Source organism: Aquabacterium sp. (genome assembly GCF_044226965.1).
In the GTDB taxonomy this organism is placed as follows: Bacteria; Pseudomonadota; Gammaproteobacteria; order Burkholderiales; family Burkholderiaceae_C; genus Pseudaquabacterium.
Genome location: NZ_JBGAGA010000043.1, coordinates 1 through 50,404, shown reverse-complemented (window position 1 = coordinate 50,404; position 50,404 = coordinate 1). Strand labels below are relative to the sequence as shown.

General features: G+C 69.9%; 46 protein-coding genes and 1 pseudogene. 22 read left to right on the top strand and 25 right to left on the bottom strand.

What is annotated here, in order from left to right:
• Window positions 1-212, bottom strand: a 212-nt coding sequence (locus ACILR4_RS18650) for a hypothetical protein (RefSeq protein WP_395702370.1), incomplete at its 3' end; no start/stop codon positions are given.
• Window positions 213-232: 20 nt separating this feature from the next.
• Window positions 233-2,422 (bottom strand): 1,4-alpha-glucan branching protein GlgB, encoded by a 2,190-nt coding sequence (glgB, locus tag ACILR4_RS18645; protein ID WP_395702369.1) that lies wholly within the window; start codon window positions 2,420-2,422, stop codon window positions 233-235.
• Between the two features lie 311 nt (window positions 2,423-2,733).
• Here glgB and ACILR4_RS18640 point away from each other — a divergent pair, with 311 nt between their 5' ends.
• From ACILR4_RS18640 to ACILR4_RS18610, 7 genes and pseudogenes are all read left to right on the top strand, one after another.
• Window positions 2,734-3,849, top strand: coding sequence for an ABC transporter ATP-binding protein (locus ACILR4_RS18640; RefSeq protein WP_395702368.1), 1,116 nt, complete (start codon window positions 2,734-2,736; stop codon window positions 3,847-3,849).
• A 2-nt stretch (window positions 3,850-3,851) separates the two neighbouring features.
• On the top strand, window positions 3,852-5,054 hold the full coding sequence (gene malE / locus ACILR4_RS18635; protein ID WP_395702367.1) for a maltose/maltodextrin ABC transporter substrate-binding protein MalE: 1,203 nt from the start codon (window positions 3,852-3,854) through the stop codon (window positions 5,052-5,054).
• The gene (malF, locus tag ACILR4_RS18630; protein ID WP_395702366.1) at window positions 5,051-6,568 is read left to right on the top strand and encodes a maltose ABC transporter permease MalF; all 1,518 of its coding nucleotides are present in this window, start codon (window positions 5,051-5,053) and stop codon (window positions 6,566-6,568) included. Before malE ends, malF begins: the two co-directional genes overlap by 4 nt.
• 22 nt (window positions 6,569-6,590) lie before the next feature.
• Entirely contained in the window at window positions 6,591-7,481 is an 891-nt protein-coding gene (malG, locus tag ACILR4_RS18625; protein ID WP_395702365.1) for a maltose ABC transporter permease MalG, read from the top strand.
• Window positions 7,478-8,971, top strand: a complete 1,494-nt coding sequence (locus tag ACILR4_RS18620) for a glycoside hydrolase family 13 protein (protein WP_395702364.1) — start codon at window positions 7,478-7,480, stop codon at window positions 8,969-8,971. Before malG ends, ACILR4_RS18620 begins: the two co-directional genes overlap by 4 nt.
• A 76-nt stretch (window positions 8,972-9,047) precedes the next feature.
• Window positions 9,048-9,212, top strand: a complete 165-nt coding sequence (locus ACILR4_RS18615) for a hypothetical protein (protein ID WP_395702363.1) — start codon at window positions 9,048-9,050, stop codon at window positions 9,210-9,212.
• A 54-nt stretch (window positions 9,213-9,266) separates the two neighbouring features.
• A pseudogene (locus ACILR4_RS18610) lies at window positions 9,267-10,885 on the top strand (NAD(P)/FAD-dependent oxidoreductase).
• A 35-nt stretch (window positions 10,886-10,920) separates the two neighbouring features.
• Here ACILR4_RS18610 and ACILR4_RS18605 read toward each other — a convergent pair.
• Window positions 10,921-13,668 carry a TonB-dependent receptor gene (locus ACILR4_RS18605; protein WP_395702362.1) on the bottom strand — a complete coding sequence of 916 codons (2,748 nt, stop codon included), beginning with the start codon at window positions 13,666-13,668 and terminating at the stop codon, window positions 10,921-10,923.
• A gap of 383 nt (window positions 13,669-14,051) precedes the next feature.
• Entirely contained in the window at window positions 14,052-15,065 is a 1,014-nt protein-coding gene (glk, locus tag ACILR4_RS18600) for a glucokinase (protein ID WP_395702361.1), read from the bottom strand.
• 279 nt (window positions 15,066-15,344) lie between these two features.
• On the opposite strand from glk, the gene ACILR4_RS18595 reads away from it, so the two are divergent.
• The 6 genes from ACILR4_RS18595 to ACILR4_RS18570 all read left to right on the top strand — a co-directional run bounded on the left by ACILR4_RS18595 (window position 15,345) and on the right by ACILR4_RS18570 (window position 23,854).
• On the top strand, window positions 15,345-17,216 hold the full coding sequence (locus ACILR4_RS18595; RefSeq protein ID WP_395702360.1) for a glucokinase: 1,872 nt from the start codon (window positions 15,345-15,347) through the stop codon (window positions 17,214-17,216).
• A gap of 43 nt (window positions 17,217-17,259) precedes the next feature.
• On the top strand, window positions 17,260-17,838 hold the full coding sequence (locus ACILR4_RS18590; RefSeq protein ID WP_395702359.1) for a DUF4337 domain-containing protein: 579 nt from the start codon (window positions 17,260-17,262) through the stop codon (window positions 17,836-17,838).
• Between the two features lie 113 nt (window positions 17,839-17,951).
• Window positions 17,952-19,220: an efflux RND transporter periplasmic adaptor subunit gene (locus ACILR4_RS18585; RefSeq protein WP_395702358.1), complete on the top strand. Its 1,269-nt coding sequence runs from the start codon at window positions 17,952-17,954 to the stop codon at window positions 19,218-19,220.
• The gene (locus tag ACILR4_RS18580; protein WP_395702357.1) at window positions 19,217-22,345 is read left to right on the top strand and encodes an efflux RND transporter permease subunit; all 3,129 of its coding nucleotides are present in this window, start codon (window positions 19,217-19,219) and stop codon (window positions 22,343-22,345) included. The genes ACILR4_RS18585 and ACILR4_RS18580 overlap by 4 nt, the downstream gene beginning before the upstream one ends.
• A 52-nt stretch (window positions 22,346-22,397) precedes the next feature.
• A complete protein-coding gene (locus ACILR4_RS18575) occupies window positions 22,398-23,165 on the top strand; it encodes an exodeoxyribonuclease III (RefSeq protein ID WP_395702356.1) in 768 nt (255 codons plus the stop codon).
• Between the two features lie 101 nt (window positions 23,166-23,266).
• A complete protein-coding gene (locus ACILR4_RS18570) occupies window positions 23,267-23,854 on the top strand; it encodes a hypothetical protein (protein ID WP_395702355.1) in 588 nt (195 codons plus the stop codon).
• A gap of 33 nt (window positions 23,855-23,887) precedes the next feature.
• On the opposite strand, the gene ntrC is transcribed toward ACILR4_RS18570, so the two are convergent.
• From ntrC to ACILR4_RS18520, 10 genes are all read right to left on the bottom strand, one after another.
• Window positions 23,888-25,393 (bottom strand): nitrogen regulation protein NR(I), encoded by a 1,506-nt coding sequence (ntrC, locus tag ACILR4_RS18565; RefSeq protein WP_395702354.1) that lies wholly within the window; start codon window positions 25,391-25,393, stop codon window positions 23,888-23,890.
• A gap of 37 nt (window positions 25,394-25,430) precedes the next feature.
• Window positions 25,431-26,513: a nitrogen regulation protein NR(II) gene (gene glnL / locus ACILR4_RS18560; RefSeq protein ID WP_395702353.1), complete on the bottom strand. Its 1,083-nt coding sequence runs from the start codon at window positions 26,511-26,513 to the stop codon at window positions 25,431-25,433.
• A gap of 12 nt (window positions 26,514-26,525) precedes the next feature.
• Window positions 26,526-27,032 carry a hypothetical protein gene (locus ACILR4_RS18555; protein ID WP_395702352.1) on the bottom strand — a complete coding sequence of 169 codons (507 nt, stop codon included), beginning with the start codon at window positions 27,030-27,032 and terminating at the stop codon, window positions 26,526-26,528.
• Between the two features lie 94 nt (window positions 27,033-27,126).
• Window positions 27,127-28,542 carry a type I glutamate--ammonia ligase gene (gene glnA, locus ACILR4_RS18550; protein ID WP_395702351.1) on the bottom strand — a complete coding sequence of 472 codons (1,416 nt, stop codon included), beginning with the start codon at window positions 28,540-28,542 and terminating at the stop codon, window positions 27,127-27,129.
• 233 nt (window positions 28,543-28,775) lie between these two features.
• On the bottom strand, window positions 28,776-29,579 hold the full coding sequence (locus ACILR4_RS18545) for a competence/damage-inducible protein A (RefSeq protein WP_395702350.1): 804 nt from the start codon (window positions 29,577-29,579) through the stop codon (window positions 28,776-28,778).
• A 7-nt stretch (window positions 29,580-29,586) separates the two neighbouring features.
• On the bottom strand, window positions 29,587-30,465 hold the full coding sequence (locus tag ACILR4_RS18540) for an EI24 domain-containing protein (RefSeq protein ID WP_395702349.1): 879 nt from the start codon (window positions 30,463-30,465) through the stop codon (window positions 29,587-29,589).
• 30 nt (window positions 30,466-30,495) lie between these two features.
• On the bottom strand, window positions 30,496-31,461 hold the full coding sequence (locus tag ACILR4_RS18535) for a sterol desaturase family protein (protein ID WP_395702348.1): 966 nt from the start codon (window positions 31,459-31,461) through the stop codon (window positions 30,496-30,498).
• The gene (locus ACILR4_RS18530; protein WP_395702347.1) at window positions 31,458-32,228 is read right to left on the bottom strand and encodes a polysaccharide deacetylase family protein; all 771 of its coding nucleotides are present in this window, start codon (window positions 32,226-32,228) and stop codon (window positions 31,458-31,460) included. Before ACILR4_RS18530 ends, ACILR4_RS18535 begins: the two co-directional genes overlap by 4 nt.
• Window positions 32,212-33,219, bottom strand: a complete 1,008-nt coding sequence (locus ACILR4_RS18525; protein WP_395702346.1) for a YncE family protein — start codon at window positions 33,217-33,219, stop codon at window positions 32,212-32,214. The genes ACILR4_RS18530 and ACILR4_RS18525 overlap by 17 nt, the downstream gene beginning before the upstream one ends.
• A gap of 113 nt (window positions 33,220-33,332) precedes the next feature.
• Entirely contained in the window at window positions 33,333-34,145 is an 813-nt protein-coding gene (locus ACILR4_RS18520) for a TIGR00266 family protein (RefSeq protein WP_395702345.1), read from the bottom strand.
• An 80-nt stretch (window positions 34,146-34,225) separates the two neighbouring features.
• On the opposite strand from ACILR4_RS18520, the gene ACILR4_RS18515 reads away from it, so the two are divergent.
• The gene (locus tag ACILR4_RS18515; protein WP_395702344.1) at window positions 34,226-35,023 is read left to right on the top strand and encodes an IclR family transcriptional regulator C-terminal domain-containing protein; all 798 of its coding nucleotides are present in this window, start codon (window positions 34,226-34,228) and stop codon (window positions 35,021-35,023) included.
• A gap of 7 nt (window positions 35,024-35,030) precedes the next feature.
• Here ACILR4_RS18515 and upp read toward each other — a convergent pair whose 3' ends face one another.
• From upp to ACILR4_RS18495, 4 genes are all read right to left on the bottom strand, one after another.
• A complete protein-coding gene (gene upp, locus ACILR4_RS18510) occupies window positions 35,031-35,660 on the bottom strand; it encodes a uracil phosphoribosyltransferase (RefSeq protein ID WP_395702343.1) in 630 nt (209 codons plus the stop codon).
• Between the two features lie 65 nt (window positions 35,661-35,725).
• Entirely contained in the window at window positions 35,726-36,478 is a 753-nt protein-coding gene (locus ACILR4_RS18505; RefSeq protein WP_395702342.1) for an SIR2 family NAD-dependent protein deacylase, read from the bottom strand.
• Window positions 36,475-37,209 (bottom strand): 23S rRNA (guanosine(2251)-2'-O)-methyltransferase RlmB, encoded by a 735-nt coding sequence (gene rlmB, locus ACILR4_RS18500; RefSeq protein WP_395702341.1) that lies wholly within the window; start codon window positions 37,207-37,209, stop codon window positions 36,475-36,477. Before rlmB ends, ACILR4_RS18505 begins: the two co-directional genes overlap by 4 nt.
• A gap of 76 nt (window positions 37,210-37,285) precedes the next feature.
• On the bottom strand, window positions 37,286-38,011 hold the full coding sequence (locus ACILR4_RS18495) for a DUF1624 domain-containing protein (RefSeq protein WP_395702340.1): 726 nt from the start codon (window positions 38,009-38,011) through the stop codon (window positions 37,286-37,288).
• Window positions 38,012-38,120: 109 nt separating this feature from the next.
• Here ACILR4_RS18495 and ACILR4_RS18490 point away from each other — a divergent pair, with 109 nt between their 5' ends.
• The 3 genes from ACILR4_RS18490 to ACILR4_RS18480 are packed head-to-tail and all read left to right on the top strand — an operon-like array spanning window position 38,121 to window position 39,894.
• A complete protein-coding gene (locus tag ACILR4_RS18490) occupies window positions 38,121-38,594 on the top strand; it encodes a hypothetical protein (RefSeq protein ID WP_395702339.1) in 474 nt (157 codons plus the stop codon).
• Window positions 38,595-38,596: 2 nt separating this feature from the next.
• A complete protein-coding gene (locus tag ACILR4_RS18485; protein WP_395702338.1) occupies window positions 38,597-39,433 on the top strand; it encodes a DKNYY domain-containing protein in 837 nt (278 codons plus the stop codon).
• Between the two features lie 2 nt (window positions 39,434-39,435).
• Window positions 39,436-39,894 carry a DUF3592 domain-containing protein gene (locus ACILR4_RS18480; RefSeq protein WP_395702337.1) on the top strand — a complete coding sequence of 153 codons (459 nt, stop codon included), beginning with the start codon at window positions 39,436-39,438 and terminating at the stop codon, window positions 39,892-39,894.
• A gap of 14 nt (window positions 39,895-39,908) precedes the next feature.
• Here ACILR4_RS18480 and ACILR4_RS18475 read toward each other — a convergent pair whose 3' ends face one another.
• On the bottom strand, window positions 39,909-40,763 hold the full coding sequence (locus ACILR4_RS18475) for a DUF2628 domain-containing protein (protein WP_395702336.1): 855 nt from the start codon (window positions 40,761-40,763) through the stop codon (window positions 39,909-39,911).
• Window positions 40,764-40,899: 136 nt separating this feature from the next.
• Here ACILR4_RS18475 and ACILR4_RS18470 point away from each other — a divergent pair, with 136 nt between their 5' ends.
• Window positions 40,900-42,132, top strand: a complete 1,233-nt coding sequence (locus ACILR4_RS18470) for a class I SAM-dependent methyltransferase (RefSeq protein WP_395702335.1) — start codon at window positions 40,900-40,902, stop codon at window positions 42,130-42,132.
• A gap of 16 nt (window positions 42,133-42,148) precedes the next feature.
• On the opposite strand, the gene ACILR4_RS18465 is transcribed toward ACILR4_RS18470, so the two are convergent.
• Genes ACILR4_RS18465 through ACILR4_RS18455 form a run of 3 tightly spaced genes read right to left on the bottom strand, consistent with a single transcriptional unit; the run spans window position 42,149 to window position 44,720 of the window.
• Window positions 42,149-42,640: a flavodoxin family protein gene (locus tag ACILR4_RS18465; protein ID WP_395702334.1), complete on the bottom strand. Its 492-nt coding sequence runs from the start codon at window positions 42,638-42,640 to the stop codon at window positions 42,149-42,151.
• 2 nt (window positions 42,641-42,642) lie between these two features.
• Complete coding sequence (locus tag ACILR4_RS18460; protein ID WP_395702333.1) at window positions 42,643-43,725, bottom strand: aromatic ring-hydroxylating dioxygenase subunit alpha; 1,083 nt, start codon at window positions 43,723-43,725, stop codon at window positions 42,643-42,645.
• Window positions 43,722-44,720 carry a helix-turn-helix transcriptional regulator gene (locus tag ACILR4_RS18455; RefSeq protein ID WP_395702332.1) on the bottom strand — a complete coding sequence of 333 codons (999 nt, stop codon included), beginning with the start codon at window positions 44,718-44,720 and terminating at the stop codon, window positions 43,722-43,724. The genes ACILR4_RS18460 and ACILR4_RS18455 overlap by 4 nt, the downstream gene beginning before the upstream one ends.
• Before the next feature lie 158 nt (window positions 44,721-44,878).
• Here ACILR4_RS18455 and ACILR4_RS18450 point away from each other — a divergent pair, with 158 nt between their 5' ends.
• Window positions 44,879-46,027, top strand: coding sequence for a hypothetical protein (locus ACILR4_RS18450; RefSeq protein ID WP_395702331.1), 1,149 nt, complete (start codon window positions 44,879-44,881; stop codon window positions 46,025-46,027).
• On the opposite strand, the gene ACILR4_RS18445 is transcribed toward ACILR4_RS18450, so the two are convergent.
• From ACILR4_RS18445 to ACILR4_RS18435, 3 genes are read right to left on the bottom strand one after another with little or no spacing between them, the layout of a single operon-like run.
• On the bottom strand, window positions 45,964-46,653 hold the full coding sequence (locus ACILR4_RS18445) for a hypothetical protein (protein WP_395702330.1): 690 nt from the start codon (window positions 46,651-46,653) through the stop codon (window positions 45,964-45,966). The two genes, ACILR4_RS18450 and ACILR4_RS18445, sit on opposite strands and share 64 nt — an antisense overlap.
• Window positions 46,650-46,967 carry a hypothetical protein gene (locus ACILR4_RS18440; RefSeq protein ID WP_395702329.1) on the bottom strand — a complete coding sequence of 106 codons (318 nt, stop codon included), beginning with the start codon at window positions 46,965-46,967 and terminating at the stop codon, window positions 46,650-46,652. Before ACILR4_RS18440 ends, ACILR4_RS18445 begins: the two co-directional genes overlap by 4 nt.
• A gap of 26 nt (window positions 46,968-46,993) precedes the next feature.
• Complete coding sequence (locus tag ACILR4_RS18435; RefSeq protein ID WP_395702328.1) at window positions 46,994-47,284, bottom strand: hypothetical protein; 291 nt, start codon at window positions 47,282-47,284, stop codon at window positions 46,994-46,996.
• Between the two features lie 59 nt (window positions 47,285-47,343).
• Here ACILR4_RS18435 and ACILR4_RS18430 point away from each other — a divergent pair, with 59 nt between their 5' ends.
• From ACILR4_RS18430 to ACILR4_RS18420, 3 genes are all read left to right on the top strand, one after another.
• Window positions 47,344-47,826, top strand: coding sequence for a thioesterase family protein (locus tag ACILR4_RS18430; protein WP_395702327.1), 483 nt, complete (start codon window positions 47,344-47,346; stop codon window positions 47,824-47,826).
• Between the two features lie 6 nt (window positions 47,827-47,832).
• A complete protein-coding gene (locus ACILR4_RS18425; protein ID WP_395702326.1) occupies window positions 47,833-48,909 on the top strand; it encodes a S1C family serine protease in 1,077 nt (358 codons plus the stop codon).
• A gap of 117 nt (window positions 48,910-49,026) precedes the next feature.
• On the top strand, window positions 49,027-50,404 hold a 1,378-nt coding region (locus tag ACILR4_RS18420; RefSeq protein WP_395702325.1), incomplete at its 3' end, for a molybdopterin-dependent oxidoreductase.

The following is a 50,404-nucleotide window of genomic DNA, read 5'->3' as shown; positions in this document are numbered from 1 at the left end:
CCGGGCAGGAAGCCGTGGAACACGCCGTCGTGCGGGCCGTGCAGCGGGTAGCGGCGCAGCTCGCGCGTGCCCTCGGCGTCGAACAGGCACAGCTCGATGCGCTGCGCATGCTCGGAGAACACCGCGAAGTTGACGCCGCCGTCGCGGGCCAATGCACCCATCGGCTCGTGGCGGCCTTCGTCCAGGGTGTCGGGGAGCTTGATCGTGGGCATCTCGGGCGTGTTCTCGGAGGTCAGGCCGGCACCAGGAAGACGGTGGCCAGCGGCGGCAGCGTCAGCAGCACCGACTGGCCCCGGCCATGCGCGCCAATGCCCTCGGTGCGCAACGAGGCCATGCCGTTGCCCAGGTTGCTGCCGCCGTAGTGGGCGGAATCGGTGTTCAGCGCCTCGCGCCAGGCCGCCACGCCGGGCGGCACGCCCAGGCGGTAGCCCTCGCGCGGCACCGGCGTGAAGTTGCAGGCCACCAGCACCAGGCCGCCGGCGTCGTCGCGCCGCAGCCAGGCGTAGACCGACTGCTCGGCCTCGTCCACCGCGATCCATTCGAAGCCCTGTGGCTCATGGTCCAGCCGGTGCAGTGCGGTCTGTTCGCGGTACAGGCGGTTCAGGTCGGCCACCAGGCGCTGCACGCCTTCGTGCCGCGCATCGCCCAGCAGCCCCCAGGGCAATTCGGTGTCGTGGTTCCACTCGGTCGGCTGCGCGAACTCCTGGCCCATGAACAGCAGCTTCTTGCCCGGATGGCCCCACATGAAGCCGTAGTAGGCGCGCAGGTTGGCGAAGCGCTGCCAGTCATCGCCCGGCATGCGGCCAAGGATCGAGCCCTTGCCATGCACCACCTCGTCGTGCGAAAGCGGCAGCACGAAGTTCTCGCTGTACGCATAGACCAGGCCGAAGCGCATCTTGTCGTGGTGCCAGCGGCGGTGCACCGGGTCCTGCGCCATGTACTGCAGGGTGTCGTGCATCCAGCCCATGTTCCACTTGAAGTGGAAGCCCAGCCCGCCGGCATAGGTGGGCGCCGAGACGCCGGGGAATGCGGTGGACTCCTCGGCGATCGTGACCGCGCCGGGGCATTCGCTGCCGATCACCTCGTTGGCGCGGCGCAGCAGGCCGATGGCCTCGAGGTTCTCGCGCCCGCCCTGCTCGTTCGGCACCCATTCGCCGGGCGCGCGGCTGTAGTCGCGGTACAGCATCGAGGCCACGGCGTCGACGCGCAGCCCGTCGACCCGGTGGCGCTCGATCCAGTACAGCGCGCTGCCGATCAGGAAGTTGCGCACCTCGTGGCGGCCGAAGTTGTAGATCAGCGTGTTCCAGTCGCGGTGGAAGCCTTCGCGCGGGTCGGCGTATTCGTACAGCGCGGTGCCGTCGAAGTTGATCAGGCCATGCGCGTCGGTCGGGAAATGCGCCGGCACCCAGTCCAGCAGCAGGCCCACGCCTTGGGCATGGCAGGCCTCGACGAAGCGGCTGAAGCCTTCGGGCGGGCCGAAGCGCGAGGTGGGCGCGTACAGGCCCAGGGTCTGGTAGCCCCAGGAACCGTCGAACGGGTGCTCGGTGATCGGCAGCAGCTCGATGTGCGTGAAGCCCAGCTCGGCGGCATAACGCGGCAATGCAGCGGCCAGATCATCCCAGCTGTGGAAGCGGCCGTCGGGATGGCGCCGCCACGAGCCCAGGTGCACCTCGTAGATCGACACCGGCGCCTGGCGCTGGTTGGCCGCCGCACGACCTGCAGGCAGCGGCTGTCGCGGCGGCAGCGTGGTGACGGTGCTGGCCGTCTCCGGCCGCAGCTGCGCGGCGCGGGCGTAGGGGTCGCACTTCAGCGGCAGCACCAGCCCGCGCGCATCGACCAGCTCGAACTTGTAGCGGTCGCCCGGGCCCGCGTGCGGAACGAAGATCTCCCAGATGCCGGAGCCGCCGCGGTGGCGCATCACATGCCGGCGGCTGTCCCAGGCGTTGAAGTCGCCGACCACGCTGACGCGCCGCGCATTCGGCGCCCACAGCGCGAAGCGCACGCCGGCCACCGCGTGCAGGCCCTCGCCCACCGTCACCGGATGCGCGCCCAGCACCTCGAACGGCCGCAGGTGGCTGCCCTCGGCCAGGTAGTGCAGGTCGGCGTCGCCCAGCAGTGGGCCGAAGCTGTAGGCATCGGCATAGCGACCTTCGCTGCCGCCGGCCCAGCGCACCTGCAAGCGGTAGTCGAAGCGCTGGCGCAGGCCCTTCAGCTCGGCCTCGAACAGGCCGTTGGGATGGCGCGGCTGCAGCTGCGCGACGGTGGCGCCGGTGGCCGTGTCGTGCAGCCACACCTGCGTGGCGCCGGGCAGCATCGCCCGCTGCCACAGGCGGCCCTGCGCGTCGGCATGCTGGCCCAGCACCGCGAAGGGGTCGGCATGGCGGGCACTGATCAGCGCAAGAACATCGTCGTCGGGCAGCATGGACGGTTGAGCCGGTGGGGGCCGCGGTCGCGATGCAACAAGCCTGCCACACCGTGGCGCCGATGGCCGCAGGATCAGCCCGCAGCCGGCGCCGGCAGTCCGCCGGGCATCACGCGGCGCAGTATCGCAGACCGGCCGCAATCATGTAGTTCTCCTACATATGGGAATCTACTGATTGCCGGATCCATCGGCAAATCACCTATGTCGATTCGGCAGAATCCAGGGCGATCGCCGATTGCAGGGACGGCTGCTGATATGTATATTGGCTACATCCCAAGACATGCCGGCCAGGCCGGAGGAGACAGCGAGCCGTGGCAGACGTCCAGCTGACGCAGGTGCACAAGGCCTACAACGACGTGCAGGTGCTGCGCGACATCAACCTGCAGGTGCGCGATGGCGAGTTCATGGTCTTCGTCGGCCCTTCCGGCTGCGGCAAGTCCACCTTGCTGCGCATGATCGCGGGCCTGGAAGACATCACCGGCGGCACGCTGGCGATCGGCGGCCGTGTCGTCAACGACGTGCCGCCCGCCGAGCGCGGCATCGCGATGGTGTTCCAGAGCTACGCGCTCTACCCGCACATGAACCTGTTCGACAACATGGCGTTCGGGCTGAAGCTCGCCAAGCTGCCGAAGGCCGAGATCGACCAGGCGGTGCAGCAGGCCGCGAAGATCCTGCACATCGACCACCTGCTGGACCGCAAGCCCAAGGCCCTGTCCGGCGGCCAGCGCCAGCGCGTGGCCATCGGCCGCGCCATCGTGCGCAAGCCCGAGGTCTTCCTGTTCGACGAGCCGCTGTCCAACCTGGACGCCGCGCTGCGCGTGAAGATGCGCTACGAATTCGCCAAGCTCCACGAGGAGCTGAAGACCACGATGATCTACGTCACGCACGACCAGGTCGAGGCGATGACGCTGGCCGACCGCATCGTCGTGCTCTCGGCCGGCCGCATCGAGCAGGTCGGCACCCCGATCGAGCTGTACGAGCAGCCGGACAACCTGTTCGTGGCCGGATTCATCGGCTCGCCGCGCATGAACTTCCTGCCCGCCACGCTGCTGCGCGGCGATGCGAACGGTGCGGAAGTGAAGCTGGCCAACGGCGAGACCGTGCACTGCGCGGTGGACGCCGCGCGCGGCCGGCCCGGCAGCACGGTGACGCTGGGCGCGCGGCCCGAGCATTTCACGCTCGATGCGCGCGAGAACCGTATCGACACCCGCGTCACCTTCGTCGAGGCGCTGGGCAGCAGCACGCAGGCCTATTGCGACTACCCCGGCCTGGCCGAGCCGCTGACCTGCCAGCTCGACGGCCGCAGCCCGGTGCGCACGCGCGACACGCTGGCGCTGGGCCTGCCGGCGGACTGGTGCTACCTGTTCGACGACCAGGGCCGCGCCTTCCCGCGCCTGGCCCGACCGGCGCAGGCCAAGGCAGCCTGACGATGTCTTTGCGCGTCATCAGCGGGCTGCTGGCCAGCGCGCTGGCCCTCGGCTGCGCGGCCGTCGCCCCGGCCAGCCATGCCGCCACCGACCCCGCCAGCCTGAAGCTGCTGGTGTGGATCAATGGCGACAAGGGCTACAACGGCCTGCAGAAGGTGGGCGACGCCTTCACGCGCGAAAGCGGCGTACCGGTGGTGGTGCAGCACCCCGAGGGCGCGCCGGACAAGTTCCAGGCCGCCGCCGGCGCCGGCAAGGGGCCGGATATCTTCTGCTGGCCGCACGACCGCGCCGGCGAGTGGGCACGCTCGGGCCTGATCGTGCCGGTGAAGCCGCCGCGCCGCGTGCAGCGCGAGATCGACGAAGCCGCCTGGCAGGCCTTCAGCTACCGCGGCCAGACCTGGGGCTACCCGCTGGCCATCGAGGCGATCGGCCTGGTCTACAACAAGGCGCTGGTGAAGACGCCGCCGGCCAGCTTCGACGCGGTGATCGCGCTCGACCAGCAGCTGAAGCCCCAGGGCCGCCGCGCCATCCTGTGGGACTACAACAAGTCCTTCTTCAGCTGGCCGCTGCTGGCCGCCGGCGGCGGCGAGGTGTTCGCGAAGAACGCGCAGGGCGACTACGACCCGGCGCAGGTGCGCGTGAACGCGCCCGGCGCGGTGGTGGGCGCCGCACTGCTGCAGCGCCTGGTCGAGCAAGGCGTGATGCCGCGCGGCGCGCGCTATGCCGAGATGGAAGCCGGCTTCGCGCGGGGCCAGGTGGCGATGATGATCACCGGCCCCTGGGCCTGGGACAACGCGCGCAAGGCCGGCATCGACATCGGCGTGGCGCCGATCCCGTCGGTCGCCGGCCATGCCGCCAAGCCTTTCGTCGGCGTGCTCGGCTGCATGATCGCCGCGCCCAGCAAGGTCAAGGACATCGCGCGCGAGTTCATCGAGAACCACCTGCTGCGCGTCGACAGCCTGAAGACGATTTCGGCCGACGTGCCCCTGGGCACACCGGCCAACAAGGCCTACTTCGAGGAACTCTCGAACGACCCGAACATCCGCGCGACGATGGAGAACGCCCGCCGCGGCGCGCCGATTCCGAACATCCCCGAGACCGGCCGCTTCTTCCCCGCGGTGGACGCCGCGCTGGAGGCCATCACCCAGGGCCGCCAGAGCCCGCAGGACGCGCTGGACGGTGCCGCCGCGCGCATGAAGCCATGAAGACGCCCGCGTTGCGCTGGACCCTGCTCGCGCTGCTGGCCGCGGGCCTGCTGTGGGGCGTGTTGCGGCTGCAGGCCAGCGGCCAGCCGCTGCTGGCGCTGGCCGTGCTGGTGGGCGGCGCCGTGGCGCTCTACGTCTATGGCTCGGCCCGCACGCTGGCCAGCCGCTACCTGTTCCCGGGCGTGGCCGGCATGTTGCTGTTCGTGGCCTTCCCGCTGCTGTACACCACGCAGATGGGCTTCACGAACTACTCGGCCAACAACCTGCTGACCGAGGACCGCGCCCGCAGCTACCTGCTGGACCAGGCCGCGGTCGACGAGGACCATGCCTGGACCTTCACGCTGCAACCCGAGGGCGCGCGCTGGCGGCTGCGGCTGCAGCCAGCCGAAGGCGAAGGACCGCAGCTCGTGTCGGAGCCGCTCACTTTGGACGCTGGCGATCGTTCGCCGGTGCGGCTGCAGCCGGTGCCGACCGCCACGCCCGCAGCGCCCGACACGCCGCTGCGCGAGCGCGTGCGCCAGCGCGACGCGCTGATGAACCTGAAGCTGCAGCTGCCCGACGGCACGCTGCTGAGCTATGCCGGCCTGCGCGAGTACGCGCCCTTCGAGCCGCTGTGGCAGGCCGCGGCCGATGGCGCGCTGATCCGCCGCGCCGACCGGCAGCGCTTCGCGCCGAACCGCGACAGCGGCTTCTTCGAAAACCCCCAGGGCGAACGCCTGCAGCCCGGCTTCCAGGTCGGCGTCGGCTGGCGCAACTACCAGCGCATGCTGTTCGATGCGGACTTCCGCGGCCCCTTCGTCTCGATCTTCGTCTGGACCGTGCTGTTCGCCAGCCTCACGGTGCTGTTCTCCACCGTCATCGGCATGGCGCTGGCGGTGCTGCTGAACTGGGAAGACCTGCGCGGGCGCACGCTGTACCGCACGCTGCTGTTCCTGCCCTATGCGGTGCCGGGCTTCATCTCGATCCTGGTGTTCAAGGGCCTGTTCAACCAGAACTTCGGCGAGATCAACGCGATCCTGGACGCGCTGTTCGGCATCCGCCCGGCCTGGTTCGCCGACCCGCTGCTGGCCAAGGTGATGCTGCTGATCGTCAACACCTGGCTCGGCTACCCGTACATCATGTTGCTGTGCACCGGCCTGCTGAAGGCGATTCCGGCCGACCTGTACGAAGCCTCGGCGATCGCCGGCGCCGGCCCGGTCACCAACTTCCTGAAGATCACCGCGCCGCTGATCGCGCGGCCGCTGACGCCGCTGCTGATCTCGGCCTTCGCGTTCAACTTCAACAACTTCGTGCTGATCTCGCTGCTCACCGACGGCCGGCCCGACTACCTGAACACCAAGCTGCCGGCGGGCACCAACGACATCCTGGTGTCCTACACCTACCGCATCGCGTTCACCGATGCCGGCGCGAACTTCGGCCTCGCCGCGGCGATCTCCACGCTGATCTTCGTGATGGTCGCGATCCTCTCGCTGGCCAACCTGAAGCTCGCGCGGATCAACGACGACAAGCGCTGAACCCACCCGGAGCCTCATCCCCATGTCCATCGTCACCGGCAAGCGCCAGCGCTGGCGCGTGATCGGCGCCCACATCGGCCTGTGGCTGCTGATCGGCGTCACGCTGTTCCCGCTGCTGGCGGTGCTGTCGATCTCGCTGCGGCCGGGCAACTTCGCCACCGGCACGCTGATCCCCGAGCGCATCAGCTTAGAGCACTGGCAGCTGGCACTGGGCATCCCCGTGCTGCAGGCCGACGGCACGCGCATCCAGCCGCCCTTCCCGGTGCTGCTGTGGCTGTGGAACTCGATCAAGGTGGCCACCGTGTCGGCCTTCCTGATCGTCGCCATCTCCACCACCGCGGCCTATGCCTTTGCACGGCTGAAGTTCCGCTTCAAGCTGCCGCTGCTCAACAGCATGCTGCTGCTGCAGATGTTCCCGGTGGCGGCGGCGCTGGTGGCCATCTACGCCATCTTCGAAGGCATCGGCCAGCACCTACCGTGGCTGGGCATCGAGACGCATGCCGGGCTCATCGTCGCCTACCTCGGCGGCGTGGCCACGCATGTGTGGACCATCAAGGGCTACTTCGACACCATCCCGACCGAGATCGAGGAGAACGCCAAGGTCGACGGCGCCACGCACTGGCAGGCCTTCGTGCATGTGCTGCTGCCGATGGCGGTGCCGATCCTGATGGTGGTGTTCGTGCTGGCCTTCATCGGCACCATCATCGAGTACCCGGTGGCCAGCGTGCTGCTGCGCGAGGAGCCCAACCTCACGCTGGCGGTGGGCTCGAAGTTCTACCTGCTCGAGCAGAAATACCTGTGGGGCGACTTCGCCGCCGCGGCCGTGCTGTCGGGCCTGCCGATCACCGTGGTGTTCCTGCTCGCGCAGCGCTGGATCGTCTCGGGCCTCACCGCGGGCGGCGTGAAGGGGTGAGCACCTTCACCGCCCGGGAAGCCGATTGGCGCAACGGCGCCATCGTCTACCAGGTGCTGGTCGACCGCTTCGCACCGCCCGACGCAGGCGTCGACAAGACCGAGCTGTATCCGCCGCCCAAGCGCCTGCGGCGATGGGACGAGCGGCCCACGCGCGGGCCCTACCTGCCCGAGCTGCGCCTGTGGCGCCACGAGATCGACTTCTGGGGCGGCGACCTCGCCAGCCTGCGCGGCCGGCTCGACCACGTGCAGCAGCTCGGCGCGGACGTGCTGTACCTGAACCCGATCCACCTCGCGTTCACCAACCACAAGTACGACGCGCTGGACCACCGCGCGCTGTCGCCCGAGTTCGGCACGCGCGACGACGTGATCGCACTGGCCGACGAACTGCACCGCCGCGGCCTGCGGCTGGTGCTGGACGGCGTGTTCAACCACATGGGCCGCCAGGCGCCCATCTTCCGTGCCGCCGAGGCCGACCCGCAGAGCCCCTGGCGCGACTGGTTCCACTTCGGTCCGCAGTACCCGGGCGGCACGCGCAGCTGGTGGCTGGCCGAGAACCTGCCCGAGCTCAACCTGGAGAACCCCGCGGTGCGCGAGCACCTGTTCAACGGCCCGGATTCGGTGGTGCGCCGCTTCCTGCGGGACGGCGCGGATGGCTGGCGCCTGGACGTGGCGGTCGACCTCGGCTACGCGTTCCTGCACGAGCTGACCCAGGCCGCGCACGACGAGAAGCCGGGCGCCCTGGTGGTCGGCGAGATCGCCAACTACCCGAGCGCGTGGTTCCCGGCGGTGGACGCGGTGATGAACTTCCCGCTGCGCGAGATCATCCTGCGCCTGGCCGCAGGCCGGCTCGAGGCACCGACCGCGCAGCGCATGATCGAACGCCTGGTCGGCGATGCCGGCATCGAGCCGCTGCTGAAGTCCTGGCTGATGCTGGACAACCACGACACACCGCGCCTGGCCACCGTGCTGCCCGCCGAGCCGCGGCGGCGCCTCGCGCAGGCGCTGCAGTTCACGCTGCCCGGCGCGCCGAACCTGTACTACGGCAGCGAACTGGGCATGACCGGCGGCGACGATCCCGCGATGCGCGCGCCGATGCGCTGGGACCTGGTGCGCGACGACAACCGGGCGCTGCAATGGACGCGGCAGCTGGTCGCGCTGCGCCGCGCCCACCGCGCGCTGCGCATCGGCGAGTTCCGGCCGCTGACCACCACGCGCCTGCTCGGCTTCGAGCGCCACACCGATCGCGTGCGCGACACCGTGCTGGTGCTGGCGAACCCCGGCGATGAGGCCGTCAACGAGACCGTGCTGGTGGCCAACTCCAGCCTGATGAACGCCAAGCGCCTGCTGAACCTGCTGGAGCCGGATCGGCCGCCGCTGGTGATGAACGCGGCGCTGCTCGACGTGAGCCTGCCGCCGCAGGGCCTGCTGCTGCTGGCGCCGGAGACCGACCCGCCCGGCGGCTACAGCGCCTACAAGCGCGTGCCCTGAACCGCCCGATTCGGCATCGGCCGCGGTTTGTGGCCTAATTGAGGGTTTTCGCGTTTCCAAGCAGGAGCTCACGACCATGGCCCAGAAATTCCGTACCGAAGCCGAGCGCAAGGCCACCCCGCGCCCCGTCGCGCCCAACGGCGTCACGTTCACGGTCAGCCGTGGCCAGAAGAAGAGCCAGGAGCGCGGCTCGCACACCCGCTCGAAGAAGAACCCCGGCAAGCGCCCGCACCAGGGCTGATCGCCACCTGGCCGGCGGCAGGCGGCCCCGCCCACGGGGTCGTGTAGCACCACCATGCTGCGAATCACCGAACTCCGACTGCCGCTGAACCACGCCGAAGGCGCGCTGCGCCCGGCGATCGTCAAGCGGCTCGGCGTGCCCGATGCCGCCTTGAAGGCCTTCACGGTCTTCCGCCGCGGCTACGACGCGCGCAAGAAGACCGCGATGGTGCTGATCTACACCATCGACTGCGAGCTGGCCGACGCCGGCGCCGAAGCCGCCGCGCTGGCGCGCGCCCACGGTGACCAGCACATCCGGCCCGCTCCGGATACGCGTTATCGATTCATCGGCCACGCGCCGGCCGACTTCTTTGCCGCCGGCCGGCCGCGCCCGCTGGTCATCGGCTTCGGCCCCTGCGGGCTGTTCGCCGCGCTGATCCTGGCGCAGATGGGCCTGCGGCCGCTGGTGCTGGAGCGGGGCAAGGCGGTGCGCCAGCGCACGCAGGACACCTGGGGCCTGTGGCGGCGCAGCGAGCTGAATCCCGAGTCGAACGTGCAGTTCGGCGAAGGCGGCGCGGGCACCTTCTCCGACGGCAAGCTGTGGAGCCAGATCAGCGACCCGCGCCACCTGACGCGCAAGGTGCTGGCCGAGTTCGTCAAGGCCGGCGCGCCGGACGAGATCCTGTACGTCAGCAAGCCGCACATCGGCACCTTCCGCCTCGTCAGCATGATCGAGAAGATGCGCGCCGACATCGTCGCGCTGGGCGGCGAGATCCGCTTCGAGCAGCGCGTGACCGACCTGCGCATCGAAGCCGGCGCGGTGCGCGGCGTGACGCTGGCCTCCGGCGAGCAGATCGACGCCGAGCAGGTGGTGCTGGCGCTGGGCCACAGCGCGCGGCCAAGCCCTTCTCGGTGGGCTTCCGCGTCGAGCATCCGCAAAGCCTGATCGACGCGGCGCGCTTCGGCCCGAATGCCGGCAACCCGATCCTCGGCGCGGCCGACTACAAGCTGGTGCACCACGCCGGCAACGGCCGCGCTGTCTACAGCTTCTGCATGTGCCCGGGCGGCACCGTGGTGGCGGCCACCTCGGAGACCGGCCGCGTGGTCACCAACGGCATGAGCCAGTATTCGCGCAACGAGCGCAACGCGAATGCCGGCATCGTCGTCGGGATCGACCCGCAGGACTACCGGCAGGACGGCCGGCGCGACGGCCCGGTGAATCCTCTGGACGGCATCGCGTTCCAGCGCTTCTGGGAGTCACGCGCCTTCGAGCTGGGCGGCGGCGACTACGTCGCGCCCGGCCAGCGCGTCGGCGACTTCCTGCGCGGCCAGGCCAGCAGCGCCTTCGGCAGCGTGCAGCCTTCGTACAAGCCGGGCGTGAAGCCGACGAACCTGGCCGACCCGCAACGCGGCAGCCTGCCCGACTACGTGCTGGCCGCCGTGCGCGAGGCCCTGCCCGCGTTCGAGCGCCAGATCAAGGGCTTCGCGATGGACGACGCGCTGCTCACCGGCGTGGAGACGCGCACCTCGTCGCCGCTGCGCATCCCGCGCGGCAAGGACCGCCAGAGCCTGAACGTGCGCGGCCTGTACCCGGCCGGCGAAGGCGCGGGCTATGCCGGCGGCATCATGTCGGCGGCCGTCGACGGCATCGAGACCGCCGAGGCGCTCGGCGCAGCGCTGCTGGCACTGCGCTGAGCGGCGCAGCGGCGGGTGGCCGCTGCGTTCCGGCGTTAGAACTTGTAGTCCGCGCCCAGCAGGAACGAACGACCCCACTCGATGTACTCCAGCGGCCGGTCCTTGGTGCCGGCGTAGGTCTTGTACGGGGTGTTGTTGATGTTGTTCACCTGCAGCAGCAGGCTCAGGCCCTTCATCGGACCGCTGTCGAAGCTGTAGCCCAGCTGTGCATCGAGGATGCTTTCGCCGACCACGTAGCGCAGTGTGCGGTTGCCGGCGAAGTTGCCGATCTCGCCGATGAAGTCGGAGCGCTTGCGCTGGCTCAGCCGCGCCTCGAAGCCATGGCCTTCGTAGTAGGCGGTCAGCTGCGTCACGCGCTTGGACAGGCCCGGCAGCGTGATGTCGCCGGAGCCGACGCTGCTGGCGCTGTCGGGGTCCTTGATCTTGATGTTGCTGTTGGTGAAGCTGGCGCTGGCCTGGATGCCGAAGCCGTCGAGCGCCGGCGTGACCAGCTTCAACGGCACCGAGGCCGCGAGTTCGATGCCCGAGAGCCGGCCGCCCTGGCCGTTGTACGGCGCGGTGAAGGTGCCGGTGTTCGTCGTCGCGTTCGTGCCGGCGGTGAACTTCGAGAAGTCGTAGTCGCGCGACTGGGTGTAGATGTAGCTCTTCAGGTCCTTGTAGAACGCCGCCGCAGCGAAGTAGGCCTTGGTGCCGAAATACTTCTCGTACGACAGGTCGAAGGCGTTCGCGCGCCAGGGGTCCAGACGCGGGTTGCCGCCGCTCGCGCTGGGCTTGCCGGTGGCGGTGTCGATATTGAAGTCGATTGCCGCGCGCAGCTGGTCGACACGCGGCCGCGCCACCTGCTTGGCCAGCGCCAGGCGCACCACCTGGTCGCCGCCCAGGTCGAAAGCCAGGTTCAGGCTGGGCAGCGCATCCGTATAGGTCTTGCCATCGTTGACCGGCTTGACCTGGCTGCCCGCGGCCGCGGAGTTGTCGAAATAGTTGGCGCTGGACGACTGGTCCACGCGCTGCAGCTGCAGGCCGACGTTGCCGCGCACCGAGATGCCGCCGAGCTGCGTCTCGATGTTGGCCTTGGCATAGCCGGTGGTGGTCTTCTCGAACACGTTCCAGGCCTTCGAGATCAGGTAGCCCGCAGACGTTTCGCTCGGCTGGAACACCATGTAGCGCGACACCACTTCGGGCACGTTCCACGACGGGATCACGCCGGTGCCCGAGAAGCCCAGGTCGACCGGGCTGTACAGCAGGTCGGACGGGATGCTGCGCTCGCCGCCGGGGCCGACATTGATGTTGCCCTCGGGCTGGCGCTTGCGCTTGGTGCGATCGGCGTAGTTCAGGCCCACGTCCAGGTCGGGCAGCAGGCTGCTGACGGCGCTGGGCAGCGGCATCGTCGCCTGCACCTTGAAGCCCTTGAGCTCGTCATCGATGTGCGGCACCTTGCCGTAGCCCGAGCCATAGATCGTGTTGCGCAGCAGCAGCTTGCTGGCATCGGAGTAGTTCAGGCCCGGCACCAGGGTCGGGAAGCCGCCGGTGGCGTAGTTCACCGTCACCGTGTCCAGCGAGGGCACCGGGGTCAGCTGCGTGTTGTTCTCGAGGCTCAACTCGTCGCGCTTGGCCTTCGAGTAGCTCGCGTCGACGACGATGGTGGCCTCGCCGGCCTTGAACTTGTTGTTCAGGCCGATCGCGTCGATCTTGTCTTCGCGGTTGTTGTACATGCCCCGCACCAGCGGGTACACGCCGGTGGCGGCGCCGCCGGTGAGCGTCTTGTCGCCGTTGACCGTCACGCCGGTGTACTTCAGGCCCGGCGTGAAGCCGCCGTTGTAGTCACCCAGGTTCACCTCGAACTGGTTGGCGGTGTCTTCCTTCGTGAACTTCGAGTGGTACAGGTCCAGCGTGGAAGTCCAGGCCTTGGACGGGCGCCATTCGATCGAGGCCATCAGCCCGTCGCGCTTGTTCACGCCGGTGCGGCGCAGCGACTTGATGCCGTCGGACTCCCAGGTGCCGGCGGCCAGGCCATTGCGCGAGTCGGTCTTCCAGGGCTCGTACAGGCCGACCTGGTTTTCCTGCACCGGCGTCTCGAGGTGGGCGAAGCCCAGCAGCACGCCCACGGTGCGGTCGGCGAACTGGTCGATGTAGCTGACGCTGAAGCGGTTGCCGCTGCCCTTGGCGTTGGCGGCCGAGCCCAGCGAGTTGCGCTCGAAGCGGCCGTTCAGCGAAATCACGCGGCCGCGCTGGTCCAGCGGGCGGATGGTCTGCATGTCCAGCGTGCCGGACAGGCCCTGGCCCACCAGGCTGGCGTCGGGCGTCTTGTAGATGAGCACGCTGCTCATCAGCTCGGACGGGTACTGGTCGAACTCGACGCTGCGGTTGTCGCCGGTGCTCACCAGCTCGCGGCCGTTGAGCAGCGTGGTCGCGAAGTCGGGCGACAGGCCGCGCACGCTGATCACCTGCGCGCGGCCGGCCACGCGCTGCGCCGACAGGCCGGGCAGCCGCGCGATCGACTCGGCGATGCTGTTGTCGGGCAGCTTGCCGATGTCTTCGGCGGACACCGCCTCGACGATGGAGGTGGCGTTCTTCTTCACCGAGATGGCGCTCTCGATGCCGCGCCGGATGCCGGTGACGACCACCGATTGGGTGTTCGGATCGGTGGCGCTGGTGTCCTGCTGCTGGGCCAGCGCCGGGCTGCCGGCGGCGACCAGGCAGGCCACGCCGGCCGCCGTGGCGCTCAAGCGCAGGGTCGAGGGTCGCACCTGGGCGGCACGGCGAGTGGGGTTCAGGGTTCTCATTGGAGTCTCCTCTGTCAGACAAGCGGGCTGTCGGGTCACCGCCCGGCCCCTGCTGCGGAGCCCGACGACGTTGTGGAATTCCACAGACCTCAAGCGCAATTTGTACCAAAACTAGATTTACAACATGGCTGCGTAAACCCTAGGTGTGGCGCTTTGGTGTCAAGGGAATGCCCCATCAACCCCCGGGGTGGAGAGCTGGGTTCCAGGGCGTCAACCCCCACCCGCAGACACGTTCGGATGCCCCTCGGATCGCCGAGTATGTAGTGAAACTACTCAAGAACCGCGCACCGCGACAACATCCTCGGCGAAAGCGATTTCAGCGCACGCCAAAAGAAAGGGGCGCGCAGGCCCTGCGGCCGCGCGCCCCACGGGATCCTGCCCGTTCAGCGTTCGGACTGCTCGATCGCGAAGGCCGCACCTGCCAGCGCAGCCAGGGTGTCGGTGATCAGCGCGGTCGGGATGCCACGCAGGTAGTCGGCAAAGCGCCCCTTGGCTTCGAACCGCTCGCGGAAGCGCGAACTGAAGAAGCGCTCGCCCAGCCGCGGCACGATGCCGCCGCCGATGTAGACGCCGCCCCGCGCGCCCAGCGTCAGGGCCACGTTGCCGGCAAAGCTGCCGAGCAGCGCGCAGAACGCGTCGAGCGTACGGCCGCACACCACGTCGTCCGCCTCCAGCCCGCGCTGGACGATCACTTCGGCCGTCAGCACCTCCGCCGGCTGACCCAGCACGCCCGCCACCGCGCGCTGCAGCACCGGCAGGCCGATGCCCGACAGCAAGCGCTCGGCGGAGACATGCGCGAATTCGCGCCGCGCATGGCGCAGCAGCTCGCTCTCGAAATCGTCGGCCGGCGCCAGCGTGGCATGGCCGCCCTCGCCGGGCAGCGCGACCCAGCCGCCGCGGGTCTGGGTGACCGCCCCGACCCCGAGCCCGGTGCCGGGCCCGATCACCGCCAGCGTGCCTTCGGGCCGGGGCAGCCCGGCGTGCGCCCGCAGCTGCGACGCCCCCAGCCGCGGCAGCGACAGCGCCAGCGCCTCGAAGTCGTTCAGCACCAGCAGCGCGCGCAGGCCCAGTTCACCTTCCAGCGCCTGGCGCGAGAAGCGCCAATGGCTGTTGGTGAAAGCCACTTCATCGGCCTTGACGGCGGTGGCCACCGCAAACGCGGCCTTGGCCGGTCGGTGCACGGCACCGCCTAGCAGCGGCGCCAGTTCCTCCAGGTAGGCATTCACCGCCTGGCGCGGGCCGGCATGGTCAGCCACCGCCAGCTTGCGCACATGGCGCACCGGGCCGCCGACGGCATCCATCCAGCCGAAGCGGGCGTTGGTGCCACCGATGTCGGCCACCAGCCAGGGCAGCGAGGCGACAGGGGCGGCAGCGGAGTCAACAGTCTGGGCAGTCATCGAGCGGGGCATGGCCATCGGAACAAGGCGCGAAAGGTAGCAAAACTACAGTATCGGGGCAAGTGCAAGAAAACCCGGGCCGGTGTCGGCTCTCTGCAAGTTTCACGGGAGTTTCATGGGCCGCGACGCGGCACCGAGGCGTCGCGCCATTTGTAGTCAAGCTACTTTCCGTGCGGGATGATTCCAGGCGAGCCGAGGACGCCTGCGCCGTCATGCGCCAGCGATGGCGGCCGCTGCGCGGGCTCGGCCACAATACCGCCGCCCTCCACCCTGACCGCGATGACCCGCTACGACAGCCCTCGCCTGCTTGCCGACATCGGCGGCACCTATGCGCGCTTCGTGCTCGAACTTGCACCGGGGCATCTGGAGCATGCCGCCTCGCTGCGCTGCGCCGACCATGCCGACTTCCACGCCGCCGTCAGCGCCTACCTGAAGACCCTGCCGCCGGCGCCGCTGCGGCACGCCGCGGTGGCGATTGCGAACCCGGTCGAAGGCGACCTGGTGCGCATGACCAACTACCACTGGCAGTTCTCGATCGAGCAGATGCGCGAGCGGCTGCAGCTGGACACGCTGGTGGTGGTGAACGACTTCACCGCGCTGGCGATGGCGGTGCCGCGGCTGGCGGCGCCGGACCGGCACCAGGTGGGCGGCGGCCAGCCGCGCGAGGGCAGCGTGATCGGCGTGCTGGGCGCGGGCTCGGGCCTGGGCGTCTCCGGCCTGATCCCGGCGGCTGCCGGCTGGGTGGCGCTGGGCACCGAAGGCGGCCACACCAGCTTCGCGCCGCACGACGAGCGCGAGATCGCGATCCTGCGCCACGCCTGGCGGCAGTACCCGCATGTCTCGTTCGAGCGCCTGCTGTCCGGCCCCGGGCTGGAGCTGATCCACCATGCGCTGGCCGAGATGGCCGGCAAGCCGGAGGCCGGCGCGCTGCCGGCGCCCGAGATCACGCGGCGCGGGCTCGATGGCAGCGATGCGCTGTGCGCCGAGGCGATCGAGGTGTTCTGCGCGATGCTGGGCACCGCCGCGTCGAACCTGGCGGTGTCGCTCGGTGCGTTCGGCGGCATCTACATCGGCGGCGGCATCGTGCCGCGGCTGGGCGCGTATTTCGAGCGCTCGCCGTTCCGCGCGCGCTTCGAGGACAAGGGCCGCTTCAGCGACTACCTGCGCGCGATCCCGACCTTCGTGATCACCGCCGACAACGCCACCTTCGCCGGCGCATCGGCCATCCTCCAGCAGCAGTTGCGCAGCATCGAGGCGGCACCCGCCTCGGCGCTGCTGGCGCAGATCCAGCGCGGGCTCGAAGGGCTGTCGCCGGCCGAGCGCCGCGTGGCCGACCACGTGCTGGCGCAACCGCGCTCGGTGCTGAACGAACCGATCGCCGACATCGCGAAGGCCGCCAGCGTCAGCCAGCCGACCGTGATCCGCTTCTGCCGCTCGCTCGGCTGCGAAGGGCTGTCGGACTTCAAGCTGCGGCTGGCCTCGGGCCTGACCGGCACGGTGCCGGTGACGCATGCGCAGGTGACCGGCGCCGATTCGATGGTCGAGCTGGGGGCCAAGGTGCTGGACAACAGCGCAGCGGCCATCCTGCAGCTGCGCGACCAGCTCAACCGCGACACCATCGACCGCGCGATCGAGCTGCTGAACGCGGCGCGCCGCATCGAGCTGCATGCGGTGGGCCACTACGCGCCGGTGGCGATCGATGCGCAGTTCAAGTTCCTGCGCTTCGGCATCCCGTGCAATGCCCACACCGATGCGCGACTGCAACTGCTGTCGGCCGCCGTGCTGCAGCCGGGCGACGTGGTGCTGATCATCAGCGCCAGCGGCCGCATCCAGGAGCTCATCGAGGTGGCCGACACCGCGCACGAACGGGGCGCGCGGGTGCTGGCCATCACCGCCAGCCAGTCACCGCTGGCGCGCAAGGCCGACATCGCGCTGATCGTCGACCATCCCGAAGATGCGAACACGCAGCTGCCGATGATCAGCCGCATCCTGCACCTGCTGGTGATCGACATCCTCGCGGTCGGCGTCTCGATGCGGCGCGAAGCGGGCGACGCGGCCGCGCACGCCCAGACGAGCGCACACCCCCCCCAGCTGCCCGGCGTGAGCGCGTCGCTACCGTATGCCCGGCTCACCTCGCACGGCCAGGGCTGAAGAATTCCCTTTCCTCAACGCATCCACCCCACGGAGACCCACGATGTCCGGACATGGCTTTCACGTTCACGGCCCGCACGACCACGAGCTCGAGCATGCCGCGCACCATGCCGACAAGGACAGCTTTGCCGGCACGATCGCGGTGATGACCGCGCTGCTGGCGACCATCGGCGCACTGTTCTCGTACATGGGCGGCGCCACGCAGGCCAATGCCAGCCTGTACAAGAACGACGCGGCGATCAAGAAGACCGAGGCCTCCAACCAGTGGAACTACTACCAGGCCAAGAGCAGCAAGCAGAACCTGGCCGAGCTGGCGCTGGCCCTGGTGGCCGACGACAAGAAGCCCGCCTACCAGAGCGAGATCGAGCGCTACAAGAAGGAGAAGGCCGACATCAAGACGGCGGCCGAGAAGCTCGAGGCCGAATCGCTGGCCTTCGACAAGAAGTCCGACGAGGAGATGCACCAGCACCACCGCTGGGCCCAGGCCACGACGGGCCTGCAGATCTCGATTGCGCTGGCCGCCATTGCCCTGCTGACGCGTCGCAAGTGGCTGGAATGGGGCATGTTCGGCGTCGCCGGCATCGGCATCGCACTGGGCGTGGCGGCGGCCCTGCACATCTGACGCCTGCGCCGGCCACCGGCCGCCCGCACGGCGGCCGCCAGCAAAGCTTCGGCAACACGCCCGAAGGCAGCCTCTGCTAGATTCGTTCGGTTCTGCTGTCGACGAAGGCTGCAATGAAAAACACAAGATCGGGCGTTGGGCTGCTGGTCCTGCTGTCGGGCCTTTCCGCAGCGCTCTCGGGCTGCAACAAGTCCCCGGCCCCGGGTGCGGAGGCGGCTGCAGGCGGCGCGTCGGGCGCCTCGGCCGCGCGGGCAGCACAGGTGGTCAGCGTGTTCCCGGCCATGCAGCGCGACGTGCCGGTCACGGTGGAGGCTGCGGGCACCGTGGTCTCGCTGGAATCGGTGGACGTCCGGCCGCAAATCAGCGGCACGATCGCGGAGGTGCTGGTCAAGGAAGGTCAATTCGTCAAGCGCGGACAGCTGCTGTTCAAGCTGGATGACCGCAACGACCGCGCCAACCTCGAACGAGCCCGTGCCCAGTTGCTGCGCGACCAGGCGCTGCAGGCCGACCTCGAGCGCCAGTGGAAGCGCGCGCAGGAGCTGCGTGCGCAGAACTTCATCGCGCAGAGCGCCGCCGACACCGTGCTGGCCAACCTGGAGAGCCAGCGTGCCGCGGTGGCGGCGGACGTGGCCGCGGTGCGCTCGGCCGAAGTGGCGCTGAGCTACAGCACGCTGGCGGCACCGTTGAGCGGCCGCGCCGGCGCGATCGGCGTCTACCGCGGCTCACTGGTGCAGCCGGGCGGCACGGTGATGGTCAACATCAGCCAGGTCGATCCGGTGGGCGTGCAGTTCAGCGTGCCCGAGGCGCAGCTGGCCGCGGTGCTGCGCGCCGGCGGGAAGGCCGACGACAAGGCCGGCGGCGCCACGGTCTCGATCGTGGTGCCGAGCACCGAACGCGGCAGCCGTGCCGCGCCGCCCGAGCCGCTGGTGGGCCGGGTGGTCTTCGTCGACAACGCGGTCGACACCGCGACCGGCAGCATCCGCGTCAAGGCCGCGGTGGCCAACGCGCAGCACAGCCTGTGGCCCGGCCAGTACGTCACCGCGCGCCTGGTGACACGCACGCTGCCCGGCGCGGTGGTGGTGCCGCAGGCGGCGCTGATCATCCGCGGCAACGAGCGCTCGGTGTACGTGCTGAAGGCCGACGGCAGCGTGGAGATGCGCAGCGTGCAGCCGCGCGTGCCGAGCGGCGAGTACATCGCTGTCGAAGGGGTCCAGCCCGGCGAGAAGGTGGTGGTCGAGGGCAAGCAGAACCTGCGCCCCGGCACGCCGGTGAAGGAAACGCCGTACACGCCGGCTCGGCGCGGCGGCGCGGGTGCCTCGGCGCCTGGCGGCGCGGCCGGCAATGGCGCGGTGGCCTCGGCCGCCGTCGGGGCAGCGTCGTGAGCTTCACCGATCTGTTCATCCGCCGTCCGGTGATGACGGTGCTGATCAACATCGCCATCGTGATGGCCGGCATCGTGGCGCTGAAGGACATTCCGGTGGCCGCGCTGCCGCGCTACAACACGCCGGTGATCCAGGTCACCGCGGTGCTGCCGGGCGCAGCGCCCGAGACCATGGCCAGCTCGGTCGCGCTGCCGCTGGAGAAGCAGTTCTCCACGATCGCCGGGCTCTCGACGATCAGCTCCACCAACACGCTGGGCGGAACCTCGGTGACGCTGGAGTTCGAGACCTCGCGCGACATCGACGCCGCAGCGGTGGACGTGCAGGCGGCCCTGTTCCGGGCGCAGCGCACCTTGCCCACGGAAATGACCAATCCGCCGTCGTACCGCAAGGTGAATCCGGCCGACGCGCCGGTGCTGCTGATCGCGCTGCAGTCGCCCTCGATCGGCCTGGCCGAACTCAACGACTATGCCGAGAACCTGATCTCGCCGACCTTGTCGACGATCGACGGCGTGGCCCAGGTCCTGATCTTCGGCCAGAAGCGCTACGCCGTGCGCGTGCGCGTGCGGCCGCAGGCGCTGGCCGAGCGCAACATCACGCTCGACGAGTTGCGCGCGGCCATCACCGCGGCGAACCCGAACACGCCGGTCGGCGTGCTCGAGGGTCCACGCCAGACGCTGACGATCCAGGCCAACCGCCAGCTCAGCAGCGCGCGCGAGTTCGGCAACATCATCGTCGCCACGCGCGGCGACGCCGGCGTACGCCTGCGCGACGTGGCCGACGTGCAGGACAGTTTCGAGACCGTGAAGAACGCCTCCACCTTCGCCGGCGAACCGAGCATCACGCTGGCGGTGCAGCGACAGCCCGATGCGAACACGGTGAAGGTGGTCGACCGGGTGATGGCCACCCTGCCCCGCTTCCAGTCACAGCTGCCGGCCTCGGTGACCATCTCGCCGCTGAACGACCGTTCCAAGTCCATCCGCGAGGCGCTGCACGACGTCAACCTCACGCTCGCCGGCACCGTGGTGCTGGTGATCCTGGTGATCTTCCTGTTCCTGCGGCGCCTGTCGGCCACGGTGATCCCGGCGCTGTCGCTGCCGGTGTCGCTGGTCGGGGCCATCTCGCTGCTGTACCCGCTGGGCTACAGCCTGGACAACATCTCGCTGCTGGGCATCACGCTGGCGGTGGGCCTGGTGGTCGACGACGCGATCGTGATGCTCGAGAACATCGTGCGCCACGTCGAGGACGGCATGGCACCGTTCCAGGCCGCGCTCAAGGGCGCGCGCGAGATGGCCTTCACGATCATGTCGATCTCGATCTCGCTGGTCGCGGTGCTGATCCCGATCTTCTTCATGCCCGGCGTGATCGGCCTGCTGTTCCATGAATTCGCGGTGGTGGTGGGGCTGGCGATCCTGGTCTCGGCACTGGTCTCGCTGACCCTGGTGCCGATGCTGTGCAGCCGCTTCCTGCGCCACCACGACGCCACCGAGGAGAACGCGCTGGGCCGCGCCTTCGAGCGTGGCTTCCAGGCCCTGCTGAACGGCTACGCCCGCACGCTGGACTGGGCGCTGGCGCACCGCTGGGTGGTCGGCCTGGTGGCCATCGGCAGCTTCGTGCTGACCGCGGTGCTGTTCGTCACCATCCCGAAGGGCTTCTTCCCCGAGGAGGACATCGGCCAGATCCAGGTCACCACCGAGGCGTCCGAGGACATCTCGTTCGAGGCGATGCAGACCTTGAACAACCGCGTCGCCGAGATCTTCCGCACCGACCCGGCGGTGGCCGCGGTGGGCACCGCGGTGGGCGGCGGCGGCTTCAACACCGCGACGCAGAACACCGGCCGCGCCTTCATCACGCTCAAGCCACGCAGCCAGCGCCCGCCGATGGCGCAGGTGGTGGACAACCTGCGGCGCAAGGTGCGCGCGGTGCCCGGCATCGCGGTGTACATGCGGCCAGTGCAGAACCTGCAGCTCGGCGGCCGCGCCAGCAAGAGCCGCTACCAGTACACGCTGCAGAGCGTCAGCGCCGACGCGCTGAACGACTGGGCCGCACGCCTGGCCGACAGGATGCGCGGCGAGGCGGCGGTGTTCCGCGACGTCACCACCGATTCGCAGCAGCGCGGCCTGCAGGCCACGCTGAGCATCGACCGCGACCGCGCGAACCTGCTCGGTGTCTCGATGGCCGACCTGCGCAACACGCTGTACAGCGCCTTCGGCGAACGCCAGGTCTCGACGATCTACAACCCGATCAACAGCTTCCAGGTGATCATGGAAGCTGCCGACCCGGACCGCCAGTTCGAGGACGCCTTCAGCCGCCTGTACCTGCGCGGCAAGGGTGGCGCGATGGTGCCGCTCACTTCGTTCGCCAGCGTCAGCCGCACCATCGGGCCCACCGCGGTCAACCACCAGGGCCAGTTGCAGGCCATCACCGTCTCGTTCAACCTCGCGCCCGATGTGGCACTGGGCGATGCGACGAAGAAGCTGGAAGCCTTCGTGCGGGACATGAAGATGCCCTCGACCATCGTCACCAGCTACGGCGGCGACGCGGCGGTGTTCCAGGATTCGCAGGGCGGCCAGGCCATCCTGCTGATCGTTGCGGTGCTGGTGATCTACCTGCTGCTGGGCGTGCTGTACGAGAGCTACATCCACCCGCTCACCATCCTGGCCGGCCTGCCCTCGGCGGCCGTCGGCGCGCTGCTGACCTTGACGATCTTCCGCCTCGACCTGACGCTGATCGCCACCATCGGCATCCTGATGCTGATCGGCATCGTCAAGAAGAACGCGATCATGATGATCGACTTCGCGCTCGACGCGCAACGCACCCACGGGCTGCCGCCGCAGGAAGCCATCCGCCAGGCCTGCCTGCTGCGGCTGCGGCCGATCATGATGACGACCCTGGCCGCGCTGATGGGCGCGCTGCCGATCGCGCTGGGCATCGGCGCCGGCGCCGAGCTGCGCCAGCCGCTGGGCCTGGCGGTGGTGGGCGGGCTGATCGTCTCGCAGGCCGTCACGCTGTACATCACGCCGGTGATCTACCTGGCGCTGGACCGCTGGAGCGGCACCGGGCCGATCACCGGGGACGTGCCGGCAGCGGCGGCGGCCACCGGCCTGCCCCGGGCGCACCAGGCGTGAAAGCAGGCATGATGCGGCACCTCATCCACGCCCTGCCGGTGGCCCACGACACATGAAGCTCGCCACCTGGAACGTCAACTCCCTGTCGGTGCGCCTGCCCCAGCTGCTGGCCTGGCTGGCGGCCGAGCAGCCCGACGCCATCGTGCTGCAGGAAACCAAGCTCACCGACGACAAGTTCCCGCAGGCCGAGCTGGCCGCAGCCGGCTGGCAATGCGCGTGGTTCGGCCAGCGCACCTACAACGGCGTGGCGCTGCTGTCGCGCCTGCCGGCCGAAGGCCTGGTCAAGAACATCCCGGGCTTCGACGACGACCAGGCCCGCGTGATCACCGGCACCGTGGCCGGCGTGCGCGTGGTCGGCGGCTACTTCCCGAACGGCCAGGCGCCCGGCACCGACAAGTTCGCCTACAAGATGCGCTGGCTGGAGGCCTTGCGCGACTGGCTGCGCGGCGAACTGGCGGCCCATCCGAAACTGGTGCTGCTGGGCGACTTCAACATCGCGCCCGAGGACCGCGACGTCTACGACCCGGTCGCCTGGGCCGGACAGATCCACTGCACCGACGAGGAACGGGCCCACTTCCGCGCCCTGCTGGGGCTGGGCCTGAGCGACGCGTTCAGGCTGTTCGAGCAGCCACCCAAGAGCTGGAGCTGGTGGGACTACCGCAACCTGGCCTTCCGCAAGAACCAGGGCCTGCGCATCGATCACATCCTGGTGAGCGAGGCGCTGAAGGCCGGCACCAGTGCCTGCCGCATCGACAAGGCGCCGCGCAAGAACGAGCGGCCGAGCGACCATGCGCCGGTGCTGGTCGAACTGACCCCTTGACCGAGGTCCTGTCGCCTGGCCTTTGGCGGGGTTGCCGCGCTAGCCGTGACGCATGGCACATGGCATAGTGCGCGGTGGTCGTTAGCCCCCCATCCCACCCCATGAGCGACGCCCGGTCCAGCTATTTCGACGACGCGGTCTACGCCCGCGCCATGACGCCGCCGCCGGCCCCTGCGCGCAAGAAGCCGCCTGTCTTCGGCCCGCTGCGCTGGCTCCGATCCACGCTGTTCGGACGCTATGACGGCACCACGCTCGTACCGGCCAGCACCAGCCCGCCGCTGATCGAAAGTCGCGGCCAGGCGCTGCGCGAAGCCCACCGCAGCTTGCGCGCCTTGATCAAGCAGCACCCCGGGCTGAAGCAGGTGATGCCGCACCTGGCCTACATCGAGCGCGCGCTCGGCCGCAAGGGCTCGCGGGCACTGATGCGGGTGCCGGTCGCGGTGCTGCAGCGCGGGCTGGAACAGCTCGAGCGCCTGCAGGCCGAACAGCCCCGCGACGCGCTGCGTGCGCTGCGCACCCGGCTGGTGGAAGCCATTGCGCTGCGCAGCGTGGCGCGCAACACCACCATCGCCGGCCACCATGCTGCCGGACCGGCACTCGAGGTGCTGGAAGCCTCGCACTCGGAGTTCGACGAGGTCGAGCGCAGCTGGACCGGCTCGGTGCCGCTGGACAGCCAGCACTGGAAGTAGGCCGCGCGCCGCCCTGCGGCGGCGCCCGGTGCCTCAATCGTCCAGGCCGAGTTCCTGGATCTTGCGCGTGATCGTGTTGCGGCCGATGCCAAGCTTGTGCGCGGCCTCGATGCGACGGCCCCGGGTGATCTCCAGGGCGGTCTGGATCAGGCGCGCTTCGAACTGGCGCGTCAGCGTGTCCCAGACCTCGGGGTCGCCCGTTTCGAGCAGGCGCCGCGCCTCGCGCTGCAGGTCCAGCAGCCATCCGGTGGCCTGGCCCACCATCGGCGCGGCCGGCAGCGCGGCGGCCGGCAGCGGCGCAGCCAATGCCGCCGGCTGCGCAGCGGGCGCCATGCCCGGCTCTGCCACCGGCACCACCGGCGCGCGTGGCACTTCGCCGGCCAGCAGTTCGGGCGGCAGGTCCTTGGGCTCGATCACCTGCGCCGGCGCCATCACCGTCAGCCAATGGCAGACGTTTTCCAGCTGACGCACGTTGCCCGGGAAGTCGAACATCATCAGCCGGTCGAGCGCGGCATCGGTGATGCGCTTGGCCTCGACGCCCAGTTCCTTCGCGCTCTTGGTCAGGAAGAAGCGCGTCAGTGCCGGGATGTCTTCCCTGCGCTCGCGCAGCGGCGGCAGCCGCAGGCGGATGACGTTGAGCCGGTGGAACAGGTCTTCGCGGAACGCGCCCTCGCGCACCCGCTGCTCCAGGTTCTGGTGGGTGGCCGCGATGACGCGTACATTGGCCTTTAGCGGCTGGTGCCCGCCGACGCGGTAGAACTGCCCGTCCGACAGCACGCGCAGCAGGCGCGTCTGCAGGTCGAAGGGCATGTCGCCGATCTCGTCGAGGAACAAGGTGCCGCCGTCGGCCTGCTCGAAGCGGCCGCGGCGCATGGTCTGCGCGCCGGTGAAGGCGCCGCGCTCATGGCCGAACAGCTCGCTCTCCAGCAGGTCCTTCGGGATCGCCGCGGTGTTGATGGCGATGAAGGGGCCGTTCTGCCCCAGGTCGCCGCGCGGGCTGTGCTTGTGCAGCGCGCGCGCGACCAACTCCTTGCCCGAGCCCGACTCACCGGTGATCAGCACCGTCACGTTGCTCTGGCTCAGGCGGCCGATGGCGCGGAACACGTCCTGCATCGCCGGCGCCTGGCCCAGCATCTCGGGCATCTCGGCGGCGGCGGCATCGCGCACTTCCTCGCGCAGGCTTTCGTCGACGGCGCGACGGATCAGCTCGATCGCCTTCGTCAGGTCGAAGGGCTTGGGCAGGTACTCGAAGGCGCCGCCCTGGAAGGCCGAGACGGCACTGTCCAGGTCGGAGTAGGCCGTCATGATGATCACCGGCAGGCCAGGGTGGCGCTGCTTGACCTTGCCGAGCAGCTCGATCCCCGAGCCGCCCGGCATGCGGATGTCGCTCACCAGCACCTGCGGTTCGTCGTCATCCAGCGCGGCCAGCACGTCGCGCGGGTTGGAGAAGATGCGCACGGCGAACTGTTCACGCTGCAGCGCCTTCTCGAGCACGAAGCGGATGGATTGGTCGTCGTCTACGATCCAGATGGGTTTCATGCGGCGGCGGCCTGTCTTCCTCGGTGATGCCCCTTCTTCAGGGCAGCGGTATCACGATCCTGAACACGGTCCGGCCGGGGACGCTGTCGCATTCGATCATGCCTTGATGCTGCTGCACGTAGGTCTGCGCCAGTGTCAGCCCGAGGCCCGAACCGCCTTCGCGCCCCGAGACCAGGGGGTAGAAGATGCGATCGCGAATTTCCTCGGGCACGCCCGGTCCGTTGTCCTCGATATGCAATTCCAGTGCCAGTCGGAAGCGCTGCTTGCCGATGGTGACCTGGCGTGCCACCCGCGTGCGCAGGATCAGCTTCGCGTCGCCCGCCGCGATGCGCTCGGCCAGTGCCAGCGCCGCGTTCTGCGCGATGTTCAGCACCGCCTGGATCAGCTGCTCGCGGTCGCCGCGGAAATCGGGGATCGAGGTGTCGTAGTCGCGCTGCACCGCCAGGCCCTGCGGGTACTCGGCCAGCACCAGGGAGCGCACGCGCTCGCAGACCTCGTGGATGTTGACGTCGGCCACCGCCTGCGCACGGCGGTGCGGCGCCAGCAGGCGATCGACCAGCGCCTGCAGCCGGTCGGCCTCGTGGATGATGACGTTGGTGTACTCGGTCAGCTCCTTCGAGACCAGGTCCATCGCCAGCAGCTGCGCGGCGCCCCGGATGCCGCCCAGCGGGTTCTTGATCTCGTGCGCGAGGTTGCGGATCAGCTCCTTGTTGGCCTGCACCTGGCCAATGGCGCGCTCTTCACGGTCCTGCCGCGTCTGCTGCTCGATCTCGAGCATCTCGACCAGCACGCGGTCGCTGCCGTGCTCGATCTGGTTGACGATCACATGCACCGGCAGCAGCTCGTGGGCCGCCAGCGGCGTGCGGCGCATGGTGCCGTCGAAGCGGCCGGTGGCGATCTCGTTGCGCAGCACCGCGGTGAGCGTCTCGCGCAGCTGCGCGCCATCGGCAAACCAGTCGAACAGGTTCGATCGCATCAGGCTGCGCCGCGACAGGCCGGCCACGGTCTCGAACATCGCATTGACGTACAGCAGCGCGCCGTCGCCCTGCACCACCGCCACCATCGTGGCCAGCAGGTCCAGCGCCTCGAAGCGGCTGTTCTCGGCGCGGGTCGAACTCATCGTGCAGGATTCCTAGGGTTGGATCTTGGCCAGCTCGCGCTTGATGGCGGCAATGTCGCTCTCGCTGCGGGTGATGCTGGCCTTCAGCGCCGAGACCCGGTCGAGGTAGGTCTGGTAGTTGCGCTCGTCGCCACGGCGGTCGGGCTCGCCGTTGTTGTACTCGCGCTTCAGCGCCGCGAGCTTGTCTTCCTCGCGCCGCAGTTCCGATTCGAGGATCGCGCGGGCATCGTTGTCGCGCTCGCGCTGGGCGGCCGGGTCCACCTTGGCATCGCTGGGCTTGGCCGCCGCCGGACGCGGCTTGGGCATCTGGACCACGGTGACCGGTGCAGCCTCGATCGGGCGGCAGTTCCTTTCTTCGGCCATCTTGGGCGTCAGCTCGCTCGTGTAGAGGTTGCCGGGGCACCTGTACACGATCGTCGGACCGCCGGGCGTGGCCGCCGGCGCCGAGGCAGCGCCCTGCGCTTGCGCCACCGCGGCGGTGCACAGCACCAGGCTGAGGGTGAGGGACCTGCGCTTCATGATCGTCGACTCCAGTCTCACGCCGCATTGTGGCCCAGCATGAAAAAGGGGCGGCCGAAGCCGCCCCGTTTCATGCATTGACCACCGGAGGGGATCAGAGGCTGTAGTACAGGTCGAATTCCAGCGGGTGCGTGGTCATGCGGAAGCGCGTCACTTCCTGCATCTTCAGCTCGATGTAGGCATCGATGTACGCGTCGGTGAACACGCCGCCCTTGGTCAGGAACGCGCGGTCCTTGTCGAGGTAGTCGAGGGCCTGGTCGAGGCTGTGGCAGACGGTCGGGATCTTCGCGTCTTCTTCCGGCGGCAGGTGGTAAAGATCCTTGGTGGCGGCTTCGCCCGGATGGATCTTGTTCTCGACGCCGTCCAGGCCGGCCATCAGCATGGCCGAGAAGCCCAGGTACGGGTTGCACAGCGGATCGGGGAAGCGGCACTCGATGCGGCGGCCCTTCGGGTTCGCGACATACGGAATGCGGATCGACGCCGAGCGGTTGCGCGCCGAGTAGGCCAGCTTCACCGGGGCTTCGAAGCCGGGCACCAGGCGCTTGTAGCTGTTGGTGCCGGGGTTCGTGATCGCGTTCAGCGCGCGGGCATGCTTGATGATGCCGCCGATGTAGTACAGCGCGAACTCGGAGAGGCCGGCATAGCCGTCACCGGCGAACAGGTTCTTGCCGTCCTTCCAGACCGACTGGTGCACGTGCATGCCCGAGCCGTTGTCGCCGACGATGGGCTTGGGCATGAAGGTCGCGGTCTTGCCATAGGCGTGCGCGACGTTGTGGATCACGTACTTCTGCAACTGCAGCCAGTCGGCGCGCTGCACCAGCGTGCTGAACCGGGTGCCCAGTTCGTTCTGGCCCGGGGCCGCCACTTCGTGGTGATGCACCTCGACCGGAATGCCCAGCGATTCGAGGATCAGGCACATCTCCGAGCGCATGTCCTGGAAGCTGTCGACCGGGGGCACCGGGAAGTAGCCGCCCTTGACGGCCGGGCGGTGACCCATGTTGCCGCCTTCTAGCGTGGCACCGGTGCTCCACGGGGCTTCTTCGGAAGTCACCTTCACGAAGCAGCCCTGCATGTCGACGTTCCACTGGACCTGGTCGAAGATGAAGAACTCGGGCTCGGGGCCGAAGAACGCCTGGTCGCCGATTCCGGAGGACTTCAGGTAGGCCTCGGCGCGCTTGGCCAGCGAGCGCGGATCGCGCTCGTAGGGCTTGCCGTCGCCGGGTTCCAGCACGTCGCAGCTGAGGATCAGCGTGGGCTCTTCGAAGAACGGGTCGATGTTGGCCGTGTTGGGGTCCGGCATCAGCAGCATGTCGGACGCTTCGATGCCCTTCCAGCCGGCGATCGAGGAACCGTCGAAGGCATGGCCCGACGTGAACTTGTCTTCATCGAAATGGGAAACAGGCACGGAAACGTGCTGCTCCTTGCCGCGGGTGTCGGTGAAACGGAAGTCGACGAACTTGACTTCGTTTTCCTTCACCATCGACATCACGTCGGCGACGGTCTTGGCCATCAAGAATCTCCTAGCAGGACGCGTGTAACAGGGGTGGGGGGATGAGGTTGTGCGGGCTTTGGTTTTGAGAGGGAAAACCCCCTCGAAAAGGCGCACTGGAATGTAGCAGAAAGCATGCCCAGCACTGGGCTGCGGCAGTCCCCGTGAAGCCGCCCGCGATACCGGCTAGACGCACCAATTTAATGCGTCAATTTGCCCCATTTTGGGGTGGCTCGATTGCACCAAGTTGGCGCTCAGCGCGCCGCGGTTTCGGCGCGAATCTCGGCGCCCAAAGCCAGCAGTCCCTGCCGCAGTTGCTCGAACGCCACCGGCACCGCGGCCGGCACGCCCTTGACCCCGAGTTCGATGTGGCGCCCCCATTGCGGATGGTCCACGCTGGGCAGGCTGTAGACGCGCACGCCGGCATGGCTGGCCTCGATGACCTCCATCAGCGGCGTCAGCGTCGACTCCATCGCCCCCATCACGATGAAGCCGCGCTCGGCCTGCCGTTGGCTGCCGTGCAACGCGGCATAGCGGCCGTCGAGCAGCGATTCGATCATCGGATGGGCCATCACCGGAAAGCCGGGCACGAAATGCACGTCGCCGACCGAGAAACCCGGGATCTTGTTGTACGGGTTGGGAATGATGTCGGCGCCCTGCGGGAACATGCCCATGTTCAGCCGGTGCAGGTTGTCGGGTCGCTCGGGCTCGAAGGGCTGCCCCTGCTCGCGGGCGAGGTCCTGCATGCGCTCGAGGATCAGCGCCCGCGCCTGCGGATGCAGTTCGAGCGGTCGGCCCAGCGCGGCGGCCGCGCACTGGCGGGTGTGGTCATCCGGCGTGGCGCCGATGCCGCCACAGCTGAACACGATGTCGCCGCTGCCGAAGGCCTCGCGCAGCGCGGCGGTGATGCGTGGCCGATCGTCGCCGACGTAGCGCGACCACGCCAGCGCCAGGCCGCGCGCGGCCAGCAACTCGATCACGCGGGCCATGTGCTTGTCCTGCCGCTTGCCGGACAGGATCTCGTCGCCGATGACGATCAGGCCGAAGCTGCGGCTCATGCGGTCCTCACAAGGGCGCCGGCCCGGGCGCCGGCGGCAGCAGATCGATGACGTCGCCGGCAACGGCCGGCGCCTGGGCGAGACGTGCTGCCTCCTCGACGCGCAGGGCCGCCAGCGCGGCCAGGCCGTAGTGCGTGAACCACAGCGCGCTGAACGCGAAGATCAGTGTGTACAGCCACACCGACAGCGGCACCAGGATCGGTGCGGCCACCAGCGTCAGCGCACTGAAGGCCCACAGCAGCGAGGGTGCCGCACCGAGGTAGCCGGTGATCACGCCAATGGCCAGCAGCGGCCCGCGGTGGCGCTGCATCAGCTGCCGGCGCTCGGGCCCGCTGGCATGGTCGGACAGCACATCGAAGGCCATCACGCGGTAGGTCAGCCAGCCCCAGATCAGCGGTGGCAGCAGCAGCGCCACCGGCGGCACCAGCCACAGCGGCAAGGTGATCAGCAGCGCCAGCATCGCGACGGCCGTGCACAGCAGCGACCACAGGATGCCGCGCAGCAGCCCGGCGCCCTTCTTGCGCTCGAGCGCCGGGAAGCGCCGCTGCGCGACCAGGCTGACCATCGCCGGCGTCATCAGCACGGCCACCAGCAGCAGGCACAGCGCGACGGTCAGCGGCACGGCCAGCGCGACGACGATGAGCGGCGCCAGCACCGAGCGGAACGAGGCGCCCAGCGTGCCCTCGACCCAGGCCAGTGCCGCGCTCAGCAGTTGCCAGCCCTCCAGCGTGGCGCGCACCGCGTCGATCGCCGGCACCCAGAACAGCCAGGCCAGGCCGGCCAGGAGTGCCGCGCTCAGGACCAGGGGCAGCAGGGACAGACCGATCACCTGCGGATGCAGGCAGTAGGCCGCGGCACGCCAGAAGGCGTCGAGCAGTTGTCTCATCGTGGCGGCGAGGATACGCCAGCGCGGCGCTCAGGCCCGACCGGCCAGGCGCTTGAGCCCCAGCCACTGCTGGGCCCAGAAGCCGCGCCCATAGTCGCGCCCGCCTGCTTCGGGCAGCTGGTCGCGGATGCCGGTGGCATGGTCCTGCCCGTCGAAGCAGGCGGTGCCGAACAGGATGTCCCACAGCGGGAACAGCACCGCGAAGTTGTGGCCGCCCAGGCGCCCATCGTCCGCCTCATGGCCGAGCCCGATCGCATGGTGCAGCCGGTGGTAGCGCGGGCCCACCAGCACGCGGCTGAAGAACGGGCCGAAGTCCATGCGCACGTTGGCATGCGACAGGCTTTCCACCAGTTGCCCCAGCGCCACCAACGCGACGAACTGCCCCGGCGGCACGCCGATCACCAGCGCCACCAGCACGAACAGGCTGTCGCGCAGCATGTCGTCGAGCAGGTGGTTGCGGTTGTCGGTCCACAGCGTCATCTGGCGCTGGCTGTGGTGCAGCGCATGCAGCTGCCACCACCAGTGGAAATGGTGCTGCGCGCGGTGGAACCAGTAGTCGATGAAGTCGAACACCACCAGGTAGATCAGGAAGCTCACCACCGCGACATCGGTGACACCGGGCCACAGCCCGTCCAGCTCGACGCCACGCAGGCCCTGGAGCCTGGCCTGGCCCGCCAGCCAGTCCCAGAACGGGTCGATGCTCAGGAACATGACCATGCGGAACAGGCCGAGCCGGTGGATCAGCGTGTACAGCACGTCGGTGCGCACCGCCGCGCGATCGGTCACCGGTTCCACCGGCCGCCAGCGCTCGAGCGCTCGCATCAGCGTGAGCATCAGCGCGATCTGGACCAGGCCGACCAGCAGCCAGCCGGTGGCGCGGAAGCCGTCCTCCAGCAGGTTGCCCAGGCCCAGCGTGAACATCAGCGGCTGCACCACGCCTTCGAACAGCGCCTGCTGCGCATCCCCGAACCAGTCGATCGGGTTCCAGCCGTTCATCGCGCAGCCCCGAGCGTCGGGTGCTCGCGCAAGGTGGCGAAGCAGAACCCGCGCGCCTTCAGGCCCTTGATCAGCGGCTCCAGCACGGCCGGCGCCCAGGGGTCCTGGCGCGACCAGATGCCCAGGTGCGCGACCAGGATGTCGCCGCTGCGGATGCCGTCGAGCGCGCGCTGCAGCAACTGCGCATTGGGGTAGCGATCGCTCGGCAGCTCGTCGCCCAGGAAGCCGGCCGGCGACCAGCCCACATGCGTCCAGCCGCAGGCCTTGGCCGCCTGCAGCAAGGCCGGCGAGGTCTTGCCGCCGGGCGCGCGGAACAGCGGCAGCATGGCCTGGCCGGTCATCGCGCGGAAACGGTCGGCCGGGCGCTGCAGCTCGGCGCAGTACGCCGCCGCCGTCATCTGGCGCGCCTTGCCGGCGCCCGGCCCCATCGAGGGCCGCAGCAGGAAGCGGCCGTCGGGCCGGTCGGCCAGCCAGGTGTCGTGGTCCCAGGTGTGCGATCCGAAGGCATGGCCCTCGGCTGCGCGGGCGCGCCACCACGGCGCCCAATGGTCATCCAGGCTCCAGCCGCCGTCCTGCGTGCGCTCGTTGGCCAGGAAGAAGGTGACGTGCACCTGCTCGCGCCCGAGCACCTCGGCCACCAGCGGGGCGATGCCCATGTGACCGGTGTCGAACGTGAGGTACAGCGGCTTGCCGCAGCCCGCGGCAAGGCCGAGCGTCGAGGCCGCGAGGCCGGCGACCAGCAGCAGCAGGCTAGCGGCGCGACGCATGGTCCAGCGTCCACACGCCATGCGGCGAACGGCCGACGGGCACCTGGCGCAGAACCTTGCGGCTGTCGAGGTCGACGAAACTGAGCTTGCGCGCCCAGCGCGAGCTGACCAGCAGCGTCTTGCCGTCGGCCAGCAGGTCCATGCAATCCGGACCGCCCGGGCCGGGCAACTGCGCCACGACGCTCATCGCCTGCGTGTCGATCATGCTGATCGTGTTGGCCACGCGATTGCTCACGAAGATGTGCCGGCCGTCGCCGCGGCTGCGAAAGGCATGCGCGCCGTCGCCGGTGAGGATGCGCTGCACCAGCGCGGGCTGCGCACCCGAGACGTCGTAGACCTCGACGAACTTGTCGCCGGTGAGGCCGACGAACAGCCGCTTGTCGTCCGGCGTCAGGTACACGTCGGCGGGCAGCTTGCCGACCTTGATCTTCCAGCGCACGGCTTGGGTGGCGAGGTCGATGGCCAGCAGCTCGTCGCTGTCCTGCAGCGAGGCATAGACCACGGTGCTCTTCGAATCGATGTACAGGTGGCTCGGCGTCTTCGGCGCCGGAATGCGCTTGACCAGCTTCAGGGGCGCCGCGCTGTCCTGCGGCTGCCAGCGGTAGAGGTCGACATGGTCCAGCCGGTTCGCCGCCGTGACGAACCACTTCATGTCCGGCGAGAAGCGCAGGTGGTACGGGTCGTCGATGTCGTTGAGCACGCGCTGCACCTCGGCCGTGACCGGGTCGATGAAGGTCAGCGAGTTGCTCAGCGCATTGGCCACCAGCAGGCTCTTCTCGTCCGGCGTCAGGTACAGGTGGTGCGGCTCCTTGCCGGTGGGAATGCGCTTGCGTTCGGCAAAGCTGACCGGGTCGATCACGCTGATGCTGGCGTCAAGCGAATTCAGCACGAAGATCGGCCGCGGCGCCACGTCCGCCCACACCAGGGCAGGCAGACATGCGGCGCCCAGCACCAGGGCGGCGGCAAGGCGCCGCAGGACAGAAGGCAACATCGACAGGAGACAGGCAGGGCGGCCGTCGGCAGCAGGCACGGAACCCGTAAGTGTAGGGGCGAGGCCTCGACCGCCGACCGGCGCGGGCATTGAGCCCGATCAAGGCGGCAAGATCAATCGTCGTCACCGCTGAAGATGCCGCCCAGCACGCCGCCGCCAATGCTGCCCAGCACCGAGCCCTCCTCGCGGCTGCGGCCGCCGCCCTGCGGCGCTGCGGCGAACACGCGGCTGGCCAGGCGGGAGAACGGCAGGCTCTGCAGCCACACCGTGCCCGGGCCGGTCAGCTTGGCGAAGAACAGGCCCTCGCCGCCGAACAGCGCGGTCTTGATCTTGCCGACGTACTGGATCTCGAAGTTCACGTTCGGCGTGTAGCCGACGACGCAGCCGGTGTCCACCATCAGGGTCTGCCCCGGCGCCAGTTCGCGCTTGACGCAGGTGCCGCCGGCATGCACGAAGGCCAGGCCGTCGCCTTCGAGCTTCTGCATGATGAAGCCCTCGCCGCCGAAGAAGCCGACCGAGAGCTTCTGCTGCAGCGCGATGCCCAGCGACACGCCGCGCGCCGCACAGAGGAAGGCGTCCTTCTGGCAGATCAGCATGCCGCCGAGCTTGCCCAGCTCCATCGGCAGGATCTTGCCGGGGTACGGCGCGCCGAAGGCCACCTTCTGCTTCTGGCTGGCATTGTTGGTGTAGATCGTCGTGAACAGCGACTCACCGGTGACCAGGCGCTTGCCCGCGCCCAGCAGCTTGCCGAAGAAGCCGCCCTGGTTGGCCGAGCCATCGCCGAACACGGTGTCCATCGAGATGCCGGCGTCCATGAAGAACAGGCTGCCGGCCTCGCCGACCGCGGCTTCGCCGGGGTCGAGCTCGACCTCGACGAACTGCATCTCCGATCCCTTGATTTCGTAGTCCACCACATCCATGGCCATGATGTAAGTCGCTCCTGCGTGCGGGCACTGTGAAAACGGCCGCGATGGTAGACGAAAGCCGACTCGATAATCGCGCCCCGATGACCCGCCCTGCCCTGACTGCTGCCCACGACGCCCCTGCACCGGGCGATGGCTACGTGCAGTCCTTCGCGCGCGGGCTGGCGGTGATCCGCTCGTTCAGCGCCACGGCGCCCGCGCAGACGCTGAGCGCGGTGGCGCAGCGCACCGGCCTCACCCGCGCCGGCGCGCGCCGCATCCTGCTGACCCTGCAGACGCTCGGCTATGTCGAGGCCGAAGGTCGCCAGTTCCGGCTGACGCCGAAGATCCTGGACCTGGGCTATGCCTACCTCTCGTCGCTGCCGCTGTGGCAGCGCGCCGAGCCGGTGATGCAGGCGCTGGTGGCGCAGGTGCACGAGTCCTGCTCGGCCGCGGTGCTCGACGGGCCGGACATCGTCTACGTGCTGCGCGTGCCCACCAGCCAGATCATCAGCATCAACCTCGGCGTCGGCAGCCGGCTGCCGGCCTACTGCACCTCCATGGGCCGGGTGCTGCTGGCCGACCTGGGCACCGAGGAGCGCCAGCGCCGCCTGTCCCTGCGCGCGCCAGAAGCCCTGACCGCGCGCACGCTGACCGACGCCAGGCGCATCGCCGAGGCCATCGACACCGTGCGGCGCCAGGGCTACTGCGTGGTCGACCAGGAACTCGAGGAAGGCCTGGTGTCGATGGCGGTGCCGATCCGCGACCGCTCGGGCCGCGCGGTGGCCGCGCTGAACATCAGCGGCCAGGTCAGCCGCACGCCGGCCGCCTTGATGCGCGAGAAGCTGCTGCCGAAGCTGCAGGCCGCGGCCGCCGAGATCGGCCGGCTGCTGGCCGCATGAGCAGACTTCAGTCCTTGGTGCCGAAGATCTTGTCCCCGGCGTCACCGAGACCCGGAATGATGTAGCCGATCTCGTTCAGGTGGCTGTCGATCGCGGCGGTCCAGCAGCGAACGTCCGGGTGCGCCGCCTCGAGCGCGGCAATGCCTTCGGGCGCGGCCACCAGCACCAGCGCACGGATGTCCTGGCAGCCACGCTTCTTCAGCAGGTCGACGGTGGCGATCAGCGAGCCGGCGGTGGCCAGCATCGGGTCGACGATGATCGCGGTGCGCTCCTCGAGGTGGCCGACGAACTTCTCGAAGTAGTGCACCGGCTGCAGGGTCTCGTGGTCGCGGGAGAGGCCGACGACGCTGATCTTCGCGTTGGGCACCAGGTCGAGCACGCCGTCGAGCATGCCCAGGCCGGCGCGCAGGATCGGCACGATGGTCACCTTGCGGCCGGCGATCTGCTCGATCTCGGCCGGGCCGCTCCAGCACTGGATGGTCGTGCGCTCGAGCGGGAAGTCGGCCGTCGCCTCGTAGGCCAGCAGGCGCGCGATCTCGTGCGTGAGCTCGCGGAATTTCTTGGTCGAGATCTGGTCCTCGCGCAGCAGGCCGATCTTGTGGCGCACCAGCGGATGGTTGACGGCGATGACGGGCATGGAAGTCTCTGCGGCAGGCGTGGAGCCGTCAGTGTAGCCAGCCCTCCATGACCAGCCCGGGCCGGCTACAGCGGGTCGAGCAGTGCCGGCAGCAGCTGCGCCGCGGTGCCGGCCAGGCACAGCTGGGCCTCGTCGTCGATCTCGCTGGGCTGCGGGTTGACGATGATCACGACAGCGCCCTGCCGCCGCGCCTGCGCGGCCAGCCCGGCCGCCGGCCACACCGCGCCGGAGGTGCCGACCACCAGCATCGCCTGGCAGCGCCGGGCCGCCAGCTCGGCCGCGTCCAATGCGTGATAGGGCAGGGCCTCGCCGAACCACACCACGCCCGGGCGCACCGGGTTGCCGCACTCGCCGCAGCGGGGTGGCTCGGCAGCCAGCGCCCGGCCCGGGTCGCAGGACGGGCTGCGCCGGCAGGGCTCGAGCCAGCGCTCGGCCAGGATGTCACCGTGCAGGCGGATCGCATCGGCATTGCCGGCGCGCTGGTGAAGGTCGTCGACGTTCTGCGTCACCAGCGTCAACCGCCCGGGATGCCGCTGCGCGAAGGCCGCCAGCGCGCGGTGGCCGCCATTCGGCTGCGCCGCCCGCACGCCGGCACGGCGCTCGGCATACCAGCGCCAGACACGGCCCGGATCGGCGCGGAAGCCCTCTTCGCTGGCCAGCTGCATCGGGTCGAAACGTTGCCAAAGCCCCGTCATCGCATCGCGGAACGTGGGGATGCCGCTCTCGGCGCTCATGCCGGCGCCGGTCAGCACGCAGATCGACGCAGCGCGACGCAGGTGCTCGCGCGCCTGGTCGAGTTCTGCCGGATGGCCGCTCACTTCAGGCGTTGTCGAAGCGCCTCATACAGGCACACCGCCGAGGCCACCGAGACGTTCAGGCTCTCGACCGCGCCCTGCATCGGAATGCGCAGCAGCTCGTCGCAGGTCTTGCGTGTCAGCTGGCGCATGCCCGGGCCTTCGGCGCCCAGCACCAGCGCCACCGGGCCGGTGAGGTCGGCCTCGTACAGCGTGCGTTCGGCATCGTCGCTGAAGCCGATGATGCGGATGTCGCGCTCCTTCAGCTCGTTGAGCGTGCGCGCCAGGTTGGTCACCATCAGGTAGGGCACGGTTTCGGCCGCGCCGCTGGCCACCTTGGCCACCGTGGCGTTGATGCCCACCGCATGGTCCTTGGGCGCCACCACCGCCTGCACGCCGGCCCCATCGGCCACCCGCAGGCATGCGCCCAGGTTGTGCGGGTCGGTCACGCCATCCAGCACCAGCAGCAGCGGCGTGCCGCCGGCCTCGTCCAGCACATCGTCGAGCGAGTGCCGGGCGGGCACCGGCTTCACGCGTGCCACCACGCCCTGGTGGCGCGGGCTGCCGCACAGCTGGGTCAGGCGCGCGTCGTCGCTGTCGACCAGCCGCGCGCCGGCCGCCTGGGCCCGCTCGGCAAACTGGCGCATGCGGGCATCGCGCCGCGTGGCGTCGACGTGGATGTCGACGATCGATTCGGGCGCGGTCTTCAGCCGCACTGTGACGGCGTGGAAGCCGAACAGGAGGGTGCCGCTCATTCGTTTCCGCCCGACCGCCCGAAGGAAACGAAGCCCCCCGTGGGGGGTGCGAACGCAGTGAGCAGGGGGCTGTCCATCACACCCAGTGTACGTAGACCAGGATCAGGCCGATCAGCACCGGCTGGTGCACCATGTAGAAGCTCAGCGGCCAGCGGCCCAAGCCTGCCAGCGGGCGCAGCAACCCGGGGAGGCGCCCGGTCAACACAGCAGGCCGGTGCGCCAACAGCCAGCGGCCGCTGGCCAGACCCCAGCACATCACGCCCAGCCAGGGCAGCACGGGCACGAAGTCTTCCGTCACCGGCTTGCGCGTGACCAGGCCGACCCAGTTGGTCCAGCGCGTGTCGAAGAACGGGTGGCCGAAGAACTGCGGCAGCAGCAGCGCCACCAGGCCCACCAGGCCCACCAGCCACAGCCAGCGGCCCAGCGGCGCCAGCCAGCGCAGCAGCACCAGCATGACCGCGATGCCGTGCAGCACGCCGAAACTGATCCAGCTCTTCGGGAACATCAGCGCCGAGCCGACCGACACCAGCACGGCGCAATCGAAGATCTGCAGCCAGCGCTTCCAGAAGCGGCTCCTGCTCTGCCCCTGCTGCAGCGCGGCCGCCTGACCCAGCCCGGCGCAGAAGAGGAACAGCGACACGATGCAGGTCCGCTGCACGGTCCAGAACGGGTCGGCATGGAAGTTCTGCCAGGGCTGCAGCAGACCGAAGTGGTTGAGGTCGAAGCAGAAGTGGAAGCCGGCCATCCAGACGATGGCGGCGCCGCGCAGCGCGTCGAGTCGGTCGTAGCGGATCGCGTTCATGTCTTTTCGTTTGGCCGCGATGGTAGTTCAGCCTGCCGACAACCATTGAAACCCGGGTCCGGGGCGGCTGAAGCCACGATGAAACCGCGGCGGCCGAGCATCTGGCTCCATGAGGTTCACCCGCCCGCCCCAGCCGCCAGTCCCGCGCGCGCTGCCCCGCCACGAAACGCTGGCCGACGATGCCCGCCTGACCTTGTCGATGCTGGCCTGGCCCTGCCTGGTGCTGGCCATCGCCACTGCTGCGGCGCTGGCCGCCTGCAGCACCACGCCGCTGCTGGCGCGCGGCGGTGTCGTCAACGGCGGCAGCCTGCGCGTGCTGCTGGCACTGATGACGCTGCCACTGTGGCTGTGTCTGGTGGTGCTGCTGGGCGCCAGCATGCTGGCCGGCGCCTTCGACCGCCTGACGCGCCACCGCAGCCTGCAGGCGCTGGGCGTGCTGCTGGCGGCATCGGCCGTCACCTACCTGGTCGGGCGCAGCGCGCTGCTGCAGCAGGCCGAGCAGGTGCTGCTGTGGCCGACGCTCTCGCTGGCTGCCGGCGCCGGCCTGTGGTGCTGGCAATGCCGCGCCGGCCGTGGAGCGTGACGATGCTGCAGCTGATGACAGCGATGCTGCTGCTGGCCGGCCTGTGCTGGCTGGTGGGCTGCGATGGCGGGGCGCAGCCCTACCAGCGCAAGCACGGCAGCTGGTACTACGACGACCGGCCGCTGCCGGCCCCCGCGGACGTCGAGCTGACGGTGCTGAACCGACGCTTCGCGAAGTCCGCCACGGAGGCCTACTACCGCCACCAGGCCATCAGCGGCGCCGATGCGTCCAGCTTCGAGGCGCTGGACGAGCACCATGCGCGTGACCGCGCACACGTCTGGTACGGCGACACCTACCGCGTCTCGCAGGACTACTTCAGCACCCAGCGCATCCGCATGACGGTGCTGGCCGAGGCCGACCCGCGCAGCTTCCGCCTGCTGGGCCAGGGCTACGGCAGCGATGGCCGCCACCTGTACTTCGAGGGCGAGCGCTTTGCAGTGCGCGAGCCCGCCAGCTTCACGCCGCTGGAGGGCGGCTTCGCGCGCGACCAGCGCAGCGGCTACTACCTGCGCGAGCCGGTGCCCGGCAGCGACGGCGCGAGCTTCGCGGTGCTGGGCGCGCACTACGCCCGCGATGCCCGGCATGTCTTCCATGCCGACCTCGACTATGCGGCCAGCCCGCCGCGCGTGCGCGTCCGCACGCTGCCCGGCGTGGCACCGGCCGGCTTCCAGGAACTGGAGAGCGGCTACGCGCGCAACGACCGGCAGGTGTTCTGGCAGGGCCTGCCGGTGCAGCAGGCCGATGCCGCCAGCTTCAGCGTGCTGTCGCCGCCCGAGGATGGCGCCGATGCGCGCGATGCGCGGCACCGCTACCAGCGTGGCCAGCGCGTGGGGGAATGAACATGGCGCAGTGGATCGCGTTCCTGATCTTCGGTGGCCTGGGCGGCATGCTGCTGTACGTCGGGGCCACGCAGTGGTGGCTGCAGCGCCGGCTGATGCGCCACGCGCAGCCGGTGACCGCGCGCATCGTGCGCTCCGAGGTGCACAGCAGCCAGGCGCGGGATGACGACGACACCGTCACGCACCGCGCCGAGCTGCGCTTTCGCTACCAGTGCCAGGGCCGCAGCTACGAGAGCGAGCTGCTGCACCCGACCGTCATCGTCCAGGGCCACGGCAGCCAGGCCGCGGTCCGCGAACAGCTGCGCGACTACCCGCTCGGCGCCACAGTGGTGGCGTACGTCGACCCGGCACACCCGGACAAGGGCTTCCTGAAGCCGCAGGCCTCCGCCGGGCCGATGGTCTTCACCGTGCTGGGCCTGCTGCTGCCACCGCTGGCCTGGCTGGTGGGCGGCTGGCTGTAGTCCCCGCCCGCACGTCAGCGTGCCGCCGGCCGGCAGCGCGGCGGCAGGTAGCGCGGCGCCACCTCGGTGCTGGTGCAGGCCCAGGCGATCTGCTGGTCACGGCCCTTGCTGGGCACCAGCAGCAGCGCCTTGCCCGCCAGCGGCGCGAAGTCCAGCGTCACGGTGACGAAGCCGTTGTTCGGGTTCACGGTGATGGCCTGCACCCCCGCCGGCGGCGGCGCCGTGAAGTCGGCCGCCTGCAGCGAAGCCGGCACCTGCTGGTGCGCACCGTAGTGGCGCCCCACCGCGTCGGCCGCGCCGTCGGCATACACCAGCGCCTGCGCGACCCTGGCCTTCACGGTGTAGTCCTGGTAGGCGGGCAGCGCCACCGCCGCCAGCACGCCCACGCCGGGCACCGCGCTCAGCACCAGCACGATCGCCAGCGCCAGCAGGCTGGTGCCGCCGACTGCGGCCAGCTCGCCGAGCTGCCGCTGCGCTGGCGCGTCATGCATCGCCACGCCGGCCATCTTGCGGCGGCAATGGCGGTGGTACAGCGCATTGGCGTACATCGGCACCAGCGTGAACAGCGCCAGCAGGTACAGCAGGAACAGCCCGCCGGCGAACGTCTTGCCGCCCTCGCCGGCCGCGCCGATCGCGCCCAGCAGGAACATCAGCAGCCACGACAACCCGACATAGCCCAGCCAGTACAGCCACATCTTGCGGTACAGCAGCCAGAAGCCGGTGACGAAGAAGGCCGGCCAGTGCCAGGAGGCACGCCCCTGGCCCGCGTCGAAGCGCTGGAAGCGCCGCAGGTAGTGGGCCTGGCCCTGGTGACCGATCACCGCGCGGTAGGCCTCGTCCACGTCGCTGGGCATCATGGTGGCAGACATCGCGAACCCCCTCCCTCCAACCGCACTGCACGGCGCAGTGCCCTCGATGCGGCGCATTCTTCAGAGGCACGCCGCCGACCACATCCTTCGCGCTGACGATGGCGGCGACAATTCATCCCCTCGGATGATCACGACCATGAACCTGCGGCCCGATGCCCTGACCGACTTTCTGAGCCAGCTGGAGGCCAGCCTGGCCGAAGGCCGCTTCGTGAAGGCCACGCTGGCCAAGTACCGCGGCCCGGAGCGCGATCTGCAGCGCGTCCAGGTGCGCTGCGTGATGCTGCGCGGCGAGCCGCAGCTGCAGCTGCTGTACCGCCACGCCACCAAGGACATCACGAAGAACCATCCGGTGGCCGAGGCGGCCGGGCTGCTGCACCCGCTGCTGGGCCCGCAGGCCTTCCGCCACGCGCAGCTGCAGTGCAGCGACGCGCAGCTCGAGCTGCTGGTCGCCGAACGCGGCCAGGCCACGCTGCGCCGCGCCGCACTGCACGGCAAGGCGGAGCCGGCGCCGGCCGCCGCCGCGCCCGAGGCCCACAACCGCGAGAAGGCGCGCTGGCTGAGCCTGGAGCGGCCCTTCCTCACCGCGCTGGGCGTCACCACCGCGCAGCACACGCTGGTGCCGTCGATGTCGCGCAAGTGGAAGCAGATCAACAAGTTCATCGAGGTCTTCGCGCACGCGCTCGACGCCTCGCCGCTGGCCGGCACGAAGCGCCTGCAGATCGTCGACTTCGGCAGCGGCAAGGGCTACCTGACCTTCGCCATCCACGACTGGCTGCGCCAGCAGCGCGGTGTGGACGCGCAGGTCACCGGCGTCGAACTGCGGCCCGACATGGTGGCCTTGTGCAACGGCGTGATCGAGCGACTGCAGCTCGAAGGCCTGCGCATCGAGCAGGGCGACGTGCGCAGCTGGACCCCGCAGGCGCTGAACGTGATGATCGCGCTGCACGCCTGCGACACCGCAACCGACTACGCGATCGACCTCGGCCTGCGCGGCGGCGCGGACATCATCCTGTGCTCGCCCTGCTGCCACAAGCAGATCCGCCCGCAGCTGCTGCAACCGCATCCGCTGCGGCCCATCCTGCAGCACGGCGTGCACCTGGGGCAGGAAGCGGAGATGCTGACCGACAGCCTGCGCGCGCTGCTGCTCGAGGCCAGCGGCTACGACACCCGGGTGTTCGAGTTCGTCTCGCTCGAACACACCAACAAGAACAAGATGATCCTGGCGGTCAAGCGCGCGCAGCCCAAACCCGCCGAGCCGGTGCTGCAGCAGATTGCCGAGGTGAAGGCCTTCTACGGCATCCGCGAGCAGTGCCTCGAGCAATTGATCGCGCAGCGCCTCGCAGCGGCGCCGGCCGCTGCCGCGGGCTGAGCCGGCGCGGACCGCTTCAGAAGATGCCCAGCGCCAGCCCGGCGGCCAGCGCGGCACCGAGGTCACGGCAGCGCTGCAGCTCGGCCTGGGCAAGGGTCTTCGGTGCCAGGATGCGCTCAGGCGTCTGCGCCGCGGTGCAGACGATGAGCGCCGGCGCCACCGCCTTCAGTCGCCAGCCGGTGGCAATGCGCTCGACCTGCCGCGCGGCGTTGTGGCCATCGCTGCCAGCGCACACCAGCGTGGCATACGGCCGGCCCTGGATGCGGTCCAGCACCGGGTAGTAGCAACGGTCGAAGAAGTCCTTCATCAGCCCGGCCATGGCGGCCAGGTTTTCCGGCGTCGCGAACACATAGCCATCGGCGGCCAGCACGTCGTCCGGCGTGGTGTCGATGGCCTTCAGCAGCCGTGCCGCCACGCCGGGCTCGCCCGCGGCGCCGACCGCAGCAGCCTCGGCCATCTGCCGCGTGCCACCGGTCATCGTGTGGTGGACGATCAACAGCGTCTTCATCGTCAGCCGATGAATTCGGCCACCAGGCGGTGGAAGTGGTGCACGCCCTGCTCGCGCGTCGGCGAATAGCGACCGCCCCGGTAGAAGCGCGAGCGCACGCCGCGCTGGACGGTCACGACCACCGCTTCGTCTTCCATCTCCACCCGGTCGAGGTCGCCGCCGGCGCCCTGGCCCAGCAGGTCCGGATCCATCACATAACTCCTGAATTGCACGGCCGTGCGTGCCGGTCCCAGCGGCTGCACCAGGTTCAGCGACAGGCCCCAGGGGTAGAAGTTCAGCATCAGGTTGGGGAACACCCAGTAGTAGTAGGCCGCCACCCGCTGGCCATGCTCGGGCGAGCCCGCCGGCGGCTCGAAGGCCGCCTCGCCCGGCTTGGCCAGCGCCAACTGCAGGTTGCTGTAGCGCTGCAGCTCGTAGCGGTAGTGGCCGAAGTCCAGCGTGGCCATCAGCCCGGCATGCAGGAAGGGGATGTGCAGGCCTTCGAGGTAGTTCTCGACGTAGAGCGCCCAGTGCGCGTCGAAGGCGTAGTCGCGGCTGCGGGACGGGTCGGGCTGCAGCCGGTCCCAGGGCAGCCAGTGCAGGCGTTCGGCGATCGGGCCGAAGAACTCGGCGCCCGGCGCCGCCGGCTGCGCGCTGGCGAAGGCCAGGCCGTGGAAGTCGAACAGCGGCACCTGCACCAGATGGTCGTTGGCCGACGGGAAGTCCTTCGCCTGCTGGAACTCGGGCATGAACGTCATCCGCCCCTGCAGGTCGAAGCGCCGCGCGTGGTAGCCGCAGCGGATGTGGCGGGCGCGACAGGCCTCCTGCACCAGCAGGTTCCCGCGGTGCGTGCAGACGTTCGACAGGCAGCGCAACACGCCGGACTCGTCGCGCGCCAGCAGCAGCGGTTCGTCCAGGCAGCCGGGCAGCAGCGTGCGCGGCGACAGCGAGGCCGGCTCGCGCAGGTCCTGCAGGTCGCCGATCCACTGCCAGCTGCGCGCGAAGATGCGCTCGCGCGCCAGGGTCCAGGCCTCGGGATCGGTGTAGAAGCGCGCGTCCAGCGTGGCGGCGCTCGTCACGTCGGGGTCGATGGCGTAGCGGCTCATCGCGTGGCTTCCTCGGCCGCGGGCTCGTACTGGCGCGCACCGGCCAGCAATCGGTCGCGCACAGCCTGCGCCAGCGCGGCCGGCGCCAGCACCCTGGCCTGCTCGCCCTGGCGCAGCACGTCCATCACCAGTTCGGTCTCGTCGACGTAGGGCAGCTTCAGCTCGTAGCTGCCATCGTCCAGCCAGCGGCCCTGCTGCTCCGGGTGCCATTCCTCTCGGCTGATCCAGGGCGCGGCCTGCGGCGCGAAGCGGATCGTCGCCCACTGCCGGGTGCCGCCGGCATAGATGCCGTAGCCGGCATCCATCTCGGCCTCGACCAGCTTCATGGCCACGTCTTTTGCGCGCTGTTCCAGCACGCTGGCCTGCTGCACCGCATCGAGCGCGAAGCGCAGCAGCTTCTCGCGCGTGTGGCACCAGGCGTCCAGGTACCAGGTGTTCTTGTAGTGCACCAGGCGCTGCGGCGAGACATCACGCTCGCTGACGCTGCCGCGGCCGCGTGTGAGGTAGCGCATGTGCAGCCGGCGCCGGTGGATCAGCGCTTCGCCGACACGCTCGAAGAACTCGCTGGCCACCGGCCGCCGCAGCGCGCTGACGATGCGCACGCGCCGCATCAGCGTGCGGGTCTCGCTGTCGCCGCCCGGGCCCAGCAGGTCGTGGATGCGGTCCAGCAGCGGCTGCAGATGGCGGCTCAGGGTGCCTTCGCTGTCCAGGCCGCTGAGCAGCTGGTGGGCCATCAGCAGCGAGTACAGCTCGCGCTCGTTGAACCACAAGCCCGGCAGTTCGTGCTTCTGGCCGCGGAACCCGGCGCCGAAGCGGTAGCCGTTGGCGTCGCGGTCGTACTCGATCGGCGCGCCGAGCTGGTCGCGCAGGTACTCGAGGTCGCGCTTCAGCGTGGCGGGCGAGACCTCGAGCTCCTCGCGCATCGCGGCGAAACTCACCGGGCCGCGCTGGCGGATCATGGTCTCGATCTTGTACAGGCGGGCGGTCTTGGACATGGGCGGACTGTAGCCCTATCAAGCAGGTGGCTCAAACCTTGAGCCACCGGGCAACGTGGCCGCAGAAATATTCCGGCGCCACTGGCTCATGAAATGAGCCTGTAGCGCCAGAGACTGCTCCTGCCGAGGACGTCTCGGTGCCACCGCAGGAGCCGACCATGGCACAAGCCACCTTCTCGTTCGATGCATCGACCCCCATGCCGGGCGCCGCCGGAAGCGCCGCCGCCGTGGCCCCGGCACACCGTGCCGACATCGCCAGCGCGGGCCGCAGCGGTGGTGGCTTCGAGATCGGCTGGGACTTCGCGCACTACCGCCTGACGCCGCCGGTCGCGCACCTGCATGCCGACAACCCGGTGCGCCAGGGCTGGAGCGCCGCCCGCGCGGTGTTCGGCACGCGCACGCTGCGGCCCACGCGCTGGGCGCGGCAGTGGCTGCAGCTGCGGCTGCAGGCCTGGCAGCACGGCCAGGCCTTCGAGGGCGTGCAGGTCACGCCGCACTTCCTGGCGCAGCTGCAGTCCGCCGAATGCCCGGTGACGCGCCAGCCGCTGCCCGCGCAGCCCATCGACCGCGCGGAGGACGAGGGTGCCGGCCGCATCGTCCGCCTGAACCCCCGTGCCGCCTGGGCGGCCGGCAACCTGGTGATGGTGTCGGCTGCCGTGGCCCAGGCGCAGGGCGAGGCCGGCTGGGCCGAGGCGCTGGCCAACGCGCGCCGCATCGAAGCCGGCGAATGCGCGCAGATCAACGGCCTGGGCGCAGCGGCCTGGGCCCGACTGGCCTGCCTGGCCAGCCTGTGCACGCCGCTGGACCATGCCACCGCCGCCACGCTGCCGCTGCTGGTGCTGCCGCCGAACCGGCTGCGCGTGATCAACCCGGTGCAGGCCCTGCAGGTGATGCTGACGCTGCAGTTCTGTGAAGCCGGCTATGCGCGCCGCCTGGTGTCACTTGCCGTGCTGATGCCTTCGACCGAAGCGCGACACGCGTTCCAGGTCTTCATGCACACGCTGCTGGCGCGGCGCCTGGCCGCCGGACCGGTGCTGGACGCCGCGGCAGCGCGCGAGGCCATGGAAGCCGCGTGGGCCGACGCGCTGGTGCAGCGCCGCTGGCAGCGCCTGGCCCAGCGCCTGACGGCAGCCGACGCCGAGCAGCTGCTGCAGCGTGCCGCCCGGCGCGGCCTGATGGGCAGCGGCCAGCAGTGGCGCGATGTGGCCAGTGCGACCGAGGGCTGGGCCCTCGAGCGCGCCGGTCAGGCGCCTACGCTGGCTTCGTCCGAAGGCGTGGTGTCGGCGAACGGATTGCTGTCGCACTGAGTGCGCGGCGCAGCCGCATCACCCGGCGGGGCCTGCAGTTCCCGCAGGCGCGGCTCGCAGAAGGCGGCCAGCTGCTGGGGCGTGATGCTGCCACTGACGCCGGCATAGCGCTTGGCGGCGCCGATGCTGGTGGCCAGGCATTCGAGCACCGGCGGACCGGGGTCGAACTGGTACAGCGCGTTGTGGCAGCGCAGCAGTGCCACCGTGGGCTGCTGGCGCTGGCCCGACACCGCCATCGCCGTGACGATGGCCTGCAGCATCAGATCGATGCGCAGCTGGCGCACCCAGCGCTCGGGGTCGTGCGGCAGCTTGTCGGCGTGGCGGTGCGACACGCAGAGCACCCCGTTGCCATGCACGAGCACGGCGTCGGGCAGGGCCTGGAGGTCGCCGACCTTGTAGCTGCCACGCTCGCCGTCGTGGTGCAGCGACTGCGGCATCGGCAGCGCCGGGCTGAGCACCGGCAGCAGGCGTGCCACCCAGTCGCCGCGGGCATCCACCAGCTGCGGGTCGAAGAAGAAGGCGCGCACCCGCACGCCCAGCAGCACCTGCTCGTCGTGCCAGCTGATCGTGCCGGGCGGGGTGCCCGTCGGGGTGTCGGGCCGCGGGCTGGTCGTCGTGTCGGTCATCGGGTCCTCGCGGCGTTCAGGGCGGCCTGGCGTGCACCGGGGCCACGCGCGTCGAGCATGCGTTCGGTGACCCACCAGGCACCCAGCAACGCCACCAGCAGCAGCGCGGCGCAGGTGACCTGCAAGGCCAGCGGGGTGCGGCGGATCGGCGCGCCCGGCATCGGGGCTGCGGGCGCCGCAGGCTCGGCCCGGCCGACGGTGGCCGCGGCAGCGGCTGGCGCCGGCTCACCGCTGTCGCTGGGGTCGATCAACACCCAGCGCAGGCCGGAGACACCGCTGGCGTCCAGCGTCGAGGCAATCTGTACCTGGATCATGGAGGTCCTCCGCTCCCTTGTTGTGCTCAGGCGCCGAACACGCTGGCCGATGCAGCGGGGGCGGCGTCGGCCTCCCGCCGCGGCTCGCCACCTGCGCGCAGGCTGGCCACCAGTTCCTTCGGCAGCTGCTGCTCGAAGGCCAGGCGCACCACCGTGCAGCCCGCGCCAGCGACGAAGCCGAAGGCCCCGAACACCGCGGCCAGCGGCCCGTTGTCCGGTACCCGCGCATGGATGCCGAAGCCGATGGCGGCAAATGCACAGGCCCAGCCGATGCCGGCCAGCACGATCAGGAACACCAGGGTGGACAGGCGGTTCATCCTTCGGCTTTCGGCAGCCGCAGCCGGAGCTTGAGGGGCCGGCGCTATGCTTTGTGCCCATGTCCCCCCCTAACGCCCCACGAAGTGCCGCCGAGCAGCAACGGCTCGACGCCGAGCTGACCGACCTGGTCGAGCACAAGATCACGTTCAACGAGGTGCTGGGCCTGCGCGTGCAGCAACTGCGCCCCCAGTTCCTGGTGCGATTCGACATGCGGCCCGCGCTGGTCGGCCACTACCACTACGGCCGGCTGCATGGCGGCGTGATCTCGGCCGCGCTGGACGCGATGGGCGGCTGCGCGCTGATGGTCGAGATCGCCGACCGCCATCCGCACGAGACCGCCGAGCAGGTGATGCACCGTTTCCTGAAGATCGGCACCATCGACCTGCGCGTGGACTTCCTGCGCCAGGGCATGGGCCAGCACTTCGTCGCCAGCGCCGAGGTCACGCGCCTGGGCGGCCGCGTCGGCTCGACCCAGATGCGCCTGGTCAACGACAGCGGCGAGCTGATCGCCACCGCCGCGGCGGCCTACATCGTGAGCTGAGACACCATGCGCCGCCTGCTGATCCTGAGCGCCGCCCTGGTCCTGGCCGGCACCGCCTTCGCCCAGCGCGGCGGCGAGCTGCCGGTGCGCAGCATTGCGCCGCGCGGCCCGCTGATGGCCGACGAACTGGCCAACATCGATGTCTTCAAGCGCCTGTCGCCCTCGGTCGTGCACATCACCACGCTGGAGGTCACGCGCGACTTCTTCTCGCGCAGCGTGCAGCAGGTGCCGCGCGGCACCGGCACCGGCTTCATCTGGGACCAGCAGGGCCACATCGTCACCAACTTCCACGTGATCCAGGGCGCCGACAGCGCGCGCGTGACGCTCTCGGACCAGAGCACGCACAAGGCCACGCTGGTCGGCGCCTTCCCGGACCGCGACCTGGCGGTGCTGAAGATCGAGCTGCCGCGCGACAGGCTGGCGCCCATCCCGATCGGCACCAGCCGCGACCTGCAGGTGGGCCAGAAGGTCTACGCGATCGGCAACCCCTTCGGCCTGGACCAGACGCTGACCACCGGCATCGTCAGTGCCCTGAACCGCGAGATCGACTCGGCCAACCAGCGCACGATCCGCGGCGTGATCCAGACCGATGCGGCCATCAACCCCGGCAACTCGGGCGGCCCGCTGCTCGATTCAGCGGGACGGCTGATCGGCGTGAACACCGCGATCTTCAGCCCCTCGGGCGCCAGCGCCGGCATCGGCTTCGCGATTCCCGTGGACGAGGTCAACCGCATCGTGCCGCGGCTGATCCGCGACGGCCGCATCACCCGGCCGGCGCTGGGCATCTCGGCCGCGCCGGAACAGGTGCAGCGGGCGCTGCGCCTGCCCGAGGGCGTGGCGCTGGTGCAGGTGCAGCCGGGCGGTCCGGCGGCCAAGGCCGGGCTGCAGCCCTTTGCCCGGGCCTCGGACGGCAGCATCGTCGCCGGCGACGTGATCACCGCGATCAACGACGAACCGGTGAAGACGCTGGACGACGTGCTCACGGTGCTGGAGCGGCACCAGCCGGGCGAGCGCGTGACGCTGAGCGTCTGGCGCGCCGGCAGGAGCCGCAAGCAGTCGGTGCTGCTGGCCGGCACGGATTGACCTGGCAGGTCATCGCCAGCCGGGCCCGGCCCGGCTAAGGTGGCTGGCGCGTCACCCGCGTGACGGACAAGCGCCGGGTGAACTGCGACAACGCAGCCACCCCGCTGGAGACGAACGATGGCCGACACCCACTACCGCATCTGCCCGCTGTGCGAGGCCTGCTGCGGCCTTGAAGTGCGCACCGAGGGCACGCGCGTCGTGGCCATCCGCGGCTACGACGAAGACGTGCACAGCCGCGGCTACATCTGCCCGAAGGCGGTGGCGCTGAAGGACCTGCACGAGGACCCCGACCGCCTGCGCCAGCCGCTGATCAAGCGCAACGGCCGCCATGAACCGGCCAGCTGGGACGAGGCCTTTGCCGAGATCGAACGCCGCCTGCCGCCCCTGCTGGCGGCGCATGGCCGGGACGCGCTGGGCGTGGCCATCGGCAACCCCAGCGCCCACAAGATGGGCCTGTTGCTGTACTTCGCACGGCTGGCCCGCGCCGCCGGCACGAAGAACGTGTACAGCGCCAGCACGCTGGACCAGATGCCCAAGCAGTTGCAGTCGGGCCTGATGTTCGGCCACTGGCTGTCGATCGCGCTGCCGGACATGGACCGCACCGACTTCATGCTGGTGCTCGGCGCCAACCCGCTGGCCAGCAACGGCAGCATGTGGTCGGTGCCCGATTTCCGCGGCAAGGCCCGTGCGCTGCGGTCCCGCGGCGGCCGGCTGGTGGTGATCGACCCGCGCCGGACCGAAACCGCCGAGATCGCCGACGCCCACCACTTCATCCGGCCCGGCACCGACGTGCACCTGCTGGCCGCCATGGTGCACACGCTATTCGCCGAAGGCCTGGTGCGGCTGGGCCGCGCAGAAGACCTGGTCAACGGGGTGGAGGCCGTGCGCGAAGCGGTCGCGGCCTTCACGCCCGAGCGTGCGGCCACGCGCTGCGGCATCGACGCCGACGCCATCCGCGAGCTGGCCCGCGCGCTGGCCCGCGCCGAGCGCGCCTGCGTCTACGCCCGCATCGGCACCTGCACGCAATCCTTCGGCACGCTGGCGCAGTGGCTGGTCGATGTCCTGAACACCTTGAGCGGCCACCTCGACCAGCCCGGCGGCCTGCTGTTCAGCAAGGCACCGGCGTTCGCCGCCAACACCGCAGGGCGGCCCGGCACCGGGCGCGGCGTGGCCACCGGCCGCCACCGCTCGCGCGTGAGCCAGGCCCCCGAGGTGATGGGCGAGCTGCCGCTGGTCGCGCTGGCCGAGGAGATCGAGACACCCGGCCCCGGACAGCTGCGTGCGCTGGTCACGATCGCCACCAACCCGGTGCTCTCGGCACCGAACGGCGCGCGCCTGTCCGCGGCGCTGGACACGCTGGACTTCATGCTCAGCTTCGACATCTACCTGAACGAGACCTCGCGCCATGCCGACGTGATCCTGCCCGGGCTGTCGCCGCTCGAGGAGGGGCACTACGACATCGCGTTCCCGCAGCTGAGCTGGCGCAACCAGGCAC

What these genes read in the sequence shown, in the direction of transcription:
- glk (WP_395702361.1), bottom strand. Translation starts at nt 15,065, where the DNA reads ATGACTGCCCAGACTGTTGACTCCGCTGCCGCCCCTGTCGCCTCGCTG.
- ACILR4_RS18585 (WP_395702358.1), top strand. Translation starts at nt 17,952, where the DNA reads ATGAAAAACACAAGATCGGGCGTTGGGCTGCTGGTCCTGCTGTCGGGC.
- malG (WP_395702365.1), top strand. Translation starts at nt 6,591, where the DNA reads ATGTCCATCGTCACCGGCAAGCGCCAGCGCTGGCGCGTGATCGGCGCC.
- glnL (WP_395702353.1), bottom strand. Translation starts at nt 26,513, where the DNA reads ATGAGTTCGACCCGCGCCGAGAACAGCCGCTTCGAGGCGCTGGACCTG.
- ACILR4_RS18535 (WP_395702348.1), bottom strand. Translation starts at nt 31,461, where the DNA reads ATGAACGGCTGGAACCCGATCGACTGGTTCGGGGATGCGCAGCAGGCG.
- ACILR4_RS18515 (WP_395702344.1), top strand. Translation starts at nt 34,226, where the DNA reads ATGACCCGCCCTGCCCTGACTGCTGCCCACGACGCCCCTGCACCGGGC.
- upp (WP_395702343.1), bottom strand. Translation starts at nt 35,660, where the DNA reads ATGCCCGTCATCGCCGTCAACCATCCGCTGGTGCGCCACAAGATCGGC.
- ACILR4_RS18460 (WP_395702333.1), bottom strand. Translation starts at nt 43,725, where the DNA reads ATGAGCCGCTACGCCATCGACCCCGACGTGACGAGCGCCGCCACGCTG.
- ACILR4_RS18540 (WP_395702349.1), bottom strand. Translation starts at nt 30,465, where the DNA reads ATGAGACAACTGCTCGACGCCTTCTGGCGTGCCGCGGCCTACTGCCTG.
- ACILR4_RS18605 (WP_395702362.1), bottom strand. Translation starts at nt 13,668, where the DNA reads ATGAGAACCCTGAACCCCACTCGCCGTGCCGCCCAGGTGCGACCCTCG.
- glnA (WP_395702351.1), bottom strand. Translation starts at nt 28,542, where the DNA reads ATGGCCAAGACCGTCGCCGACGTGATGTCGATGGTGAAGGAAAACGAA.
- ACILR4_RS18555 (WP_395702352.1), bottom strand. Translation starts at nt 27,032, where the DNA reads ATGAAGCGCAGGTCCCTCACCCTCAGCCTGGTGCTGTGCACCGCCGCG.
- ACILR4_RS18465 (WP_395702334.1), bottom strand. Translation starts at nt 42,640, where the DNA reads ATGAAGACGCTGTTGATCGTCCACCACACGATGACCGGTGGCACGCGG.
- ACILR4_RS18575 (WP_395702356.1), top strand. Translation starts at nt 22,398, where the DNA reads ATGAAGCTCGCCACCTGGAACGTCAACTCCCTGTCGGTGCGCCTGCCC.
- ACILR4_RS18525 (WP_395702346.1), bottom strand. Translation starts at nt 33,219, where the DNA reads ATGTTGCCTTCTGTCCTGCGGCGCCTTGCCGCCGCCCTGGTGCTGGGC.
- ACILR4_RS18595 (WP_395702360.1), top strand. Translation starts at nt 15,345, where the DNA reads ATGACCCGCTACGACAGCCCTCGCCTGCTTGCCGACATCGGCGGCACC.
- ACILR4_RS18470 (WP_395702335.1), top strand. Translation starts at nt 40,900, where the DNA reads ATGAACCTGCGGCCCGATGCCCTGACCGACTTTCTGAGCCAGCTGGAG.
- ACILR4_RS18490 (WP_395702339.1), top strand. Translation starts at nt 38,121, where the DNA reads ATGAGGTTCACCCGCCCGCCCCAGCCGCCAGTCCCGCGCGCGCTGCCC.
- ACILR4_RS18425 (WP_395702326.1), top strand. Translation starts at nt 47,833, where the DNA reads ATGCGCCGCCTGCTGATCCTGAGCGCCGCCCTGGTCCTGGCCGGCACC.
- ACILR4_RS18530 (WP_395702347.1), bottom strand. Translation starts at nt 32,228, where the DNA reads ATGCGTCGCGCCGCTAGCCTGCTGCTGCTGGTCGCCGGCCTCGCGGCC.
- rlmB (WP_395702341.1), bottom strand. Translation starts at nt 37,209, where the DNA reads ATGAGCGGCACCCTCCTGTTCGGCTTCCACGCCGTCACAGTGCGGCTG.
- ACILR4_RS18495 (WP_395702340.1), bottom strand. Translation starts at nt 38,011, where the DNA reads ATGAACGCGATCCGCTACGACCGACTCGACGCGCTGCGCGGCGCCGCC.
- ACILR4_RS18430 (WP_395702327.1), top strand. Translation starts at nt 47,344, where the DNA reads ATGTCCCCCCCTAACGCCCCACGAAGTGCCGCCGAGCAGCAACGGCTC.
- ACILR4_RS18615 (WP_395702363.1), top strand. Translation starts at nt 9,048, where the DNA reads ATGGCCCAGAAATTCCGTACCGAAGCCGAGCGCAAGGCCACCCCGCGC.
- ACILR4_RS18440 (WP_395702329.1), bottom strand. Translation starts at nt 46,967, where the DNA reads ATGATCCAGGTACAGATTGCCTCGACGCTGGACGCCAGCGGTGTCTCC.
- ACILR4_RS18570 (WP_395702355.1), top strand. Translation starts at nt 23,267, where the DNA reads ATGAGCGACGCCCGGTCCAGCTATTTCGACGACGCGGTCTACGCCCGC.
- glgB (WP_395702369.1), bottom strand. Translation starts at nt 2,422, where the DNA reads ATGCTGCCCGACGACGATGTTCTTGCGCTGATCAGTGCCCGCCATGCC.
- ACILR4_RS18485 (WP_395702338.1), top strand. Translation starts at nt 38,597, where the DNA reads ATGCTGCAGCTGATGACAGCGATGCTGCTGCTGGCCGGCCTGTGCTGG.
- malF (WP_395702366.1), top strand. Translation starts at nt 5,051, where the DNA reads ATGAAGACGCCCGCGTTGCGCTGGACCCTGCTCGCGCTGCTGGCCGCG.
- ACILR4_RS18455 (WP_395702332.1), bottom strand. Translation starts at nt 44,720, where the DNA reads ATGTCCAAGACCGCCCGCCTGTACAAGATCGAGACCATGATCCGCCAG.
- ntrC (WP_395702354.1), bottom strand. Translation starts at nt 25,393, where the DNA reads ATGAAACCCATCTGGATCGTAGACGACGACCAATCCATCCGCTTCGTG.
- ACILR4_RS18475 (WP_395702336.1), bottom strand. Translation starts at nt 40,763, where the DNA reads ATGTCTGCCACCATGATGCCCAGCGACGTGGACGAGGCCTACCGCGCG.
- ACILR4_RS18435 (WP_395702328.1), bottom strand. Translation starts at nt 47,284, where the DNA reads ATGAACCGCCTGTCCACCCTGGTGTTCCTGATCGTGCTGGCCGGCATC.
- ACILR4_RS18450 (WP_395702331.1), top strand. Translation starts at nt 44,879, where the DNA reads ATGGCACAAGCCACCTTCTCGTTCGATGCATCGACCCCCATGCCGGGC.
- ACILR4_RS18445 (WP_395702330.1), bottom strand. Translation starts at nt 46,653, where the DNA reads ATGACCGACACGACGACCAGCCCGCGGCCCGACACCCCGACGGGCACC.
- ACILR4_RS18520 (WP_395702345.1), bottom strand. Translation starts at nt 34,145, where the DNA reads ATGGCCATGGATGTGGTGGACTACGAAATCAAGGGATCGGAGATGCAG.
- ACILR4_RS18590 (WP_395702359.1), top strand. Translation starts at nt 17,260, where the DNA reads ATGTCCGGACATGGCTTTCACGTTCACGGCCCGCACGACCACGAGCTC.
- ACILR4_RS18480 (WP_395702337.1), top strand. Translation starts at nt 39,436, where the DNA reads ATGGCGCAGTGGATCGCGTTCCTGATCTTCGGTGGCCTGGGCGGCATG.
- ACILR4_RS18545 (WP_395702350.1), bottom strand. Translation starts at nt 29,579, where the DNA reads ATGAGCCGCAGCTTCGGCCTGATCGTCATCGGCGACGAGATCCTGTCC.
- malE (WP_395702367.1), top strand. Translation starts at nt 3,852, where the DNA reads ATGTCTTTGCGCGTCATCAGCGGGCTGCTGGCCAGCGCGCTGGCCCTC.